The organism is Streptomyces sp. NRRL B-3229, assembly GCF_000719505.1.
GTDB lineage: Bacteria > Actinomycetota > Actinomycetes > Streptomycetales > Streptomycetaceae > Streptomyces > Streptomyces griseorubiginosus.
Genome location: NZ_JOGP01000028.1, coordinates 55,794 through 111,712 on the forward strand (window position 1 = coordinate 55,794; position 55,919 = coordinate 111,712).

At 71.9% G+C, this 55,919-nt stretch carries 52 protein-coding genes (2 of these 52 cut by a window edge); 22 read left to right on the top strand and 30 right to left on the bottom strand.

Going from position 1 to position 55,919, the window contains the following annotated elements; translation table 11 throughout:
• On the top strand, positions 1-192 hold the final stretch of the coding sequence (locus IF54_RS0133695) for an ATP-binding protein (protein ID WP_030325787.1). The gene continues 267 nt to the left of window position 1, outside the view; the window shows 192 of its 459 coding nt (coding positions 268-459); its start codon lies off the left edge, out of view; its stop codon occupies positions 190-192.
• A 95-nt stretch (positions 193-287) separates the two neighbouring features.
• Here IF54_RS0133695 and IF54_RS0133700 read toward each other — a convergent pair whose 3' ends face one another.
• Positions 288-1,184 (bottom strand): RNA polymerase sigma factor SigF, encoded by an 897-nt coding sequence (locus IF54_RS0133700; protein WP_028809808.1) that lies wholly within the window; start codon positions 1,182-1,184, stop codon positions 288-290.
• 392 nt (positions 1,185-1,576) lie between these two features.
• On the opposite strand from IF54_RS0133700, the gene IF54_RS44100 reads away from it, so the two are divergent.
• The gene (locus IF54_RS44100; protein ID WP_030325791.1) at positions 1,577-2,032 is read left to right on the top strand and encodes a helix-turn-helix domain-containing protein; all 456 of its coding nucleotides are present in this window, start codon (positions 1,577-1,579) and stop codon (positions 2,030-2,032) included.
• Between the two features lie 16 nt (positions 2,033-2,048).
• On the opposite strand, the gene IF54_RS0133710 is transcribed toward IF54_RS44100, so the two are convergent.
• From IF54_RS0133710 to IF54_RS0133720, 3 genes are all read right to left on the bottom strand, one after another.
• Positions 2,049-2,651, bottom strand: a complete 603-nt coding sequence (locus IF54_RS0133710) for a ClpP family protease (RefSeq protein WP_030325793.1) — start codon at positions 2,649-2,651, stop codon at positions 2,049-2,051.
• Between the two features lie 2 nt (positions 2,652-2,653).
• Positions 2,654-3,277: a ClpP family protease gene (locus IF54_RS0133715; protein WP_030325794.1), complete on the bottom strand. Its 624-nt coding sequence runs from the start codon at positions 3,275-3,277 to the stop codon at positions 2,654-2,656.
• Between the two features lie 134 nt (positions 3,278-3,411).
• Positions 3,412-4,608: an epoxide hydrolase family protein gene (locus IF54_RS0133720; RefSeq protein WP_030325796.1), complete on the bottom strand. Its 1,197-nt coding sequence runs from the start codon at positions 4,606-4,608 to the stop codon at positions 3,412-3,414.
• 123 nt (positions 4,609-4,731) lie between these two features.
• Here IF54_RS0133720 and IF54_RS0133725 point away from each other — a divergent pair, with 123 nt between their 5' ends.
• Positions 4,732-5,214, top strand: coding sequence for a VOC family protein (locus IF54_RS0133725; RefSeq protein ID WP_030325798.1), 483 nt, complete (start codon positions 4,732-4,734; stop codon positions 5,212-5,214).
• Between the two features lie 3 nt (positions 5,215-5,217).
• Here IF54_RS0133725 and IF54_RS0133730 read toward each other — a convergent pair whose 3' ends face one another.
• Positions 5,218-6,126 carry an SGNH/GDSL hydrolase family protein gene (locus IF54_RS0133730; protein ID WP_030325800.1) on the bottom strand — a complete coding sequence of 303 codons (909 nt, stop codon included), beginning with the start codon at positions 6,124-6,126 and terminating at the stop codon, positions 5,218-5,220.
• Between the two features lie 81 nt (positions 6,127-6,207).
• Positions 6,208-6,597: a response regulator gene (locus tag IF54_RS0133735; protein ID WP_030325802.1), complete on the bottom strand. Its 390-nt coding sequence runs from the start codon at positions 6,595-6,597 to the stop codon at positions 6,208-6,210.
• A 322-nt stretch (positions 6,598-6,919) separates the two neighbouring features.
• Between IF54_RS0133735 and IF54_RS0133740 the strand changes: the two genes are divergently transcribed.
• Both IF54_RS0133740 and IF54_RS0133745 read left to right on the top strand, forming a co-directional pair.
• The gene (locus tag IF54_RS0133740; protein WP_078852195.1) at positions 6,920-7,720 is read left to right on the top strand and encodes a VOC family protein; all 801 of its coding nucleotides are present in this window, start codon (positions 6,920-6,922) and stop codon (positions 7,718-7,720) included.
• Positions 7,721-7,803: 83 nt separating this feature from the next.
• Positions 7,804-8,520, top strand: a complete 717-nt coding sequence (locus IF54_RS0133745) for a ribonuclease H family protein (protein WP_030325806.1) — start codon at positions 7,804-7,806, stop codon at positions 8,518-8,520.
• Between the two features lie 10 nt (positions 8,521-8,530).
• Here IF54_RS0133745 and IF54_RS0133750 read toward each other — a convergent pair whose 3' ends face one another.
• The 3 genes from IF54_RS0133750 to melC1 all read right to left on the bottom strand — a co-directional run bounded on the left by IF54_RS0133750 (position 8,531) and on the right by melC1 (position 10,268).
• The gene (locus IF54_RS0133750; protein ID WP_030325808.1) at positions 8,531-8,983 is read right to left on the bottom strand and encodes an SRPBCC family protein; all 453 of its coding nucleotides are present in this window, start codon (positions 8,981-8,983) and stop codon (positions 8,531-8,533) included.
• Positions 8,984-9,064: 81 nt separating this feature from the next.
• On the bottom strand, positions 9,065-9,889 hold the full coding sequence (gene melC2 / locus IF54_RS0133755) for a tyrosinase MelC2 (RefSeq protein WP_030325810.1): 825 nt from the start codon (positions 9,887-9,889) through the stop codon (positions 9,065-9,067).
• Between the two features lie 34 nt (positions 9,890-9,923).
• Positions 9,924-10,268: an apotyrosinase chaperone MelC1 gene (gene melC1, locus IF54_RS0133760; RefSeq protein WP_030325812.1), complete on the bottom strand. Its 345-nt coding sequence runs from the start codon at positions 10,266-10,268 to the stop codon at positions 9,924-9,926.
• 334 nt (positions 10,269-10,602) lie between these two features.
• Here melC1 and IF54_RS0133765 point away from each other — a divergent pair, with 334 nt between their 5' ends.
• The 3 genes from IF54_RS0133765 to IF54_RS0133775 all read left to right on the top strand — a co-directional run bounded on the left by IF54_RS0133765 (position 10,603) and on the right by IF54_RS0133775 (position 13,988).
• On the top strand, positions 10,603-11,835 hold the full coding sequence (locus tag IF54_RS0133765) for an FAD-dependent monooxygenase (protein ID WP_030325813.1): 1,233 nt from the start codon (positions 10,603-10,605) through the stop codon (positions 11,833-11,835).
• Between the two features lie 93 nt (positions 11,836-11,928).
• Positions 11,929-13,407, top strand: coding sequence for an MFS transporter (locus IF54_RS0133770; protein WP_030325814.1), 1,479 nt, complete (start codon positions 11,929-11,931; stop codon positions 13,405-13,407).
• Positions 13,404-13,988, top strand: coding sequence for a TetR family transcriptional regulator (locus tag IF54_RS0133775; RefSeq protein ID WP_030325816.1), 585 nt, complete (start codon positions 13,404-13,406; stop codon positions 13,986-13,988). The genes IF54_RS0133770 and IF54_RS0133775 overlap by 4 nt, the downstream gene beginning before the upstream one ends.
• A gap of 127 nt (positions 13,989-14,115) precedes the next feature.
• Here IF54_RS0133775 and IF54_RS0133780 read toward each other — a convergent pair whose 3' ends face one another.
• Positions 14,116-15,762 carry a cholesterol oxidase substrate-binding domain-containing protein gene (locus IF54_RS0133780; RefSeq protein ID WP_234439125.1) on the bottom strand — a complete coding sequence of 549 codons (1,647 nt, stop codon included), beginning with the start codon at positions 15,760-15,762 and terminating at the stop codon, positions 14,116-14,118.
• A 202-nt stretch (positions 15,763-15,964) separates the two neighbouring features.
• Here IF54_RS0133780 and IF54_RS0133785 point away from each other — a divergent pair, with 202 nt between their 5' ends.
• The gene (locus tag IF54_RS0133785) at positions 15,965-16,948 is read left to right on the top strand and encodes an aldo/keto reductase (RefSeq protein ID WP_030325820.1); all 984 of its coding nucleotides are present in this window, start codon (positions 15,965-15,967) and stop codon (positions 16,946-16,948) included.
• A gap of 84 nt (positions 16,949-17,032) precedes the next feature.
• Entirely contained in the window at positions 17,033-17,518 is a 486-nt protein-coding gene (locus tag IF54_RS0133790; RefSeq protein ID WP_030325822.1) for a DUF6328 family protein, read from the top strand.
• Here the strand turns inward: IF54_RS0133790 and IF54_RS0133795 are convergent.
• From IF54_RS0133795 to IF54_RS0133810, 4 genes are all read right to left on the bottom strand, one after another.
• Positions 17,439-18,125 carry a DUF2238 domain-containing protein gene (locus IF54_RS0133795; RefSeq protein WP_030325824.1) on the bottom strand — a complete coding sequence of 229 codons (687 nt, stop codon included), beginning with the start codon at positions 18,123-18,125 and terminating at the stop codon, positions 17,439-17,441. The two genes, IF54_RS0133790 and IF54_RS0133795, sit on opposite strands and share 80 nt — an antisense overlap.
• A gap of 116 nt (positions 18,126-18,241) precedes the next feature.
• Entirely contained in the window at positions 18,242-18,679 is a 438-nt protein-coding gene (locus IF54_RS0133800; RefSeq protein WP_030325827.1) for an SsgA family sporulation/cell division regulator, read from the bottom strand.
• A gap of 60 nt (positions 18,680-18,739) precedes the next feature.
• Positions 18,740-19,831, bottom strand: a complete 1,092-nt coding sequence (locus IF54_RS0133805) for a hypothetical protein (RefSeq protein WP_030325829.1) — start codon at positions 19,829-19,831, stop codon at positions 18,740-18,742.
• 122 nt (positions 19,832-19,953) lie between these two features.
• The gene (locus IF54_RS0133810) at positions 19,954-20,925 is read right to left on the bottom strand and encodes an LLM class F420-dependent oxidoreductase (RefSeq protein ID WP_030325830.1); all 972 of its coding nucleotides are present in this window, start codon (positions 20,923-20,925) and stop codon (positions 19,954-19,956) included.
• Positions 20,926-21,028: 103 nt separating this feature from the next.
• On the opposite strand from IF54_RS0133810, the gene IF54_RS0133815 reads away from it, so the two are divergent.
• The gene (locus IF54_RS0133815) at positions 21,029-22,447 is read left to right on the top strand and encodes a serine hydrolase domain-containing protein (RefSeq protein ID WP_030325831.1); all 1,419 of its coding nucleotides are present in this window, start codon (positions 21,029-21,031) and stop codon (positions 22,445-22,447) included.
• 40 nt (positions 22,448-22,487) lie between these two features.
• Here IF54_RS0133815 and IF54_RS0133820 read toward each other — a convergent pair whose 3' ends face one another.
• The 7 genes from IF54_RS0133820 to IF54_RS0133850 all read right to left on the bottom strand — a co-directional run bounded on the left by IF54_RS0133820 (position 22,488) and on the right by IF54_RS0133850 (position 31,054).
• Positions 22,488-24,131 (bottom strand): serine/threonine protein kinase, encoded by a 1,644-nt coding sequence (locus tag IF54_RS0133820; RefSeq protein WP_030325832.1) that lies wholly within the window; start codon positions 24,129-24,131, stop codon positions 22,488-22,490.
• Between the two features lie 162 nt (positions 24,132-24,293).
• Positions 24,294-25,253 carry a threonine/serine dehydratase gene (locus IF54_RS0133825; protein ID WP_030325833.1) on the bottom strand — a complete coding sequence of 320 codons (960 nt, stop codon included), beginning with the start codon at positions 25,251-25,253 and terminating at the stop codon, positions 24,294-24,296.
• A gap of 100 nt (positions 25,254-25,353) precedes the next feature.
• A complete protein-coding gene (locus IF54_RS0133830; RefSeq protein WP_030325834.1) occupies positions 25,354-26,328 on the bottom strand; it encodes a polyprenyl synthetase family protein in 975 nt (324 codons plus the stop codon).
• Positions 26,325-27,383 carry a tetratricopeptide repeat protein gene (locus IF54_RS0133835; protein WP_030325835.1) on the bottom strand — a complete coding sequence of 353 codons (1,059 nt, stop codon included), beginning with the start codon at positions 27,381-27,383 and terminating at the stop codon, positions 26,325-26,327. Before IF54_RS0133835 ends, IF54_RS0133830 begins: the two co-directional genes overlap by 4 nt.
• A gap of 199 nt (positions 27,384-27,582) precedes the next feature.
• Positions 27,583-28,260 (bottom strand): AIM24 family protein, encoded by a 678-nt coding sequence (locus IF54_RS0133840; RefSeq protein WP_030325836.1) that lies wholly within the window; start codon positions 28,258-28,260, stop codon positions 27,583-27,585.
• Positions 28,261-28,372: 112 nt separating this feature from the next.
• Positions 28,373-29,761 (bottom strand): CAP domain-containing protein, encoded by a 1,389-nt coding sequence (locus IF54_RS0133845; protein ID WP_030325837.1) that lies wholly within the window; start codon positions 29,759-29,761, stop codon positions 28,373-28,375.
• A gap of 69 nt (positions 29,762-29,830) precedes the next feature.
• Positions 29,831-31,054 (bottom strand): serine hydrolase domain-containing protein, encoded by a 1,224-nt coding sequence (locus IF54_RS0133850; protein WP_030325839.1) that lies wholly within the window; start codon positions 31,052-31,054, stop codon positions 29,831-29,833.
• A 92-nt stretch (positions 31,055-31,146) separates the two neighbouring features.
• On the opposite strand from IF54_RS0133850, the gene IF54_RS0133855 reads away from it, so the two are divergent.
• The 4 genes from IF54_RS0133855 (at position 31,147) to IF54_RS0133870 (ending at position 37,835) form a co-directional block, all read left to right on the top strand.
• Positions 31,147-32,325 (top strand): ROK family transcriptional regulator, encoded by a 1,179-nt coding sequence (locus IF54_RS0133855; protein WP_030325841.1) that lies wholly within the window; start codon positions 31,147-31,149, stop codon positions 32,323-32,325.
• Positions 32,326-32,354: 29 nt separating this feature from the next.
• Positions 32,355-34,190, top strand: a complete 1,836-nt coding sequence (locus tag IF54_RS0133860; RefSeq protein WP_030325848.1) for an alpha-galactosidase D — start codon at positions 32,355-32,357, stop codon at positions 34,188-34,190.
• A 100-nt stretch (positions 34,191-34,290) separates the two neighbouring features.
• Positions 34,291-36,633, top strand: a complete 2,343-nt coding sequence (locus IF54_RS0133865) for a glycosyl hydrolase family 95 catalytic domain-containing protein (protein WP_030325849.1) — start codon at positions 34,291-34,293, stop codon at positions 36,631-36,633.
• Positions 36,630-37,835 carry an SGNH/GDSL hydrolase family protein gene (locus IF54_RS0133870; RefSeq protein WP_030325851.1) on the top strand — a complete coding sequence of 402 codons (1,206 nt, stop codon included), beginning with the start codon at positions 36,630-36,632 and terminating at the stop codon, positions 37,833-37,835. The genes IF54_RS0133865 and IF54_RS0133870 overlap by 4 nt, the downstream gene beginning before the upstream one ends.
• Here IF54_RS0133870 and IF54_RS0133875 read toward each other — a convergent pair.
• From IF54_RS0133875 to IF54_RS0133895, 5 genes are all read right to left on the bottom strand, one after another.
• Positions 37,832-40,774 carry a helix-turn-helix transcriptional regulator gene (locus tag IF54_RS0133875; protein ID WP_030325853.1) on the bottom strand — a complete coding sequence of 981 codons (2,943 nt, stop codon included), beginning with the start codon at positions 40,772-40,774 and terminating at the stop codon, positions 37,832-37,834. The genes IF54_RS0133870 and IF54_RS0133875 overlap by 4 nt on opposite strands.
• Before the next feature lie 138 nt (positions 40,775-40,912).
• The gene (locus IF54_RS0133880) at positions 40,913-41,266 is read right to left on the bottom strand and encodes a UBP-type zinc finger domain-containing protein (RefSeq protein ID WP_030325855.1); all 354 of its coding nucleotides are present in this window, start codon (positions 41,264-41,266) and stop codon (positions 40,913-40,915) included.
• Positions 41,263-42,723, bottom strand: coding sequence for an ATP-binding protein (locus IF54_RS0133885; RefSeq protein ID WP_030325857.1), 1,461 nt, complete (start codon positions 42,721-42,723; stop codon positions 41,263-41,265). The genes IF54_RS0133880 and IF54_RS0133885 overlap by 4 nt, the downstream gene beginning before the upstream one ends.
• The gene (locus tag IF54_RS0133890) at positions 42,720-44,249 is read right to left on the bottom strand and encodes an FAD-dependent oxidoreductase (RefSeq protein WP_030325859.1); all 1,530 of its coding nucleotides are present in this window, start codon (positions 44,247-44,249) and stop codon (positions 42,720-42,722) included. Before IF54_RS0133890 ends, IF54_RS0133885 begins: the two co-directional genes overlap by 4 nt.
• A gap of 193 nt (positions 44,250-44,442) precedes the next feature.
• On the bottom strand, positions 44,443-44,796 hold the full coding sequence (locus IF54_RS0133895; protein ID WP_030325861.1) for a VOC family protein: 354 nt from the start codon (positions 44,794-44,796) through the stop codon (positions 44,443-44,445).
• A gap of 58 nt (positions 44,797-44,854) precedes the next feature.
• Here IF54_RS0133895 and IF54_RS0133900 point away from each other — a divergent pair, with 58 nt between their 5' ends.
• Positions 44,855-45,727, top strand: a complete 873-nt coding sequence (locus IF54_RS0133900) for a universal stress protein (RefSeq protein WP_030325863.1) — start codon at positions 44,855-44,857, stop codon at positions 45,725-45,727.
• A gap of 1 nt (position 45,728) precedes the next feature.
• On the opposite strand, the gene IF54_RS0133905 is transcribed toward IF54_RS0133900, so the two are convergent.
• From IF54_RS0133905 to IF54_RS0133915, 3 genes are all read right to left on the bottom strand, one after another.
• Positions 45,729-46,970, bottom strand: coding sequence for a DUF4032 domain-containing protein (locus IF54_RS0133905; RefSeq protein ID WP_030325865.1), 1,242 nt, complete (start codon positions 46,968-46,970; stop codon positions 45,729-45,731).
• Between the two features lie 40 nt (positions 46,971-47,010).
• Complete coding sequence (locus tag IF54_RS0133910) at positions 47,011-47,757, bottom strand: MBL fold metallo-hydrolase (protein WP_030325866.1); 747 nt, start codon at positions 47,755-47,757, stop codon at positions 47,011-47,013.
• 199 nt (positions 47,758-47,956) lie between these two features.
• The gene (locus tag IF54_RS0133915) at positions 47,957-48,586 is read right to left on the bottom strand and encodes an alpha-ketoglutarate-dependent dioxygenase AlkB family protein (RefSeq protein ID WP_030325867.1); all 630 of its coding nucleotides are present in this window, start codon (positions 48,584-48,586) and stop codon (positions 47,957-47,959) included.
• A 130-nt stretch (positions 48,587-48,716) separates the two neighbouring features.
• Between IF54_RS0133915 and IF54_RS0133920 the strand changes: the two genes are divergently transcribed.
• Together IF54_RS0133920 and IF54_RS0133925 are read left to right on the top strand one after the other, a co-directional pair.
• Positions 48,717-49,343: a TetR/AcrR family transcriptional regulator gene (locus IF54_RS0133920; RefSeq protein WP_030325868.1), complete on the top strand. Its 627-nt coding sequence runs from the start codon at positions 48,717-48,719 to the stop codon at positions 49,341-49,343.
• 17 nt (positions 49,344-49,360) lie between these two features.
• Positions 49,361-51,034: an FAD-binding dehydrogenase gene (locus IF54_RS0133925; RefSeq protein ID WP_030325869.1), complete on the top strand. Its 1,674-nt coding sequence runs from the start codon at positions 49,361-49,363 to the stop codon at positions 51,032-51,034.
• A gap of 64 nt (positions 51,035-51,098) precedes the next feature.
• Here the strand turns inward: IF54_RS0133925 and IF54_RS0133930 are convergent, their stop codons facing one another.
• Positions 51,099-51,449 (bottom strand): DUF488 domain-containing protein, encoded by a 351-nt coding sequence (locus tag IF54_RS0133930; protein WP_030325870.1) that lies wholly within the window; start codon positions 51,447-51,449, stop codon positions 51,099-51,101.
• A gap of 141 nt (positions 51,450-51,590) precedes the next feature.
• On the opposite strand from IF54_RS0133930, the gene IF54_RS0133935 reads away from it, so the two are divergent.
• The 4 genes in view from IF54_RS0133935 to IF54_RS0133950 are tightly spaced (at most 41 nt apart) and all read left to right on the top strand, a layout consistent with a single transcriptional unit that may run on beyond the window.
• On the top strand, positions 51,591-52,976 hold the full coding sequence (locus IF54_RS0133935) for a M1 family metallopeptidase (protein WP_030325872.1): 1,386 nt from the start codon (positions 51,591-51,593) through the stop codon (positions 52,974-52,976).
• Positions 52,977-53,017: 41 nt separating this feature from the next.
• A complete protein-coding gene (locus tag IF54_RS0133940) occupies positions 53,018-53,767 on the top strand; it encodes a L,D-transpeptidase family protein (RefSeq protein WP_030325873.1) in 750 nt (249 codons plus the stop codon).
• A 19-nt stretch (positions 53,768-53,786) separates the two neighbouring features.
• The gene (locus IF54_RS0133945; RefSeq protein ID WP_051735640.1) at positions 53,787-54,488 is read left to right on the top strand and encodes a response regulator transcription factor; all 702 of its coding nucleotides are present in this window, start codon (positions 53,787-53,789) and stop codon (positions 54,486-54,488) included.
• A protein-coding gene (locus IF54_RS0133950) for a sensor histidine kinase (RefSeq protein WP_030325876.1) crosses the window boundary here: on the top strand, positions 54,485-55,919 show its 5' portion. The gene runs 386 nt beyond the window's last position; the window shows 1,435 of its 1,821 coding nt (coding positions 1-1,435); the start codon lies at positions 54,485-54,487; its stop codon lies beyond the right edge, outside the window. The genes IF54_RS0133945 and IF54_RS0133950 overlap by 4 nt, the downstream gene beginning before the upstream one ends.

Consider the following 55,919-nt stretch of genomic DNA (forward strand, 5'->3'; position numbering starts at 1 on the left):
ACCGACAGCGCGGTCGTCGTCACGGTCTACGACAGCAGCGCCGCCCTGCCGCGCCGGTTCCCCCGGGACCCCGAGCGGATCGGGCGGCACGGTCTGGAGATCGTGCACGTCCTCGCGCGGGAGGTGGCGGCGGAACGCGTACCGGTGGGCAAGCGGGTCCGCGCCGTGCTCGGCCTCGGCGAGAAGAACTGACGACACGGACTGGGAAAAGAACTGACAGAGCGGGTGCCGTCCGTGGACGACACCCGCTTCGCTGTGCGCTCGGACGTCCGAGGCGCGCGCTCTCGTCAGGCGCAGCCCAGCTCGCCCAGCATGCCCTCGCGCAGCCGCGTGATGATCCGCTTGATCAGCCGGGACACGTGCATCTGGGAGCAGCCGAGCCGCTCACCGATCTCCGACTGGGTGGCCTCCTCCACGAACCGCATGTGGATGATCTCCCGGTCGCGGTCGCTGAGCTCGGCCATCAGGGGGGCCAGCGACTGGAAGTCCTCGACGAGCCGCAGGCCGTCCTCCTCCACGCCGATGAAGTCGGCCAGCACCGATTCGCCGCCCTCGGGTCCGTCACCCGTCAGGGCGGCGTCAAGGGAGGAGGAGTTGTAGCCGTTCGAGGCGATCTGCGCCTCGACGACCTCCTTCTCGGAGATGTTCATCAGGGTGGCGAGTTCGGCCACGGACGGGTCCCGGTCCAGGCGGCTGGCGAGCTCCTCACGCGCCTTGGCCAGCTCGACGCGCAGCTCCTGGAGGCGCCGGGGGACGTGCACGGCCCAGGTGGTGTCACGGAAGAACCGCTTGATCTCGCCGACGATGTAAGGCAGCGCGAACGACGTGAACTCGACCTCGCGGGACACCTCGAACCGGTCGATCGCCTTGATCAGGCCGATCATCCCGGTCTGGACGATGTCCTCCATGTCGTCCCCGCGGCCCCGGAACCTGCCGGCCGCGAACCGCACGAGGGACATGTTCATCTCGATGAGGGTGTTGCGCGCGTACTGGTACTCGTGCGTGCCCTCTTCGAGTTCCGTGAGGCGCTGGAAGAACTGGCGGGACAGCTCCCGCGCGTCCCGCGGGGCCACGGCCCGCGGTTCCTGGACTCCCGGCAGCGGTGTCCCACCCGTCCTGGTCCCGCTGGCGTGCCCGGCGACCTCTGTCTCCGGGCGGTTCACGGCGGTGACGGCGGTATGCATTACCTCTCCCACGTAAGTCACGGCTCGACGTCTGCCTCTTCGGCCTTGGTTGTCTCGGGTGCTGAAAGCGATCAGCGGCCTCCCGGGTACCCGGAACGCGCGGACCTATGCATCACCGGTTCACCGGCTTCACGAAATCTACCCACAGCTCCCTCGGCCTGCGCCTACCCGGGGAGTCACGACGCATGCCCGCCGAGTTCGCAGGCGGCGCAAAATCGCTGGTCGCGGCCGGGTTGAAGCGCAGGCGAGGCTGTGGTGGAGGGCTGCCGAGCAGCTGTGTCCGAACCACGTGGCCGGATCTCGACCTTCGGGACGGCGCCGACGGGGGCCTGTCCACTCAGGGCGGAACGCCGCCCCCTTCCCCTCGCCGCCGCGCGACCTAGGCTGATCAGGTGAGCAACGAAGCGCCGAACCAAGCCCGCGTCATCCCCCTGCGCCCGCACCCCGCGCGCCCGGGGACCGCCCGCCCGGTGTCCGAACGCCCCGTCACGACACCCCCGCGGCCCCCGCGTCCGGTCGTCCCCGCGGACCCCGCCCCGAGCCGGGCCAGGGAACCCCTGTGGCGCGACCTCGTCGGAGACGTCCTGCGCCGTGAGCGCCTCGCCCAGGAGCGCACGCTGAAGGACGTGGCCGACGCGGCCCGGATCTCGATGCCCTACCTCTCCGAGGTGGAGCGCGGTCGCAAGGAGGCCTCCTCCGAGGTCCTCGCGGCCGCCGCCCACGCCCTGGGCCTCGGCCTCGGCGATCTGCTCTCCCTGGCCCAGGGCGAGCTCACCCGGCCCTCCGCCCGCGGCGGCCGGCGCACGGTGCCGGGATCGTCGTACGACGGGATGTGCCTGGCGGCCTGAGGCGGCAGCCGGCGCCTCAGACCCGCACGAGGCGCCGGCTCACCACCTCGTCGGCCAGCCCGTACGCCACCGCCTCCTCGGCCGTGAACACCTTGTCGCGGTCCATGTCCGCGCGCAGGGTGGCGACGTCGTGGTGGGTGTGCCGGGCCAGCACCTCCTCCACCTGGGAGCGGATGCGGACCATCTCCTTGGCCTGGAGGGCGAGGTCGGAGATCGAGCCGCGGTTGCCGCCGGAGGCGGGCTGGCCGAGCAGCACACGCGCGTGCTCCAGCACCAGCCGGCGCCCGGGATCCCCGCCGGCCAGCAGGACGGCCGCCGTGGAGGCCGCCTGACCCACACAGAGCGTGGAGATCGGCGCCTGCACGTAGGTCATGGTGTCGTAGATCGCCATCAGTGAAGTGAACGATCCGCCGGGCGAGTTGATGTAGATGGCGATCTCGTTCTCCGGAGCCGACGCTTCCAGATGCAGCAGCTGCGCGATCACCACGTTGGCCACGCCGTCGTCGATCTCGGTGCCGAGGAAGATGATCCGCTCGGACAGCAGGCGGCTGAACACGTCGGAGGATCGCTCGCCGTGCGCGGTCCGCTCGACGACGTACGGAATCGTGTAGTTCGCCATGGTCACAGTCCCATCCGTCGCCTGGAGGCGGTCGGGCGGACGTCCGCGAGGGACTCCAGGACCCGGTCCACCATGCCGTACTGCCTGGCCTCCTCGGCCGTGAACCAGCGGTCGCGGTCGCCGTCCCGCGCGATGCTCTCCGGGCTCTGGCCGGTGTTCTCGGCGAGCAGCCGCTCCATCGTCCGCTTGCTGTGGTCCAGGTTCTCCGCCTGGATCTCGATGTCGGCGGTGGTGCCGCCGATGCCCGCCGAGCCCTGGTGCATCATGATCCGCGCGTGCGGCAGGGCATACCGCTTGCCGGGCGCGCCGGCGCAGAGCAGGAACTGGCCCATGCTCGCGGCGAACCCCATGGCCAGCGTCGACACGTCGTTGGGGATGAGCCGCATCGTGTCGTAGATGGCGAGCCCGGCGTACACCGAGCCCCCGGGGCTGTTGATGTACAGGCTGATGTCGGTGCGCGGGTCCTCGGCGGACAGGATCAGCAGCTGGGAGCAGACCCGGTTCGCGGAGACCTCGTCGACCTGGGTGCCCAGCAGCACGATGCGCTGGGCGAGCAGCTGGGTCGCCAGGTGGTCGTCGAAGCGGGTGGGAGGGGTGTCCCCCTCCTCGGCCCGGATGGTGGTCATGGGCGGTCCTCGGGGTCGTGGGGATGCTGTCGGATCCACTGTTGACCTGGGACGTCGCCCCGATGCGGGTTCTCTGCCCGGAGCAGATTCGCCACGGGCAGAGCGCGGGCCCGGCACGTGCCCCGGGGGAACGCTCAGTCCTTCTCGCGCAGTTGCCGGAAGAACGCCCGGATGTCGTCCACCAGCAGGTCGGGCTCCTCCATCGCCGCGAAGTGGCCACCCCGGTCGAGCTCGGTCCAGCGGACGATGTTCTCCGTGCGCTCCGCCCTGTGCCGCAGGGGGATGTGGAGCTCCGAGGGGAAGAGGGCGAGGGCCGTGGGCGCGGTGGACGGCGCGGTGGGCCGGGCCGCGCGGTCGCCGCCGGCGTGGGCCCGCTCGTAGTAGATCCGGGCGGCCGAGGCGGCGGTCCCGGTCAGCCAGTACAGCATCACGTTGGTCAGCAGGCGGTCCCGGTCCACGGCCTCCTCGGGCAGCTCTGCCGAGTCCGTCCATGCCTGGAACTTCTCGACGATCCAGGCGAGTTGGCCGACGGGGGAGTCGGTGAGCGCGTAACCGAGGGTCTGCGGCTTGGTCGAGTTCAGTACGGCGTACCCGGTGCCCTCGCTCGACCAGTCCCGCCACCGGCGCCACGACTCCAGGGTCCGCTGCCGCTCGCCGGGCTCCAGCGCGGCGAGCTCCTCCTCGGTCGGTTCCCGGGTCGCCTGCGCGCCCGGCAGCAGATTGAGGTGGACGCCGACGACCCGCCCGGGGTGGGCCCGGCCCAGCTCCCGGGAGATCGCGGCGCCCCAGTCCCCGCCCTGCGCGCCGAACCGCTCGTAGCCGAGGCGGGTCATCAGCTCGGCCCAGGCGCCCGCGATCCGGCCCGCCTCCCAGCCGGTGTCCGCGGGCGGCCCGGAGAGTCCGAAGCCCGGGATGCTCGGCACGACGACATGGAAGGCGTCGGCCGGGTCGCCGCCGTGCGCCGCCGGATCGGTCAACGGGCCCACCACGTCCAGGAACTCGACGATCGAGCCCGGCCAGCCGTGCGTGAGGATCAGCGGGGCGGCGTCCGGCTCGGGGGAGCGGACATGGGCGAAGTGGACGGTCGTCCCGTCGATCACGGTGGTGAACTGCGGCCACGCGTTGAGCCCGGCCTCGGCCGCGCGCCAGTCGTAGGAATGCCGCCAGTGGTGCGTGAGTTCACGCAGATAGGCGGCCGGGACGCCGTACGCCCAGCCGGTGGCCGAGAGATCGTCCGGCCAGCGGGTGCGGTCGAGCCGTGCGTGGAGGTCGTCGAGGTCGTGCTGCGGAATGTCGACACGGAACGGCGTGATGCTGTCGGTTGACGTCATACGCGGATGCTAGGTGGCACCGGTGTATGAGCCACCTGGATTAACCGGCCGTACGACCGATGAGTTCCGCGTCGAGGATCGGTCCACAGAGACGACCGCACCACGACGCTTCAGGAGGAAACCATGGCGAGCAGGCCTTTCACCACGTGTCTCTGGTTCGACGGCCAGGCCGAGGAGGCCGCGCACTTCTACGTCTCGGTCTTCAAGGACTCCACCGTCGGGCGGGTCACCCACTACCCCGAGGGCGCGATGCAGCCCGCCGGGACCGTCCTGACGGTGGACTTCACGGCCAACGGGCAGCACTTCGTCGCCCTCAACGGCGGACCGCAGTTCACGTTCACCGAAGCCGTCTCCTTCCAGATCCTCTGCGCGGACCAGGAGGAGATCGACTACTACTGGGCCAAGCTCACCGAGAACGGCGGCGAGCCCGGCCCCTGCGGCTGGCTCAAGGACCGCTACGGGCTGTCGTGGCAGGTCGTGCCCGAGGGGCTGGCCGACATGGTGGGCGACCCGGACCCGGAGAAGGCGGCGCGTGTCACCAAGGCGTTCATGGCGATGGGCAAGTTCGACGTCGCCGCCCTGGAGAAGGCGTACGCGGGCGAGTGAGCGTCAGCCGGCGGGTGTCCTGCCGATCACCCGGGTGATCTCCCGGGCGATCCGCAGGATGCCGGGGGAGCGGACCGGGCACGGCCGGGGCGTGGACGTCGTCGGTGCCAGGCAGAAGTGCAGGTAGTCCTTGTCCAGGTGGAGGGCGGTCCGGTCGCGGTCCGGCTGGGTGCAGTAGACAGGGTGTTCCTTCTCGTACGCGGTGCAGGGCAGGTACTGCACCCACGAGTAGCGGGCCCCGGCGGGCGCCACCGTGGCCCCCGCGTCGGCCACCGCGTCACCCGAGGCGGCCGCCTGCTCCTCGTACAGCTCGTTCACACGCCGGACCCGGTCGGGGGTGATCGGGTCCGGGCCCTGGGCCACCCACACGATCCGCGGCCGGTGCGCCCCGCCCGCCGCGGCGATCTGATCGGTCAGTCTCCGCAGGTCCGCCCGGTACCTGCTGAAGTACCTCTGCGGTGCGCCGGCATGACTGATCCCGTCCATGCACCAGGTGTAGCCCCACGCGTTGCCCCAGAACTGCATCACCACGTAGTCCGGGTGCAGCGCCCGGACCAGCGCGGCCGCCTTGTCCCGGTCGGGCACCAGCGACTTCTTCCCGGTGCCCTCCAGGTAGTCGCACAGGGTCGTGCCCGAGTACGGCGCGCTCGTGTACGTCGCCCGCAGCTCGCGGCGCAGCTCCTGCCCGAGCACCCGCTGGGCCTCCATGGCGAGGGAGTCGCCGAGATAGAGCACGCGCGGGGCGACGACCTCGGGGGCGGTGCTCGGGGAGGTCTGGGAGCGCTGATGCGTCGTGGCCGCACGCGGGACGTCCGGGGTCGGCGGGGCCTTCTCCGGCCCGTCGGAGGGGTCGCTGCACGCGCCGAGCAGCAGTACTCCGGTCAGCACCGCCACGATCCACGGTCTGCGCATGTGCGACTCCGCCCCGGTCGCCGAGAAACGGTTCCCCAGGCAAGCACAGCCGGGGGCAAGGGGGAAGACGCCCGGACCGGTTCAGTCGCCGTCCTCGCCGGGCTTCTCCAGGAACTCCAGCAGGTCGGTCAGCGGCAGCGGCTCGGTCAGATGGGCGTCGAACCCGGCCGCCCTGGACAGCGCCCGGTCCGTGCCCCGGCTGAAGCCGGAGACCGCGATCAGACGCGGTCGGCCGCCGTCGGGCCGGGCCCGCATCCGGCGGGCGACCGTGCAGCCGTCGATGTCCGGCAGTCCCAGATCGCACAGCACGACGTCGAAGGACCCGCTCTCCGTGGCCTGCATCTGGGGTTCGGTCTTGGTGGTGGTGGCGAGCTGCCGGGCGGCCTGGGTGCCGAGGCTGGTCGGTGCGGCTCGGGCCGGGGGTTCCGGTTCGTCGACGGCGGCGCCGGTGGCGCTGTCCGGTGTGGACACGTTCCCTGCTGGGAGGTGAGTGGGCTGGCCGTACGCAGGACAAGCCAAACAGCCGCGGTGCCTGTCGATCAGGGCGTGAAGAGGGCGGCTTCACGACAGGGAAGGTGTAAACCTGCCTGGTGAGGCAGTCGGCGCACCATGAGTGGCCGCGCGCTCCTCGGGGTCGCCCGTGCCCCGGGGACCCCGCTCGGACGCGCGCTCTGCACGGGGACCCCGCTCGGACGCGCGCTCTGCACGGGGACCCCGCTTCGACGCGCGCTCGGGCGGACCGGTGGCTAGCGTGAGGAACCGGACCTGCCACCGATTCGGGAAGGCCGCGATCATGGCCGTACGACCTGAGGGAACCCCCTGCTGGGCCGATGCGATGTTCGGCGACGTCGAGGGGGCCAAGAGCTTCTACGGAGACGTCCTCGGCTGGACCTTCGGCGAGTCGTCGTCGGAGTACGGCAACTACACCCAGGCCTACGCCGCGGGGAAGGCCGTGGCGGCCGTCGTCCCGCCCATGCCCGGCCAGGAGGGGCAGTCGCAGTGGTGCCTGTATCTCGCCTCGCCGGACGCGGCCGCGACCGCTGCCAGGATCCGTGAGCACGGCGGCGAGGTGCTGATGGAGCCCATGCAGGTGGGCGACTTCGGCACGATGTGCCTGGGCCGCGACCCGGGCGGGGTCGTCTTCGGTGTGTGGCAGGCGGGCGTCCACGAGGGGTTCGAGGCCCCGCCCGAGCAGCCCGGGGCGTTCTGCTGGGCCGAGGTGTACACCCGCGAGCCCGGGAAGTCCGACGCGTTCTTCCCGGCGGTGTTCGGCTACACCGCCAAGCAGATGGAGGACGACGCCATGGACTTCCGGATGTTCAACGTCGGCGACGACACCGTCCTCGGCCGCATGAAGATGGGCGAGGAGTTCCCGCCCGAGGTGCCCGCGTACATCAACGTCTACTTCACCGTCGACGACTGCGACGGCGCCGTCGCCCGCGCCACCGGGCGCGGGGGCGTCCTGCGGTTCGGCCCGATGGACACCCCGTTCGGCCGCTTCGCGGCGCTCAGCGACCCGCAGGGCGCGAGCTTCTCGGTCATCGACGTGACGAGGACGCAGGGCGAGATTCCGCACATCTCCGACGTGCTGTAGCCGACCTGTGCAGTGGCCGTCCTGATCGGTACGCCGGACGTCGGCGGCTGTCGTCGCGGCGAGGGCCGTCGTCCGCTCATGGCATGATCGGGCGCATGCGTGAACGACTGGTGGCCGCGTGCGACGGGGCTTCGAAGGGAAATCCGGGACCCGCGGCCTGGGCCTGGGTGCTTGCCGACGCGAGCGAGACCCCGGACCGCTGGGAGGCCGGCCCGCTCGGCAAGGCCACCAACAACGTCGCCGAACTGACCGCGCTGGAGCGGCTGTTGGCCGCGACCGACCCTGACGTGCCGCTGGAGATCCGGATGGACTCCCAGTACGCCATGAAGGCGGTCACCACCTGGCTGCCGGGCTGGAAGCGCAACGGCTGGAAGACCTCGGCGGGCAAGCCGGTCGCCAACCAGGACCTCGTGGTCCGCATCGACGAACTGCTCGACGGCCGTACGGTCGAGTTCCGCTACGTCCCCGCGCACCAGGTCGACGGCGACCCGCTCAACGACTTCGCCGACCGCGCGGCCAGCCAGGCGGCCATCGTCCAGGAGCCCGCGAGCAGCGCCCTCGGCTCCCCGGTGCCACCGCCGTCGCCGGACACCCCGAAAGCCGACCGCCCCGCCCGGGCCAAGTCGCCCAGGCGGAGCGGTGGTTCGTCCTCAGGTTCGTCCGGTTCGTCCTCCCGCACGATCAAGGCCAAGTTCCCCGGCCGGTGCCTGTGCGGACGCTCCTACGCGGCGGGCGAGCCCATCGCCAAGAACGCCCAGGGCTGGGGGCACCCGGAGTGCCGTACGGAAGGGGCCGGCTAGCCCGAGGCGGTCAGATCACCGCCCCGCGCCACTCGCCGGTCTCCCGGCCGCGCTGCTCGATGAACGTCTTGAAGCGCTCCAGGTCGCCCTTGGTCTGCCGCTTCACGAACCCGAGCTTGTCGCCGACCTTCTCGGTGATGCTGTCCGGGTGGAAGTCCATCTGGAGCATCACCTTGGTGTGACCCTCGTCGAGGCGGTGGAAGGTGACCGCACCGGCCTGCTTGGCCTCACCGGCGATCGTGGTCCACGCGACCCGCTCGTCCGGGATCTGCTCGGTGATCTCCGCGTCGAACTCCCTGTGCACCCCGTTGACGTTGGTCACCCAGTGCGTGAGCGTGTCGGTCCGCTGCTCGATGCGCTCGACCCCGCTCATGAACTCGGGGAAGGTCTCGAACTGTGTCCACTGGTTGTAGGCGGTGTGCACCGGCACGCCGACCTCGATGGATTCCTCGACCTGCGACACGGGTGAATCCCTCCTTCGTCCTCTCGGTGTGTACGGCGCGGGTACCGCACGCCCCGCAGGGCAAACCGGAGCAAGCGACTCTTATTCGGTGTCGAAGGTGTAGTGGCTCCTGTGGTCCAGCAGGTCGGCGGGCCGCACGTCGTTCCACGGCCGCATGGTCTCGTCGAGGTCGACGACATCCGGGGTGCCCGCGGCCGGCACGTACCGGGAGTCCGGGTGCCGCCGCTGCCACTCGGCCCACAGCTTGTCCACGTACGCGTGGTGCAGCCAGAACACCGGGTCGTTCGGGGACACGCCGGTGGCCATCTGCCCGCCGACCCACACATGGACCCGGTTGTGCAGATTGACGCCGCGCCAGCCCTCCAGATGGTTGCGGAACCCGTCCGAGGCGCTGTTCCAGGGCGCCATGTCGTACGTCGCCAGGGACAGCACCGAGTCCACCTCGGCCCGGGTCGGCAACTCCCGTACCCCGGCGCCGAGGGCGCGACGGAGATACGTACGGCCGTCGACCCGCACGTTGATCGGCCAGTTGCCGCTGTCCGCGGCGAACGGGCCGTCCATCACCCGCCCGTCCCGGCTGCGCCCGGTGCCACCCAGGAAGTCGGGCGCCCACAGCGAGGCACGCGTCGAGCGGTCGCTGCTCCAGTCCCAGTAGGGGAGGGCGACCGAGGCGTCGACGGACTGGAGGGCACGTTCGAAGTCGAGCAGGAATCTGCGGTGCCAGGGCAGGAAGGAGGGCGAACGGTGGCCCGTGCGCGCGCCGTTGTCGGTGTCGGCCATGATGAAGCCGTTGTGCGTGGTGACGAACGCGTCGTAGCGGCCGGAGCGCTTCAGCTCCAGGACGGCGGCGGTGAAGCGCCGCTTCTCGTCGGCGGTCAGGGTGGCCTGGTTCTTGCGGACGGTCATGTGTGCGGGTGCTCCAAAGAGACGTACGGGGCGGTCAGTTGGCGGGGAACGGCAGCAGCCGTGCGCCCTGGAGCTCGTCCACGGCGGCCCGCGCGGCGGCGCGCGGGGTGGGCACCGGGTCGTAGTGGCTGACGACGCTGATCCAGGTGCCGTCGGCGTTCTGCATCGTGTGCAGCTCCACACCGTCGACCGTGACGAGCCAGCCCCCGTGGTGACCGCCGGTGGCCCGGCCCCGTATCCGGCGCCCCCGGTAGACCTCGTCGAAGGCCTCGGGGGAACCGTGGTCGTGGCCCTCGGCGGATGCGCGCGGTGTGGCGACGGTCGCCGCGGCGAGGGCGGCCGTAGCGGCGAGCGCGGTACGGCGGGTGAGTTCCGGCATGCGGTGTTCCTCCTGAGTTGACGGACTCCGCATGCCTATCGGCCCTGCCGAGAGCGGGAGAAATCACTCGAGACGGGTTGGCCGTGATCCAGACAATTCCCTACATGTCGTACAGCATTGAACAAAGATGATCTTGCTGTGGAGAGGGTTTTCCGGAACCCGGACGGAGGAATTCCTTCGCCCGCGGGCCGTGGATTCGATGATCCTTTGCGGGCGGACCCGCAGGCAGTGGCCCGCCTCACGTGCGGAAAGTGGCGCGATCCGAAGCGCGGGGCCGATGACCCCCGGCTGCTACCCTGCGTTGCCAATCGACCGCTTTGGGTAATGACTAGGGGTGCGTGTGAAGGTCGCCTGCGTCGGCGGCGGGCCCGCCGGCCTGTATCTCTCGATCCTGCTGAAGCAGCAGGACCCGTCCCACGACATCACGGTCCACGAGCGCGACCCGGAGGGCTCGACCTACGGCTGGGGCGTGACCTACTGGCGGGGGCTGCTCGACAAGCTGCACGCCCATGACCCCGAGTCGGCCCGCGCGATCGAGGAGGCGTCGGTCACCTGGAACGAGGGCGAGGCCCGCGTCCGTGACCTCGTCACCCGGCGCCCCAGCGACCTCGGCCACGGCATCGGCCGGCACCGCCTGCTGGAGATCCTCGTCGCACGGGCCCGCGCGCTGGGTGTCCAAGTGGAGTTCGAGCGCGGGATCACCGCCGCCGACCTCACCGCCGGTGACCTCGCCGGGGCCGACCTCATCGTGGCCGGCGACGGCGTGAACAGCGCTCTGCGCACCGGACACGCCGACGACTTCGGCGCCGAGGTCAAGGAGGGCCGCAACCGCTACATCTGGCTCGGCACCGGCAAGGTCTTCGACTCCTTCACCTTTGCCTTCGTCGAGACCGAGCACGGCTGGGTCTGGTGCTACGGCTACGCCTTCAGCCCCGAGCGCAGCACCGTCGTCGTCGAGTGCGCGCCCGAGACCTGGACCGGTCTCGGTCTCGACCACGCCGACGAGGCCGAGGGGCTCGTCCAACTGGAGAAGCTGTTCGCCGACATCCTCGACGGCCACCCGCTGATCGGCCGCTCCGCGGGCTCGGGCCGCGCCCAGTGGCTGACCTTCCGCACCCTGACCAACAGGACCTGGCACCGCGGCAACCTGGTCCTCCTCGGCGACGCCGCCCACACCACCCACTACTCCATCGGCGCCGGCACCACCCTCGCCCTGGAGGACGCCATCGCCCTGGCCGACGCCCTGCGCGAGCACGCCGAGCTGCCAAAGGCCCTCGCCCGCTACCAGCGGCAGCGCACCGCGGAACTGCTCTCCGTGCAGAGCGCGGCCCGCTACAGCGCCCAGTGGTACGAGAACCTGACGCGCTACATCGGCCTGCCGCCGGAGCAGATGTTCGCCCTGCTCGGCCAGCGGCACTCGCCCCTGCTGCCCTATGTCCCGCCGCAGCTGTACTACCGCATCGACAAGGCGGCCGGGCAGCTGGAGGCCCTGCGCCGGTTCAAGCGCTGGCTCGGCCCGAAGCTGGCGCGCAGCGTGCACGCGCGGGAGCTGTCCTCCCGTAAATAGCCGCAGACCTCGGAAAGAGTTGGGTGAATGGCGATTCACCGCTAGAGTGAATCGCCATTCACCACTGCTTTCCCTGTCGAATGCGGAGCGCCGATGGACCAGCAGGGCCCGATATCCCCGCCACGCGGAACAGGCCCGCGCCCCAGACCGACCGTGCCGGTGCTCGCGATGTGCGGCACGCTCATGGCCGTCATGCAGACCGTGGTCGTCCCCCTGCTGCCCGACCTGCCCCGGCTCACGCACTCCTCCGCCGCAGCCGTCTCCTGGATGGTCACCGCGACCCTGCTGTCCGGAGCGGTCCTCACCCCGGTCCTAGGCCGGGCCGGCGACATGTACGGCAAGCGCAGGGTGCTGACGGCGTCCCTGGTCCTGATGACGGTCGGCTCGGTGATGTGCGCCCTGTCGTCCGACATCACCGTGCTCATCGCGGCCCGCGCCCTCCAGGGCGCCGCCGCCTCCGTGGTGCCGCTGTCGATCAGCATCCTGCGCGACGAACTCCCGCCCGAGCGGCGGGGTTCCGCGGTCGCGATGATGAGCTCCACCGTCGGCATCGGGGCCGCCCTCGGCCTGCCGCTGGCCGCGATGGTCGTCCAGTACGCCGACTGGCACACCATGTTCTGGATGACCAGTGCCCTGGGTGCCCTGGGCGTGACCGCCGTGACATGGGCGGTCCGCGAGTCGCCGGTACGCCGGCCCGGCCGCTTCGACCTGTGGGGCGCTCTCGGACTGGCCGTGGGTCTGGTGAGCCTGCTGCTCGGGGTGTCCCAGGGCGGCCAGTGGGGCTGGGGGAGCCCCCGAGAGCTGGGTCTCTTCCTGGGCTCCGCCGCCGTACTGGCGGTGTGGTGGTGGCGCCAACTGCGCACCGAGCAGCCCCTGGTGGACCTGCGGCTCGTCACCCGGCCACGGGTGGGCCTGTCCCATGTGGCGGCCCTGCTCACCGGCTTCGCGTTCTACGCCAACTCCCTGGTGACGGCCCAGCTGGTGCAGGCACCGAAGGCCACCGGCTACGGACTCGGCCTGTCGATCGTCGCCACCGGCCTGTGCCTTCTGCCGGGCGGCGTCACCATGCTGCTGTTCTCACCGCTGTCGGCCCGCATCTCCACCGCCCGCGGCCCGCGCGTCACGCTTGCCCTCGGCGCCGCGGTCATCGCGTGCGGCTACGCGCTGCGCATCGCCGACAGCCGGGACCTGTGGATGGTCATCCTGGGCGCGACCGTGGTGTCCACCGGCACCACCCTCGCCTACTCGGCCCTGCCCACCCTGATCCTGCGGGCCGTCCCGGCCGAGCAGACGGCCTCCGCCAACGGCGTCAACGTCCTGATGCGCACCATCGGCCAGGCCGCTTCCAGCGCGGCGGTCGCCGCGGTCCTGGTGCATCACACCAGCCTCGTCGCCGGCGCCCCGGTGCCCACCCTGCACGGCTATCTGCTCGCCTTCGCGATGGCGGGCGCGGTCGCCCTCGCGGCCTGCGCGGCGGCCTTGACCATCCCCGGCGACTCCGCCCCCGAGGGCACCCAGGAGGACGGGGACCGCACCCGGGGTGCGCGGGGCGAGGTGCGGGAGGGAGCATGAGTGCCGTGAGCACGCCGCCCCCCACCGCCGTACCGGCCCGCCGGGACGCCGCGGAGACGAAGGCCGCGATCCTCCGCGCCGCCCGTTTCCTCCTGGCCCGCACCCCGCACGCCGACATCACCCTGAAGGCGGTCGCCGACCGCGCCGGTGTCAGCCCGCCGTTGATCGTCAAGTACTTCGGCAACAAGGACACCCTGTTCGCCCGTGTCATGTCCTTCGAGTCCGACGCGGCGGCCCTGCTCGACGCGCCCCTGGACGAACTGGGCCGGCACATGGTCCGCCATGTCCTCACCAGCCAGCTCGAACGCGGCGCCGACCCCCTGCTGCGGATCGCCTTCGCCCCCGTGCAGGGGGAACACGGCGACATCCTCCGGGTCAACTTCCGTACGCAGGTGGTGGAACGGCTCGCGGGGCGCCTGACGGGCCCCGAGGCGGGCCTGCGGGCGGAACTGGCGGTGGGCACCCTGCTGGGCCTCGGCGTGATGTACGGCATCGCGCGGGGCACCGAGCTGAGGGCGCGCGCGGTGGAGGACGTGGTGGACCGCTACGCCCCGACCGTGCAGGCCCACTTGACGCCTTGAGCCGTACAGGACCACTTGACCCCCCGAGCCGTGACGGCCCGTCCGGCGCGCCCTGAGCCGCGCGGTCCGTCCTGCGCCCTGGCGGAAGAGCCGGCCGCGCCTTGAGCGGCGCGGTCCGTCCGGCGCCCTAGCGGAAGAGCCGGTCCAGGAACGCGTTGCCGAACACGCGGTGCGGGTCGAGCCGGTCCAGCACCCCGGACACCTGCCCCCACACCGCCTCCCCGAACGACCCCGGAATCGCCGTGCCGAGCACCTCCTCGTCCGCCCACACCGCGTCGTCCGTGTAGGCCCACCCCTTGGACCACTCGACGCGCGTCCCGTCGTAGCCCTCGAACAGGAACTGCTCGACCTCCCGCAGGAAGGCCTCCGCGTACGGCGTCCCCGGCAGCGTGAGGATGTCCAGCCACACCGCCGTGTCCCGCTCGGGACGCGCCCCGTCCGGACGCAGCGCCGACAGCAGCGGAGCCCGCGCCCCCGCCACGCCGACCTCGTCCGGATCGTCGAGCCCGGTCACCCGGATCTCGACGGTCCCGTTGACGGGGAAGCGCCCCCGGGCCGTGTACGCGGCCAGGCGCTCCCGGTAGAAGTCCGTGAACTCCGAGACGACCTGCTGCACCTGGTCCCGCGAGGTCAGGACCGCATAGCCGTTCGCGGTCACCCGGAGCGTGGTCGGCCTGACGTACAGCAGCGTGTTCTTCGACGGTCCCCAGATGTCCGCCGACAGCGTCGCGGTGAGTCCGACGGTCGCCACGTCCAGCTGTGCGTTCCCGAGGACCGGCGCCAGGTACCAGGCCGCGTCCGACACCATCCGCCCGGCCAGATCGGCGACGAGAGCCGGCACGTTGTCGGAGAAGGGGTAGTTGTACGGCGAGGTCACGCGCCGTGAGGTCAGCGGCCTGGTGGGCGCCACGCTCCACACCTTCAGCCACGGGAACTCCGTGAAGGCGAACCAGATCGCCTCCACCCGCCCGGACTCCTCCAGGAAGCTCGCGAAGGTCCGCCCGTCACCTCCGGGAGCCGCGAAGAGTTCGGCGGCCGGAATGTCGACCCGGCTCACGCACCGCAGATTGCTGTTCGCGCCGACCCGCAGCACGACCTCGGTGACGAAGGCCCGCCCCAGATGAGCGAGCAGAGCGGCGCTGTCGGCCTCCGCGCGGTCGAACTCCCGCAGGGCGTAGGCCCCGCTGCCCTCGTCCCACACCACCGCCGTCAGTGACAGGATCCGGTTGCTGAGCGAGCCGTAGGTCTGCCCCGGCAGCCGCTGCTCCCCGTCCGCCGGGACTGCCGTGCCGTGTGCGTCGATCGCGAGCGCCCCGCCCAGCGTGAGGTCGCCGGGCGCGGGCGCGGCGGTGACCCCGAGGCCGTGGCCCTCCAGATAGGTCAGCAGCGCCTCCAGCGTGACGCCGGTGCCGGCCCGCACCGCGGAGGCGGAGTCCAGGGACAGGCCGGTGAGGTGGGCTGCGGTGTCGACGAGGAGGACGGGCGCGTCCGAGGTGGTGCCCTCGGTGATCGTGAGGGGCGACCAGCCGTGCGAGGAACCCCGGGCGCGCACCCGCCAGCCGTGCCGCCAGGCCCAGTTGACGACCTCGACCACCTGGTCGGCATCCGTCGGCGCACAGGCCCACAGTCCGTCGGCGGTGATCTCGCCGACCCAGTTCCGGTACGCCGAACGGTAGAGGCCCACACCGGCCGGGAAGCCGGGCAGCTGCTCCGCCGCGGCCACCGGATCCGCCGGCAGCAGAATCGGTACGGCGGCCAGGGCGGCGGCACTCATGAGGAAGCCGCGACGGGACCAGGGCGGGGTGTTCTGCGGGTGGTTGCTCACGAAACGATCAGTCACGGGGTCACGCTAGGCGGATGTTGACACGTGCATGCCTTACGTCGAAACGTGTCACCCTTGCGAGTGAACAACTCACAGGTCCCGCCACGGAGCCACCCGTTCCGCGCAGGTCGGCGACAGATGACAGACTGACGGCATGGACGAGCGCACATTCGGCAGGTCGCAGCAGCACGCATCCGTCATCGGCCTCGGCACCTGGCAGCTGGGTGCCGACTGGGGAGACGTCGACGACAAGGAAGCCCTCGCGGTACTGGAGGCGGCGGCCGAGTCCGGCGTCACCTTCTTCGACACCGCCGACGTGTACGGAGACGGACGCAGCGAGCAGACCATCTCCGCCTTCCTGAGCGGCAGGCCCGATCTGCACGTGCTGGTCGCGACCAAGATGGGCCGCCGCGTCGACCAGATCCCCGAGAACTACGTCCTCGACAACTTCCGCGCCTGGAACGACCGTTCCCGCCGCAACCTCGGCGTCGACCGCATCGACCTGGTCCAGCTGCACTGCCCGCCCACCCCCGTCTACTCCAGCGACGAGGTGTTCGACGCCCTCGACACCCTGGTCGAGGAGGAGCGCATCGCCCACTACGGCGTCAGCGTCGAGACCTGCGAGGAGGCGCTGACCGCGATCGCCCGGCCGGGCGTGGCGAGCGTGCAGATCATCCTCAACGCCTTCCGGATGAAGCCCCTGCTGGAGGTGCTGCCCGCGGCGCGCGAGGCGGGCGTCGGCATCATCGCCCGCGTCCCGCTGGCCTCCGGCCTGCTGTCCGGCAAGTACACCCGGGACACCGTCTTCCCGGAGAACGACCACCGCGCCTACAACCGGCACGGCGAGGCCTTCGACGTCGGCGAGACCTTCTCCGGCGTCGACTACGCGACCGGCGTGGAGGCCGCCGCGGAGTTCTCCGCGCTCGCCCCCGAGGGCTACAGCCCGGCCCAGCTCGCGCTGCGCTGGATCGTCGAGCAGCCCGGCGTCACCACCGTCATCCCCGGCGCCCGCTCGCCCGAGCAGGCCCGCGCCAACGCGGCCGCCGCCAAGCTGCCGCCGCTCTCCGAGGAGACCCTCGCGGCGATCCGTGACCTCTACGACCGGCGGATCAAGGACCAGGTCGAGAACCGCTGGTGAGGCACGCGCGGCTCCGGGTCCCGGTCCGCGGTTCCCGGAGCCGCACTGCTGTTTGAACGATCAGTCACCGGATACACGTAGCGCATGGTCGACACGGTGACACGGACAGGCCGCGACGAGACCGAGGAAGAGCGCGCGGACCGCATGTGGGGCGAACTCATCCAGGAGATACGCGTCGCGCAGACAGGTGTGCAGATCCTCTTCGGCTTTCTGCTGACCGTGGTCTTCACACCGAAGTACGCCAACCTGGCCCACACCGACCAGGTCATCTACATCGTGACCGTGGTCCTCGGCTCCTGCGCCACCGGCGCCCTCATCGGACCGGTGTCCCTGCACCGCCTCGTCTCCGGGCGCCGTATCAAACCCCAGGCCGTGCGGATCGCCTCCCGGCTGACCTTCGTGGGACTGGTCCTGCTCCTGACGACGATGACCGCGGCCCTGCTGCTGGTCCTGCGGGTCGCCACCCACGACTCGTGGGTGCCCTGGCTCGTCACCGCAGTCGTGGCCTGGTACCTGCTGTGCTGGTTCGTTCTGCCGCTGTGGACCCGGCGCCGCTACACGACGGACTGAGCCGGTCGAGTTGCCGGTCGTGCGCACGGCTCAGGACGAGCACCGACACCGTGGCGCCGATGAGCGCGCAGAACATGTCCCACTGGGTGTCCCAGACATCGCCCTGGGTGGCCAGGAAGGCGTCCGCCGCCTGGCCGCCGATCACCGCGGCCGCCCACTCCAGCATCTCGAAGACGGCACTGAACGCCAGACACGCGCACACCGTCAGCGGCGCCAGCCAGCGGCTGCCCCGCAGCGGTGAGGTCCGGCTGAGCAACTCCCGCACCAGGACCGCCGGCACGAAGCCCTGCATCAGGTGGCCGAAGCGGTCGTAGGGATTGCGGTCGAGCCCGAACGTGTCGCGCACCCAGTCGCCGAGCGGGACCTGCGCGTAGGTGTAGTGGCCCCCCACCATCAGCACGAGCGCGTGCACCGCGAGCAGAGCGCACAGCAGGTCGGTGAGCGGGAAGCGGCGCCAGGTCAGCACGATCAGGGGCAGCCCGACCAGGACCCACACGGTCTCCAGGAACCAGGTGGTGCGGTCGCGCGGGCCCCAGGCGGAGAGGGCCAGCGCGGCGACCACGGCCCACGCGAGCAGAACGGGCAGCGGCCTTCGCACAGCGGTCATGAGGTGCTCCTTCTCGTAGGAGCCCTCATCGTCGGGGGAACCCGTCGGCGGTGGCATGAGTACGGCTACTCAAGCGGCTGCGTACAGGCCCCGGTCGGCCGGTCCTGGCCCCGGTCTCAGCCGCCCGCGATGACCGAGGCCAGGAAGTCGTCGACGCTGACCTCCTCCTGGCCCGGCGGCACGACCTCACGGGTCTCACGCAGGAAGGAGGCCATCGCCGGTGCCCAGGCGAAGACCACCGCATGCTGACGGCCTCCGTCGGGGCGGACCTCGCCGTAGAACTCCATGCGCAGCTCCTCCCACACCCCGGTCGACACGGGGCCCATTCGCACGTCCCCGACGCCCACCGGGCCGCTCAGGCCCTCGGTGAGCATCTCCCGGTCCAGCCGCCAGCGCGCCAGCACCCGGCCGTCATGGCTGAACACCGCGGTGACCGCGAACGGGTCCGCCGCGTCGTATCCCAGGTGGGCGAGCACGGGACATCGGTCCGTGCCGCCCGCCTGGAGTTGCACGACGAGGGTCTTGTGCGCGGTCCTGCGGACGAAGGAGTTCACCTGGAGGCCTCCGGGGCAACGGGGTAGAGCCCTCTAGTACCCCTCATCCGGCCAAGATGCTCAGCCTTCCGGGTGATTCCCCTTCGCGCCGCGCAAGGACGTGATGCAGGAGGCGATGGCGCGCTGGAGTTCCTCCAGTTGCTGGACCATGTCGTCCTCGTAGAAGTCCTGGGCGTCGTCGAAGGTCAGCTCCTCGAAGGCCTTGGTCGCCTTCTGGAGGCTGCTGTAGAACTTCGTCCGCCGCTCCTGGACCCGGAGTTCGGGATCGGCCTCCACGGCCTCGGCGACGAGCGACTTCATGGTGTCGAAGGCCTCGGCCGCCCACTCGCCGGTGTCCTCGTCCTCCTCCAGTTCCGCGAGCAGCGACAGATGGCGCTCGGCCTCCTCGCGCAGGTCCGCCGGGGCGTCGATGGTCTGCCCGGCGGGGGTCTTCACCTGACCTGACTCGGCGATCTGCCGCACGTACCCGATGCGGTCGGCGGCCCGGCTCTCGGTGGCCACGGCCTTCTTCAGGTCGTCCGTGCGCACGACGTCCCTGGCGAGCGAGGCCTGGAGCTCGGGGTCCTCCTTGATGCGGTCGAGCAGCGCGCTGCGCGCGGCCCGGGCGGTGGAGGGGTCGGCGAGGATCGCGGCGCGCAGCGCGGTCGGGTTCTCGGCGACCTCCAGGGCCTTCGTCGGGCGGATGCCCTCGGCCTCGGCGGCCTCCGCGATGGCGGTGCCGCGGTCGGAGCCTGCGCTGCTGCGGGAGGAGTAGTAGCTCAGCCACACGTCCGCGTCCGGCAGCTCCACCTCCTGGCCCGGGGACAGCGCCTCGAAGTGCGGCACCATTCCGTCGTCGGCGGCCCGGTCCCAGGCCTTGTAGTAGCGCATGACCCGCTCGGGGGAGCAGCCGGCGAGCTCGGCGAACTCCTTCGCGGACACCTTCGGCGTCTCGTCCGCGCCCTGGCCGCCGGGCCGCACGCTGCGCGCCACCATCAGGCCGAAGGCCCAGCCGCCGGTGCGCGCGTACACCCCGAACTCACGGGCGTCCCGTGCGACGAGGTCGGACAGCGGGGCGGCGGACGGCGCGGCCGAGGGCTCCACCCAGATCTCGGCCGGTGTGTCGACCGGGGTCTGCGCGGGCGTCTCGGACGGGTCGATCGCTGTGGTCACGGGTGCGTCTCCTGGGCAGGTTCGTTCGGACCGCACAGGGGCGCGGCACCACCTTCGGGCCGCGTCCTGTGCAGCTCGGAAGCCTATTGCACCCCTGGGTGCCGCCCCGGCAATCCTCCCGCTCAGGCGAACGCGTCGCGCAGCGCGGGCAGCAGGGTCTTCTCGGACCAGTCCAGGAACTCCGGCTGCGTGTCCCCGCCGATCTGCACCATGGCGATCTCGGTAAACCCCGCCTCCGCGTAAGGCCGTACCGCCTCGACGAAGTCGTCCGGGTCGTCCCCGCAGGGGATCGACGCCGCCACGTCGTCGGGGGTGACGAACTGCGTGGCCGCCTCGAACGCATCGGGGTGCGGAAGCTCGGAGTTGACCTTCCAGCCGCTTCCGAACCAGCGGAACTGGGAGTGCGCCCGCTTGACCGCCGTGTCCCGGTCGGGGTCGTAGCAGACGGGCAGTTGGCCCACGCGCGGCTTGCCCTCGCCGCCGTGCCGGTCGAACGCGTCGAGCAGGCCCGCCTTGGGCTCGGTCGCGATGACCAGGTCGGCGAGCCGCCCGGCCAGGGCGCACGACTGGTCACCGGAGACGGCCAGACCGATCTGCGGCGGCTCGTCCGGCAGGTCCCACAGCCGGGCCGACTCCACGTCGAAGTGCTTCCCGCGGTGGTTCACATGACCGCCTTCGAAGAGCGCGCGGATGATCTCGACGGCCTCCTCCAGCATCTCGTGCCGTACGTCGGCCGCCGGCCAGCCGCCGCCCACCACATGCTCGTTGAGGTTCTCGCCCGAGCCGAGACCCAGCCGGAACCGGCCCTCCGAGAGCAGCTGCATGGTCGCCGCCTTCTGCGCCACCACCGCGGGGTGGTAGCGGAAGGAAGGACACGTCACGTACGTCATCAGCGGGATGCGCGAGGTCGCCTGCGCGGCCGCGCCGAGCACGCTCCACGCGTACGGCGAGTGTCCCTGCGACCGCAGCCACGGAAAGTAGTGGTCCGAGGTCACCGAGAAGTCGTAGCCGACCTCCTCGGCCCGCACCACATGGCTCACGAGGTCACGCGGCCCGGCCTGCTCGGTCATCATCGTGTATCCGATTTGCACCATGGGTTCCGGGTCCCCGCCGACCGCCGGCGAAAACGGGTCTTCCACGGCTTCCCGATCACCCGGGGCTCTCGATCAAGAGCGTCGAACGGGGCAGGATGCCGACATGACTTCCCTGCCCACGAGCACCCCCGCAGCCCAGGGCGTCGACGCCGCCGGCCTTGAGGCCTTCCTCGACGCCCTCGAATCCGACCCGCGCATCGAGCCGCACAGCCTGATGCTGCTGCGTCACGGCAAGGTCGTGGCCTCGGGCTGGTGGTCGCCGTACGCCCCGGAACGGCCGCAGCTCCTCTACTCGCTCAGCAAGAGCTTCACGGCCACGGCGGCCGGGTTCGCCGCGGCCGAGGGGCTGATCCGGCTGGACGACCCGGTGATCTCCTACTTCCCGGAGTTCGAGGCCGACGTCACCGACCCGCGCAGCCGCGCGATGCTCGTACGGCACGTGGCGTCGATGGCCAGCGGGCACGAGGCCGAGACGGTGGACCGCGCGCTGGCACGGGACCGTGACGAACTGGTCCGGGGCTTCCTGCTGATCCCGCCGGACCGCGACCCGGGCACGGTCTTCGCCTACAACCAGCCCGCAACCTACGCGCTCGCCGCGATCGTGCAGCGCGTCACCGGACAGACACTCACCGAGTACCTGCGGCCCCGGTTGTTCGAGCCGCTCGGCATCGGCGACACGGCCTGGATCCGTGACCGGAGCGGCCGCGAGATCGGTTTCAGCGGTCTGCACGCCACCACCGACGCGATCGCCCGGCTGGGCCTGCTGTATCTGCGCGGCGGTGTGTGGGAGGGCGAACGGCTGCTGCCCGAGCGGTGGGTTGCCGAGGCGACGCGCACCCAGATCGCGCACGAGGCGGGGCTCGAAGCCGGCTGGCCGGACTGGCAGCAGGGGTACGGCTTCCAGTTCTGGATGAGCCGGCACGGTTATCGCGGGGACGGTGCGTATGGCCAGTTCTGCGTGGTGCTGCCCGGGCAGGACGCGGTGCTGGCGATCACCTCGGAGACCGAGGAGATGCAGCGGGTCCTGGACCTGGCCTGGGAGCATCTCCTCCCCGCCTTCGGTTCCGGTCCGCTGACCGGCCGGGACGCGGCGGACACGGCCCTCGCCGACCGGCTGACGCGGCTCGCCCTGCCGCCGGCCGCGGGCAAGGCGGCCCACGCGGAGAGCACCACCGTGTTCACCCCCGCCACCGGCACCTGCACGGACCAACCGACCCTCGCCGCGGTCGAGGTCGGCCCCGGGGGACGGGTGACCCTGGTCGACGACGGTGAGCGGCTGGAACTCGGGGACGTGCTCGGCACGTACGGCTGGACGGTCGTCGACGAGCCGCTGCCCGTCGCGGTGAGCGGCGGCTGGACCGACGCACAGGCCCTCGTCGTCGACCTGGCCTTCCTGGAGACCCCGCACCATCTGCTGGTGACGTGCTCACCGGACGACCGGACGTTCACCGCGCACTGGCGCACCAGGCCCCTGCACACCGGGCCGCTGCGACGGATGCGGGCACCGCGCGGGGCGGTGTGAGGCGCGCGGCTGAGAACCCGGACGGGTAGGCGGCCCGGGTTCAGGCCTGCGGCACCCGGAACGTGCTCAGGAAGGTCTTCAGCGCCTCCTGGTTCGCGTCGTCGTTCCAGCCGTCCGCCGGGGTCGTCCAGCGCAGGGAGTAGCCCTGGCCGCCGCCGATGAGGAAACCGCGGCCGAAGGTGCGCACCCGGGTGCCGTCGACCTCCTCGACCCACTGCATGTCGGCGGCCTCGTGGCCCTGGTAGGTCAACGCGCGGATGTCGCCGAGACGCTCGTAGCCGGGATGGTCCTCCAGCCCCGGCTCCACGTCGTCGCGCCACACGGCCACCGCGTCCGACCCCACGGCCTTGCTGAAGGTGACGGCGAGAGTGCGCGGGTCGCCGGTGGCGCCGAAGGTGACACGGTAGGCCAGGTCCTCCTGGCGTTTGGTGGCCAACGGCTTGAAGCCCTTGGGCAGCGCGAGGGAGAAGCCTTCGGGGGAGTGGTACACGCGGAACCCGGGCGGCAGGCCGGTCCCCGCGGTGGGTGAGGCCGACTTGGTCGGCGTGGGCGTCGGCGTCGCGGGCGCGGGGGACTCGTCGACGCGGTTCCCGGGCGTTGAGGCGGACGCGGACGGCGCCGGGGAGACGGACGGGGACGGCGGGGCCGGGGCGGGCGCGGAGGCCGAGGCGGACGGGGCGGGAGCCTCGCCGGTCGTCGTGGAGTCGCTGCCGGGCAGCGCTTTGGTGACCGTGAGGACGACGGCGGCCACCGCGACCACGGCCAGGGCGGTGCCCGCGATCAGGAGGCGGCCGCTGCGGCTGGGAGCCACGCCGGGCAGCCCGCGCAGCCGCTGCCTGGGTTCCTCGGGCGGTTCCGCGCCCGGATCCTCGCTGAGGACCCTGAGCAGGGCGTTGCGCACGGCCCACCGGTTCAGCCGCTCCTGGGAGTTCTTGCGCAGCAGCGCCTGCAAGGTCGGGGTGAGCGGGCCCGCCCGCACCGGGGCGCGCAGCGGCAACCGGTCGACCCCCTTCAGGGTGGCCGTGGGACGGTCGCGGTCCCGGAAGGGCGGGCGCCCCTCCACCAGCGTGTAGAGGATCGCGCCGAGCGCCCACAGGTCCGAGGCCGGGCCGATGCGCTCGTCACGGGCCTGTTCGGGGGAGGCGTACGAGGGTGCCGACAGCCTGGGGGCGAGGGTCGCGCCGGCCAGGCCGAAACCGGTGACCACGACCGAGCCCTCGTCGCGCACGAACACCTGGCCCGGGCTGAGTTCGCCGTGCGTGATGCCCTCGCCGTGGGCCGCCTCCAGCACCTCCAGCAGCTCCAGGCCCACGCGTGCCGCCCGTACCGGGTCGAAGGTCCCCTCCCGGGCGAGGAGTTCACCCAGCAGGACGCCGTCGACGGGTTCGGTGACCGTCCACAGGGCGCCGTCCTGCACCACGGCGTCGACGACCGTGGCGATCCGGCCGGGGGCGACCACCCGCATGGTCTTGGACATCCGCACGACGCCCCCGGCGGTGCGCAGCGCGGTCTCCTCGTCGGTGGAGGCCGGGAGCCCGATCTCGGTGAGCAGACATGGGCGTTCGGTCGAGACGTCCTCGCCGTACCAGCAGATCCGGTTGGTCTCGCGATGCAGGACGTCCAGGGGCCGGTACCGTCCGGCGAGCAACTCGTGTGCGGAGACGTGCGCCTTGACCATGGTCATCCTTCGCTGAACCCCTGGCTCTCACCTTTCACAGAGGTACGGCGGGTGCGGCGGGGTCTGTTCAATCAATTCCCCAACCGGTGGAATCCGCTTTCTGGCCGGTCGGCGCCCGGTCGATATCTGACGCAGAAGTCAGTACAGCGAACGGAGTCGGACAGCCCCTCAACGCAGTCCGAACCGCTCGGCCCACGTCATGACGTCGGTGGTGGTCGTGTTGCCGCCGCACACCACGAGACCCAGCCGGCAGTCGTCACCGACCCGCTCCAGCACCCGCCGGGCGGCGGGCAGGAGACAGCCGGCCGCCGGTTCGCCCCACACCTTGGCGTGGTCGGCGAGGTCCAGGCAGCCCTGGACGGCCTCCCGGTCCGGCACCACGAGAACCTCGGTGACCAGCGCCGCCGCATGCTCGTACGTCAGCTGCGAGACGGCTGGGGCGCTCAGCGTGGACACCACCGAGGACAGCGCGACCGGGACCGGCCCGCCCGCGGCGAGCGCCCGGGACATGGCCTCGGCGCCCTCGGTCTCCACGCCCCAGACCCTGACCCCCGGACGGCGGGCCTTCAGCGCCGCCGCGACTCCGGCGATCAGACCGCCGCCCCCGACGCTGACCAGGACGTCGGTGAGGTCGTCCGCGTCGTCGGCGAACTCCATTCCGACCGTGCCCTGTCCGGCGATCACCAGCGGGTCGTCGAAGGGGTGGACCAGCGTCAGCCCCTCGTCCCGCAGCCTGTTCACGAGCGAGAACGCGCCGTCCATGTCGTCCGTCAGCCGCAGCGACGCACCGGCTGCCGCCACGATCTCCACGGAACGGGCGGGCGCCGACCGCGGCATCACCACCGTCGCCTTGACGTCGAGCGCGGCGGCCATGTGGGCGAGGGCGATCCCGTGGTTGCCCCCGCTGACCGCCACGACCCCGGCCGCCCGCTCCGCCTCGCTCAGCGACACCAGCTTGGCGGTCGCCCCGCGCGCCTTGAACGAGCCGGTGCGCTGGAGCAGTTCGAGCTTGACGGTGACGGGAGCACCGAGCAGCGCGGACAGGCCGGGGCTGGGCAGGGTCGGCGTGCGGACGACGTGCTCGGCGATCCGCCCGGCCTGCCGCTCGATGTCCGTGATCCCGATCAAGACGGTGTTCCTTCCGACAAGACGGTGTTCCTTCCGGGAGGGAAGTCCTTTCGCACCCTGTCCCGGCGGACGGCCGTCGGTCAACTCGGCGTGCGGGGCGTCAGAGGTCGCGTCGCAGCACGTGGTCCAGGAGCGGCCGCAGCGCCTCCACCCTCTCGGCCGACACCATGTGACGGCGCGCCTCGGCCAGTGCGGCCGCCCTGCCGCCGCACTTCTCGACCAGGGTCGCGACCTCCTCGGGGTCGGCGTCCGCCGCGAGGAGCCGGGCCAGGCGTGCCGCCGCGGGGGTCGGAGCGCCAAGGGCGGCCAGGACCGGGAACGTCTTCTTCCGCTCCCGCAGATCGCCGTGCACCGGCTTCCCGGTGACCAGGGGGTCGCCCCAGATGCCCAGGACGTCGTCCACGATCTGGAACGCCACGCCCAGGTGCCGTCCGGCCCGGTCCAGCGCGGCCACGTCGGCGGGCGGTGCCCCGCCGAGCAGGGCGCCGAGCGCGGCCGCGCAGCCCAGCAGTGCCCCGGTCTTGCCCTCGGCCATGACCCGGTACTCCTGCGTGCCGACCCGCTCAGGGCCCCGCCAGGGACGCGTGGCGAACAGGAGGTCGTCGGCTTGACCGCGGACCAGGTCCCGGAGCGCGGTGGACAGCAGGCGGACGGCCCCGGCGCCGGAGTCGGCCAGGGTCTCCACGGCCAGGGCGAACAGGGCGTCGCCGGTGAGGACGGCCGGGCCCGTGCCGTACGCCTTCCACACCGTGGGGCGGCCGCGGCGGGTCGGGTCGGCGTCCATGATGTCGTCGTGGAGCAGGGAGAAGACGTGCACCAGCTCCACGGCGACCGCCGCCGGCACCCCGGCCTGCGCGGGCGCGCCGGCCGACTCGGCGCCCAGCACGGCGAGTGCCTGCCGTACGCCCTTGCCGCCGGACGCGTCGGCCGGAGTGCCGCCGACCTCGCACCAGCCGAAGGAGTAGGCGGCCATCTCCCCGACCCAGGGGTGCAGCCGGCCGACGGCCTCCCGGAGCGCGGGCCGCACCAACGCGCGGCAGCGGGTGAGGACTTCGGGTGCGGTCAGGGTCGTCACCGGACCGCCTCCGCCCGCACGCCGAACTCTGCCCGCACGCCGAACTCCTCCTGGGCCCGTGCCACCATCTCCCGGGCGTGCCGCAGCCCGGTCCGCTCCAACACCCGTGCCAGATCGTCCAGTTCGGCTGCCGTCTCCGCCCGGTCGCGGCCGAGGCGGGCCAGGGACTTGGCGAGCCCCAGCCGCGCCAGCGCCTCCCCGCGCGGCTCGCTCATGGCGCGGAACTCCGCCAGCGCCTCCTCGTACAGCTCGCGCGCCTCGGCGTAACGCCCGGCCCGGTAGAGGACGTTGCCGCGCATCTTGTGGTTGTAGGCCAGCGCGCTGGAGAGGTTCATCGCGCGGCAGGTCGACTCCGCCTCCGACAGCAGGGCGAGGGCCCGCTCGGTGTCGCCGTCCCGCACCGAGGCGAGGTCCGCGAGCCCGCGCAGTGCCCAGGCGTGGCCGCGCCGGTCGTCGGCGTCCGCGGCGATCCGGGCCGCCTCCTCGAACATGGCGAACGCGGTGTCGTAGGAGCCCGTGTTGCGGTGCATCTGCGCGATGCCCGACAGCGCCCACACCGTGTGCCTGGCCTCGCCGCGCCGTCTGGCCTCGGCCAGCAACTGCTCGTGCAGCCTGCCGACCGCCTCGTAGTCGCCCTGGATGCGGCCGGTCTCGGCCAGCCCCGCGAGCGAGTAGCCGCGCACGACGACATCCCCGCCGCGCTCGCCGAGTTCGGCCGCGAGCCCGAGCAGCCGCCGGGCGAGGGCGAATTCACCGCGCTGCCGGGCGAGGGTGCCGCCGCTCCACAGCGCCCACGCCCTCCCCGCGGTGTCCTCGGCCCGGCGGGCGGCCCGGTAACTGGCCTTCCAGGCCAGGTCGGCGTCGGCGATCCGCCCGAGCCGGCGCTGCGCCTCGGCGACCGCGAGCCCGGAACGCGCCGCCTCAGCGTGCCGCCCGGCCCGCTCGGCCGTTCGCAACTGCTCGATGCCGGCGGCCAGTACGTCGTCCAGCGAGGAGTTCACGGAGAGGGAGGTGAGGGCGCCCTGGTACTCGGGGGCGAATGCCTTGCCGTACATGCATGCCTTTCCGTCGGTATACACCCCATCTATACATGCCGCGTATACATGGTGCGTATAGTGCGTCGAAAGTGAGCCCCGGCCCGGGGGCCGGGGCTCACCTGTTGCCGATCAAGACGTGGACGGAGCCGGACGGGTTGCCTGTGAGGCGCAGATCACGGCGTGACGTGTCCGAGCCGACGCACCTTGTACCGGGGCGTCAGTGCTGCTGCGCCTTCTGCGGCGTCGCCTCGCTCGGTCGTACGACGACGTAGCCCGACCCCTGGAGCATCAGCTGCACCGCCTCGCCGGAACCGCCCCGCAGCATCGAGCCGATGGACTGCGAACGGTGCAGCGAGGTGCCCAGGCCAGCGGTCCAGCCGACGACCGCGTCGGTGTCGACGTACACCGGGAACTCGGGGGCGACCGGAATCACCAGCGGATTGCCCTCGCAGACCAGACCGAGCCTGCCGTGGCCGCTGAACACACTGTTGAAGAGACCGCCGCCCGCTATGCCCGCGCCCTTCACGGTCGAGATCCGGTACGCCAACGAGGCATCGAAACACAGGACTTTGCGGCCGTTGACCGTGAACTCGTCACCCGGTTCCACGTCGACCATGAAGCAGTTCTGCGCCTCGTGCGCGAACCAGGCCTCACCCTGGCCGCGCACCGCCATCAGAGGCAGCCCCTCACCGGTGACGGCCCGCTTGAGCATGCCGCCGACGCCCTGGCCCTTGCGCTCGAACTGGAGATTGCCGCGGTAGGCGACCATCGCCCCCTGGCGGGCGAGCATCTCGCCGTGCACCGCGTACCGGATGCACTTCGCGTTCTCGACCGTCATGCCCGGCGCGGTGGCCGGCTGCACCATGTGCTCACTGGAAAAGAGGTCACCCTTCATGGGGGCATCCTGGCCCGGAGCGCTTCCCTCCGCCAAGATCCCGGCCGGTGCGGGACGTTCGGGGCGGGAAGTTCGGCGCCGGGAGTCCGGTTCGTGAAGTCCCGTGCGGGAATCAGCCGCCGAACAGCTGCGTCCAGTACGTGCCCGCCGGACCGCCGCCCGCGAAGCCGACCCCGATGTGGGTGAAGCCGGGCTTCAGGGTGTTGGCGCGGTGCCCGGGGCTGTTCATCCAGCCCTCGACGACCTCGGCGGCCGAGCGCTGTCCGCACGCGATGTTCTCCCCGATCGAGCGCCGGGTCGAGCCCGCGGCGGCGGCCCGGTCCCAGGGCTGGGTGCCCTCGGGCGAGGTGTGCGAGTAGAAGGCACGGGCCGCCATGTCGGTGCTGTACGCCTGCGCGGCACGGGCGAGACGGGGATCGGCGGCGAGGGGCGGCAGGCCGGCCCCGGTGCGCTGACGGTTGGTGAGGACGACCACCTCGTCGACGGACCGGGCGAGATCGGAGGTGGTGAGGGGCCTGGCCCACAACGCCGTCCAGTACGTGTCGCCGGAGCGGCCCCCGGAGACGTACGCCAGGCCGGCGTCCGTGAAGGCGGGGTCTTGCAGGGTGCGCCGGGGCTGCTCGGTGCGCAGGCAGTACTCGACGAACTCGGACGGGTTGCGCGGACCGGAGACGAGGTGCTCGCCGACGGTGACGTACGTGTACCCGGTGGCGGTGACCCGCTGGAACACGGAGACACCGTCCGGCCCCTCGACGCCGAGGCGTCCCGAGGAGGCCATCGCGGAGGCGTGGGCGCGGGCAGCTCGGGTCAGGCGGGCGTCGAGGGCGACCGGGGCCGAACCGGCCTTGCCTCGGGCCGAGTTGACCAGTGTCAGGAAGGTGTCCAGGTCGGCGGAGAGCGCGGGGGAGGGGGACGTGGGGGCGAGGCGGGGAGCGGGCGGCGCCGGGGGTGTCGCACGTATCGGAGGTGCCGCAGGTCGCGGAGACGGCAACGACGCGCCGGCCCCCGCGGTCGTCGGTGTCTCGTCCGCCACCTCCACGCCGAAGTCCCGCGCCAGACCCCCGAGTCCGTCCGCGTACCCCTGCCCGAGAGCCCGCAGCTTCCAGCCGTCGCCCCGGCGGTAGAGCTCCGCGAGCAGCAGCACCGTCTCCTGCCGTGGCAGCGGTGGCGTGAACCGGGCCAGCGCCCCGCCGCCCACACGGGATACCTCGAGAACCGGGACGGGCAGTCGGCCCAGGGGAGTGGCGGGGTCGGCCGGGCTCACGACCACCGCGACCCGGGCGGCGTCCGCACGCAGGCGGCGCGGATCGACCGTCAGCGTGTCGCCCGAGAGCAGGGCGCCGGGAGCCGAGGGCTGGTTGTAGAAGACGAAGTCGGCATCGCCGCGGACCTTGCCGCCCTCGTCCGTCACGAGCGCGGACACGTCGAAGGGGCCGGTCACCCGCACGGTGACGGCCCCCTCGGGAAGGGGCAGATTGCCCCCGGGTACCAACTCGTTCATCGTGCCGCCCTGGTGTCGTCGTCCGCAGGGAGCAACGCCCACCGGGCACCGGGGGTTCCCCGCCCGGACTCAGTCCAACGGGACCGCCGGCGCCATGTCCTCGTGCCGCTCGGCCGGCGCCTTGCCCCGCGGAGCCCTGCTCTCCGGGCTGCCCACAGCCTTCGTCGCCTTGCCGCAGAACGCGGAGTCCAGGGTGCGCAGCATGGTGTTGAGGACGGTGCCGTTGTTGGACGTGTTGGCGACCGCGGCCAGCGTCCGCTTGCCGTCCTTCGAGGCGAACGCGTAGGTGTAGAAGCCCTGCACGGCGCCGGTGTGGCCGTACACCGAGACCCCGCAGGACAGATCACGGCGGCGCAGCCCCAGGCCGTACGCCTGACCGGTCCCGGAGGACGGCAACCACTTCTCCATCTGGGCCAGTTGCGCCGCCGAGGTGAGCCGGCCCCCGAGCAGCGCGGACAGGAAGGTGTTCAGGTCCCGGGTGCTGGAGATCAGCGCGCCCGCGCCCTGCGCCCACGACACGGTCTGCTCGGTGGCGTCGACGAGCGGCGCGCCCGCCTGGTCCGGGGTGAGATAGCCGCGCGCGTACCGGCCCGGGATCTTCGTGCCCGGGTGTACGTAGAACGTGTCGCTCAGCCTCAGCGGCGCGATGATCCGGTTCTGGTACTCGGTCCGCACCGGGTTCCCGGTCAGCTTCTCCACCAGCATCCCGGCGATCACGAAGTTGGTGTTCGAGTACGAGTACACCGCGCCCGGCGCGCTCGTGCGCGGCTTGCGCAGCGAGAGCTTCACCAGCTCCTCGGGGGTGAAGACCCGCTTGCGGACCGCCTCGAACCCCGGCACCGTCCTGGCGAACATGTCGTTGGTGTAGTCGTAGAGCCCGCTGCGGTGGCCGAGCACCTGCCGCACGGTGATCCGGTCGTCGGGCAGCAGCCCCGGCAGATAGCGGTTGACCGGCGCGTCGAGCGTCAGCTTCTTCTCGTCGACCAGTTGGAGCAGCACCACGGCGGTGAACGTCTTGGTGACACTGCCGATGCGGAACCGGTCGGTGTCGGCCATCGCCCGCGCGCTCCCGCGGTCCGCGACCCCGGCGGCGGCCCGGAACACCGTGCCCCGGTCCTCGACCCGGACCATCGCACCCGGTGCGCCCTGGGCCAGCGCGGAACGCAACACGCCGCGCAGACCGGCGAGATCCACCGCGGGTCCGGTGGGCGAATCGGCCTGCGCGGGGCTCGCGAGCAGGGGCAGCAGGACCGCCCCGGCCACCGTCCCGACGAGCACTCTCACAGATGTCATCCGGCTCTTCTCCTTGGCTGAGCACAGCAACGGCACAGGCGATTCTGCTTCTTTTATTGACGTCGGAAAAGAATCCCCCTAGGTTCCCGACCATGCGCCCCACCTCCAGCGCCGAGACCTTTCCCGCCAACACCCCAGCCGCCTCACAGGTGTTCACCGCCGTCCTCTCCCACGGGCCCCTCGCCCGACTGGAGGTGTCCCGGCGTGTCGGACTGTCACCGGCCGCCGTCACCAAGGCGGTCCGCCCCCTCATCGAGGCCGGCTACCTGGTGGAGGGCGCGGACGAGGAGGCCCGCCCCGCCCTGGGCAGGCCCGCCAACCTCGTCCGGGTGGACGGCGGACGGGCCCTGTTCCTCGGGGTCAAGGTCACCGGCGACGAGATCATCGGCGTCCTCACCGACCTGTGCTGCCGTGTCCGGGTCGCCCGGCACCTGCCCCTGCCGGACCGCGATCCCCGGACAGTGCTCTCGGGCATCGCGGAACTCGTCGAGCGGCTCCTGGCCGAGACGGACGGCTCCGCGGCCCCCGTCCTGGGCCTGGGCATAGCCGTCTCCGGCGACGTCGACCGGGGCGAGGGCACCGTGCGCTACTCGCCCTTCCTGGAGTGGCGTGACGTCCCGCTCGCCGAACTCGCCGGAATGACCACGGGGTTGCCGGTCACCGTCGACAACGACGTACGCGCCCTGACGGTCGCCGAGCAGTGGTTCGGCGCCGGTGCGGGCCTGTCCGACTTCGCTGTCGTCACCGTCGGCGCCGGCATCGGCTGCGGACTCGTGGTGCACGGCCGGGTGGTCGCCGGGGCCCATGGAGTGGCCGGCGAGATCGGCCATGTGACCGTCGACCCGGCCGGCCCGCTCTGCCACTGCGGCAACCGCGGCTGCGTCGAGGCGATCGCGGGGGAGGCCGCGATCGTCCGGCAGGTCCGCGAGGCCACCGGCGTGCAACTCACCCACCCGGAGCAGGCGCTGGCCCTGGCCCGTGAGGGCGTCGCCGGAGCCCGGGAGGTGTACGCCCGCGCCGGCGAGGCGATCGGCCGGGGCATCGCCACCGTCGCCAACCTCCTCGGCCCCGAACGCGTGATCATCTCCGGCGAGGGACTCGCCGCCTACGACCTGTTCGCCGAGCAGATCCGCGACGCCTTCGTCACGGCCGCGTTCGGCTCCGCCGCCCAGTGCGACGTCCGCACCCGTCCGCTGCCCTTCGAGGAGTGGGCACGCGGGGCCGCCGCCACCGCCATCCAGTCCTTCATCACCCCGGACACGAGCCGATAAGAACCCGCACCCCATTGGAGGTACGACCCATGCGGTCATCCTCGTACTTCGCCATGCCCGCGCGAGCCCTGCTGCCCGCAAGAGCCCTGCTGGTGCTCGCCCTCACCACGGTCGCCGTCCCCACGGCCCACGCCGCCGACACTCCCGCGGCCGTCCCCGCCGCCGACACCCCAGCCGTCGCCTCCACCGCCCCCGCCGCCAAGCCCTACATGGGCTGGTCCAGCTGGAGCATGCAGTCCTCCAAGTACCCCGGCCTCAACCCGGACGGCGACTACAGCTACCTGACCGAGGCCAACGTCCTCAAGCAGACCGACGCCCTGGCCGCCAAGCTGAAGAAGTACGGCTACGAGTACGTCAACATCGACGCCGGCTGGTGGATGGACAAGAGCTGGAAGTCCGGCTTCGACCGGTACGGCCGCCAGAAGCCCGACCCGGTCCGCTTCCCCAACGGCATGAAGGCTGTTGCCGACCGCATCCACGCCAAGGGCCTCAAGGCCGGCATCTATCTCCCGGCCGGCCTGGAGAAGGCGGCCTACGGCGACGGCAGGACCCCGATCCGGAACGCCGACGGCTGTACCACCGCCGACATCGTCTACGACGACCTGCGCACCACCAACGGCTGGGACAGCGCCTACAAGCTCGACTTCACCAAGCCCTGCACCAGCAAGTACATCGACTCGCAAGCCCAGTTGATCGCCGACTGGGGCTACGACTTCCTCAAGCTCGACGGCGTAGGCCCCGGCTCGGGCAAGAGCGGCGACCAGTACGACAACGTTGCCGACGTCGCCGCCTGGCACCGGGCGATAGCCGGCACGGGCCGCCCGATCCACCTCGAACTGTCCTGGTCCCTGGACATCGGACACGCCGCCGACTGGAAGAAGTACTCCCAGGGCTGGCGCGTCGACACCGACGTCGAGTGCTACTGCAACACCCTCGTCAGCTGGGAGAACTCGGTCGACGACCGCTGGGACGACACCCCGGCCTGGACCCGGCACGCGGGCCCCGGAGGCTGGAACGACCTCGACTCCCTCGACGTCGGCAACGGACAGATGGACGGCCTCACCAAGGCCGAACGGCAGAGCTACGCCACCCTGTGGGCCATCGCCAAGTCCCCCCTCTACACCGGCGACGACCTCACCCGCCTCGACTCCTACGGCCTCGCCCTGCTGACCAACCGCGAGGTCATCGCGCTGAACCAGGGCCCCAACCCGCCCGCCCACCCGGTCACCCCGTCCGACCCGCAGCAGGTCTGGGCGTCGAAGAACCCCGACGGCACCTACACCGTCGCCCTGTTCAACCTCGCCGACGTCCCCGCCGCCGTCACCGCCGACTGGACCAACCTCGGCTTCACCGGCACGGCGGCCGTCCGGGACCTGTGGAACCACGAGAACCTCGGCACCTTCAGGAATAAGGTCACCCAGGCCCTGCCCGCCCACGGCTCCCGCCTGTTCACGGTCACCCCGCACGGCACCGCGCTCACGTACACCGGCTACGAGGCCGAGTCCGCCGCGAACACCCTCGCGGGCAACGCCTCCGTCGGCGACTGCTCCGACTGCTCGAACGGAAAGAAGGTGGGCAACTTGTACCTCGGCGGCAAGCTGACCTTCAACGACGTGACGGTCGCCAAGGCCGGCACCTACCAGATCAAGATCTCCTACATCAGCGGCGACGCCCGCTCGGTGGACGTCTCGGCCAACGGCGGCGGCGCCACCCGCCACAAGCTCCCCGCCACCGGCGACTGGGGGACCGTCGCGAGCGTGTACGTGCCCGTGACGCTCCGGGCGGGCGCCAACACGATCACCTTCGACAGCGGCGCCGACGGCTACGCGCCGGACCTCGACCGGATCGACGTCCCGAAGTCCTGACCGAGCGACGTCTTGACCTAGCCATGTCCTGACCGAGTCATGTCCTGACCGAGTCATGTCCTGACCGAGTCATGTCCTGACCGAGCCACCAGGAGCCGCCATGCCCCCCGCCCCTTCCCGACGCGGTGTTCTCGGACTGACCGCCGCGCTCGCCGCCCTGCCGGTCTTCCAAGCCACCGCGGCACCCCGGAGACCCGCCGCCGAAGCCGCCCTCGACACCGACCCGCGCCACCGGCTCTGGTGGCAGGCCCCCGCCGACGAGCACTCGATGCTCGAACAGGGCCTGCCCGTCGGCAACGGGCGCCTCGGCGCCCTCGCGAGCAACGACCCCGGCCGCGAACTGCTCCTCGTCACCGACGCCACGATGTGGACCGGCGGCCTCAACGACACCCTCGACGCCGACGGCCAGTTCCCCTACGGCCGCCAGGACTTCGGGTCCTTCACCCTGCTGGCCCGGCTCACCGTGGACCTCCCCGACCACGACCTGTCCACCGTCTCCGGCTACCGCCGCACCCTCGACCTCGACCGGGGCGTCAACGGCACCTCGTACGTCCGCTCCGGTGTCACCTACCACCGGGAGATCTTCGCCAGCCACCCCGACGACGTCATCGTCCTGCACTTCACCCAGAGCGGGGGAGGCCACTACACCGGCACCATCACCCTCGAGGGCACACACGGTGAACAGCCCGCGGTCTCCTTCGGGGCGACCCTCCCGAACGGGCTGCGCTACGGCGCCGCGATCACGGCGTACGGCAGCGGCGGCCGCGTCCGGGTGAACGGCCCTGACATCACCTTCGCCGGATGCCGGGACCTGACCGTGGTGCTCAGCGGCGGCACCGACTACGCGCCCGACGCGGCGGCCGGCTTCCGCGACCCGTCCCTCGACCCCGAGCGGCTCGCCCGCACCAAGGTCCGGGCGGCGGCCCGGCACCCGGCGGCCACCCTGCTCCGCACCCACACCGCCGACCATCACGCCCTGTACGGGCGGTTGGGTCTCTCCCTCGGCACCTCCACCGCCGACCAGCGGTCCCTCGACACCTGGGAGCGACTCCGGGCGCGCGCCCGGGACGGCATGCCCGACCCCGAACTCGAGGCCCAGTACCTCCAGTTCGGCCGCTACCTGATGATCGCGGGGTCACGCGGCAGTCTGCCCCTCAACCTCCAGGGACTGTGGCTCGACGGCAACGACCCGGACTGGATGGGCGACTACCACACCGACATCAACCTCCAGATGAACTACTGGGCGGCCGACCGGACCGGCCTCTCCGCGTGCTTCGACGCCTTCACCGACTACTGCGTGGCCCAACTCCCGTCCTGGACCGACCTCACCCGCAGGCTGTTCAACGACTCCCGCAACCGCTACCGCAACTCGACCGGAAGGAACGCGGGCTGGACGGTCGCCATCTCCACCAATCCCTTCGGCGGCGGCGGCTGGTGGTGGCACCCGGCGGGCAACGCCTGGCTGTGCAACTCCCTCTACGAGCACTACGAGTTCACCGCCTCGCGGGCCCATCTGGAGAAGATCTACCCCCTGCTGAAGGGCGCCTGTGAGTTCTGGGAGGCACGGCTGCTGCCCATGACCCTGCCCGGCACCGCACGGGAGGTCCTCGTCGCCGACAGCGACTGGTCGCCCGAGCACGGTCCCCTCGACGCCAAGGGCATCACCTACGCCCAGGAACTCGTGTGGACCCTGTTCGGCAACTACTGCACGGCCGCCGCCGAGCTGAAGAAGGACGCGGGGTTCGCCGCCACGATCGCCGGCCTCCGCAGGCGCCTCCACCTCCCCGAGGTCAGCCCCACCACCGGCTGGCTGGAGGAGTGGATGTCCCCCGACAACCTCGGCGAGACCACCCACCGCCATCTGTCCCCGCTCGTCGGGCTGTTCCCCGGCGACCGCATCCGCCCCGACGGCTCCACCCCGGCGGACCTCGTCGAGGGCGCCACCGCCCTGCTCACCGCCCGCGGCATGGAGAGCTTCGGCTGGGCCAACGCCTGGCGCGCCCTGTGCTGGGCCAGGCTGAAGGACGCGGACAAGGCATACCGGCTGGTGGCGACCAACCTCCGCCCCTCCACCGGCGGCAGCAACGGCACCGCCTTCAACCTCTTCGACATCTACGAAGTGGAAAAGGGCCGCGGAATCTTTCAGATCGACGCGAATCTGGGTACTCCCGCAGCGATGATCGAGATGCTGCTGTACTCCCGCCCCGGCCACCTGGAACTCCTGCCCGCCCTGCCCGACGCCTGGGCCGCCGCCGGCTCCCTCACCGGAGCGCCGGCCCGCGGCGGATTCGTCGTGGACCTGCACTGGCGTGAGGGGAAGCCGACCGAAGCCCGGATCCGCAGTACCGGCGGCCGCACCACGACGGTCGCCCACGCGGGAAGCACCCGGACGGTGACGCTGAAGCCGGGGGCGGCCGTCACCCTGAGGGGGTTCGGCCGATGAGGCGCCGGACCGTCCGTCGCGCCCGCCTGCTCGCCGTCACGGTCGCGGCTGCCATGCTCCAGGCCACCCCCTCCCTCGCCGCGGTCGGCCCGCCCGACGGTGTGATCACCTGGGGCGCCAGTGCCTACCGCATCGGCGACTCGACCGCCGACCGCGGCTACCGCATGGTCGTGCACACCAGCGCCGGCGGCCGCGACCCGCGCGTGCGGCTCTCCAACGCCTTCGGCGACCGCCCGGTGACCTTCGACAGCGTCTACGCCGGCCTCCAGCTGAAGGGACCCGACCTGGTACGCGGCAGCAACCGCCGGCTCACCTTCGACGGCTCGGCCTCCACGGTCGTGGAACCCGGCTCCACCGTGTACAGCGACCCGCTGCCGGGCAGCCTCCCCGCCGGCTCGGACCTGGTCGTCAGCCTCCACACCCCGGACGCGGCCGGCCCGGTCACCGGCCACGGCATGGCCCTTCAGACCTCGTACGCCACCCACGGCGACCACACCGACGAGGAGAGCGGCGCCCACTGGACCGACACCATCGGGTCCTGGTTCTACCTCGACGCCGTCTCGGTGCGCACGCCGGGCGCCACCGGTGCCGTGGTCGCCCTGGGCGACTCCATCACCGACGGCTGGCATTCCACCGACGACCGGAACCGCCGTTGGCCCGACTACCTCGCCCGCCGCCTCCAGAAGGCGCACACCACCGTCAAGGGCGTGGCCGACGAGGGGATCTCCAGCAACAAGGTACTGGCCGACGGCGGCGGGCCCAGCGCACTCAACCGGCTCGACCGGGACGTCCTGTCCCAGCCGGGCGTACGGACCGTGTTCCTCTTCGAGGGCGTCAACGACCTCAAGGCCCACAGCGGCGTCACCGCGCAGGACCTCGTCGGCGGCTACCGCCAGATCGTCGACCGGGCCCACGACGCCGGGAAATGCGTCGTCATCTCGACCATCGCCCCCTTCAAGGGCTGGTCCGAGTGGGACCCGGCCGCCGAGGCCGTACGGCAGCAGGTCAACGACTTCATCCGCGGCCACCGGAAGGAGTTCGACGGCGTCACGGACTTCGACCGCGTCCTGCGCAGCCCCTACGACCCCGAGCGGATGCTCCCGTTCCTCGACGGCGGGGACCACATCCATCCCAACGACAAGGGGATGCAGGCCATGGCGGACTCCGTCGACCTCAACTCCCTGGAGTGCGAGCGCCGTTAGTCACGGACCGCCGTCTCCGGGACGATCAGCCCCTGCCGGTAGGCGACGGCCACGGCCTCGGTGCGGCTCGCCGCGCCCAGCTTGGCGAGGATGTTGGAGACATGCACACTGGCCGTCTTGCCGGTGATGAACAGCTCCTCGCCGATCTGCCGGTTGCTGCGCCCCCGGGCGAGCAACCGCAGCACGTCCTGCTCACGCGCCGTGAGCAGCGACGCGCCGGAGGCCGGGGCCTCGGCCAGCCGGCCGCGCCGGATCAGCTCGTCCACCCGCTCAAGGAGCAGCTTGGCGCCCAGCCGCGCGAACACCTCACGAGCGGCCAGCGCCTCGACCGCGGCCTCCGCACGCCGGTCGGCCGCGAGCAGGGCCTCCGCGTACCGCAGCCGGCAGCGCGCCGGTTCGTACACGTCACCGAAGTCGAACGCGGCGACCGCCTTCGCCCACGCCTCGGGATCGGGCCCCGACACGGCCCGCTTCCACTCCGCCTCCGCCCGCGCCAGCCACGCCTGACCTTCCGGACCCTGCGGTACCCCACCGTGCACGGCGAGGGCCCGGGCGGTCTCCACCAGCTCGCCCGCGGTCTCCGCCCACCGACGCGCCCCTTCCTGGTCCCCCTTGAGACGCAGGTCGGCGGCCCGGTCGGCGACAGCGGACAGGGCGAGGGCCGCCAGCCGGACGGTGACGTGGGGACGCGTTCCGGCGTCGTCGGTGAGGACGTCGACCGTGGACCGCATCCGCTCCACAGCGGCCTCCGCGTCGCCTTGCAGTGCCGCCGCCTCGGTCAGCGCGATGCCCGCGACCAGCGCGGCCATCCAGTCGAACGGCCCCTCCAACAGGCTCCGAGCCCGGTCGGCGGCCCTGAAGTCACCGCGCGCGAGCGCCACGTAGAGCGCCGGCCCGACCCTGTACCCCCCGGCCGCGGGCAGCACCTCGGCATCGCTCGCCGCCGCCCGGACACAGTCGTCCCAGCGGCCCAGCGTGTACAGCACCAGCAGTTGGAGATAGCGCATCTCCATCGGGTACGGCGACGACAGCAGCCCGGCCCGGCGAGCGCGGTCGAGTCCCTCCGTGATCCAGGGCAGACACTCCTCGAGGTGCCCGGATTCGTAGGTGCCGACGGCGAGGTTGAACAGCGCGCGCATCTCCACCGGAGCGTTGCCGGAGCTGCGCGCCAGGTCCCGCGCCCGCCGCAGCCGCTCCCGCCCCTCCACCGAGCGGCGGCCGTCGCCCTCGATGACCGCCAGGGAGATCAGCAGATCCGCCTGGGCGTCGGCCACGTCCAGCTCCTCCGCCCTGCTCAGGGCCTGCCGGGCGACCCGCCGCGCGGTCTCGTTCTCCCCGACATGGCGGGCGGCCAGCACGTGCGTCGCCGCGGCCCAGACCCAGGTACGCGACGGGGGCTCGGCGGGGATCATGGCCAGCGCCTCGCTGCTGTAGGCGAAGGCCGCGGTGAGGTTGTCGACGGTCATCAGATTGCCGGCAAGGGTGTACCGCACCCGGGCGGCGAGTTCGGAGTCCGCCTCCTGGCCGGCACCGGCGAGCGCGGCCCGCGTGAGCGAGACGGCCCGGTGCAGTTCTCCGGTGTGCGCGGCGGCGGCCGAGGCCCGCAGCATCAGCCGGACCCGGTCCACCCCCTCGCCGGTGGGCCGCGCCGACGGCTCGACCGCCGACCACAGATCCAGGGCCGCCTCCAGATGCCGTAGCTCCTCGGCGGGCGCCCCCACCCGCTGGGCGTGGTCCGCAGCCTCCAGCGAGGCGGCGAGCGCGGACGCCAGGTCATGGCTCTCGCGGTAGTGGTGGGCCCGCTCCGCCGCGCTCTCGGACCGCGGCCCGCGCCCTTCGATCAGCCGGGCGAACGCCCCGTGCAACCGCGCCCGCTCACCCGGCAGCAGATCGGCGTACACGGCCTCCCGGGCCAGGGCATGGCGGAACGCGTAGGTGTCCCCCTCACCCGGCACCAGCAGCTGCCGCCCGATGGCCTCCCGCAGCGCCCCCTCCAACTCCTCCTCCGGCAGTCCTACGGCGTCCCGCAGCAGGTCGTGCTCGACGCGCCGCCCGGCCACGGCGGCGGTGCGCAGCACCTGCTGAGCGGTGTCGGACAGCTGCTCGAAGCGGATCAGCAGCACATCCGCGAGCCCACTGGGCACTCCGCCGTCCCCGCTCCCGGTCGCGGCGAGCAGTTCCTCGGCGTAGAAGGCGTTGCCCTCGGCCCGCTCGACGATCCGCCGCACGGTGGTGTCGGACAGCGGCCCGTCCCGCAGGGCCCGCACCAGCCGGGCCACCTCGGCGTCCGGCATCGGCCGCAGCTCCAGCCGCTCCACGGCCGACAGCCGTACGAGTTCGGCGAGCAGCGGCCGCAGCGGATGCCGCCGGTGCAGGTCGTCGGCGCGATAGGAGGCGAGCACGGCCAGCCGATGGGTGGGCGCCCCGCCCGCCGACCGCTGGAGGATCCCCCGGCTGAGCAGGAACCGCAGCAGATCCCGCGAGGACTGGTCGGCCCAGTGCAGATCCTCCAGGACCAGGAGCAGGGGAGCGATGTCCGCGAGATCGGCGAGCAGCCCGGCTATCCCCTCGAACAGCCGCAGCCGGTCACCGGCCTCGTCGGCGGAGCCGCCCCCCATGAGCCGCTCCACCACGGGATACGCACCGAGCGCCGACGCGAACCGCTCGTCCTGCGCGACCGCCCCCAACACCTCGGTGAACGGCAGGTAGGGCAACCCGACGTCCCCGAGATCGACACAGTGCCCGGTGAGCACGGTCATTCCGTCCGCAGTGGCCTGCCCCGTGACCTCGTTCAGCAGCCGCGTTTTACCGACCCCGGCATCCCCGGCGACGAGCACGGCCCGGGCTTCCCCACCCCTGGCCCGCTCCAGCACACTGAAGAGCCCGGCAAGCTCGTCGTCCCGTCCGATGATCGGCGTACTGCTGGAGATCTGCGACACAAGAACATCCTGGCACTCGACACTGACAGCGCAATGAGCCACCCAGGGGCGCGGGGCTGTGTCGATTTGCGGCTCCGCCGCGTGGGCGCGACCAGCCACGACGCGTCCGCAGCCGCCATCGGACAGACGACCCCGACTTCATCGGCGCAACGTCCGAGCCCAATCTGCCGGCACCCGCCCCGCAGGCCCCGGCGCAGGCTGAGACTCCGGGTGACTCACCGGCGGAGCCAACCCCGGCCCCGCCTCGAACATCTCCTCCGTCTCGAAGTTCCAGAACCACTCCTCACCCGGCTCGAAGCTCCGCGCCAGCGGATGCCCGGTCTCCCGGAAGTGCCCGCTCGCGTGCTGACCGGGAGAGGAGTCGCAGCACCCCACATGCCCGCACTGCGCACACCGCCGCAGGTGGAACCACCATCCGCCCGCCGCGTCGCACTCCACGCACCCGTCCCCGCTCGGCGGCACGCTCGGGTCGATCCCCTTGATGTCGGTCACTCCTGCTCCTCGGTCGTGTCGTCGGGGTCCGCGGCGGTCAGCGGAAGCAGCACCTGGAAGCGGGTGTCACCGGGCGTCGACTCCACCTGGAGCGTCCCGTGGTGCTTGTTGACCACGATCCGCCAGGAGATGTCGAGCCCGAGCCCCGTCCCCTCGCCGACCGGCTTGGTGGTGAAGAAGGGGTCGAAGATCCGCCCGCGGATATCCGCCGGCACCCCCGGCCCGGTGTCCCGGAACTCCACCAGCAGCCGGTCGTGCTCCAGCGCGGTCCGGACGGTCAACGTCCCCTCCCCGCCTACGCTGTTCATGGCCTGCACCGCGTTGTCTATCAGGTTCGTCCACACCTGGTTGAGCTCGGCGGGGTACGCCGGGATCCTCGGCAGGGTCCGGTCGTACTCCTTGACGACCTTGATCTGCTGCCCGATCTTCCCGGACAGCATCAGCAGCGTGCTGTCGAGGAGTTCGTGGACGTCGGCCACCTGGTAGGGCGCCCGGTCCAGCTGGGAGTACTGCTTGGCCGCGTCGACGAGGTGCGAGATGCGGGCCGTGGAGTCGTTGATCTCGTCCATCAACAGCTCGGTCTCGACGGTGTAGTTGAGCCAGCCGATCGCGTTCGGCAGCATCTCCTCGTCGAGGGCGGCCGCGACCTGGTCCAGCCAGTCGACGTCCAGCCCGGCCTGCACGAAGGTGGGCGCGATCCGCCAGCCCTCCTGGATGCCGTGGTCGTCGAGCCAGTCGCCGAGCGCGTCCTCCCGGTCGGAGGCCTCCAGCGGACTCAACGTCGGTGCCTTGGCGACGCGTTCGGCCGTGCGCTCCTGGATGTCGATGAGGTTCGCCATCACCTCGGGGCTGTACGAGCCCTGGGCGATGATGCCGAGCTTGTGGCGCATCTTGCCCACCCGCTCGCGCAGGGTCGCCGTGGCCCGCACGGCCGCCGCGGCGGGGTTGTTGAGCTCATGGGTCAGTCCGGCCGACAGGGAGCCGAGCGCCAGCAGCCGCTCCCGCTGCCCGATGGCCCGCTGGGTGTTCTTCGAACCGAAGAACAGCCCCTCCAGCAGGTGCACGGCCATCGGGAACCACTCCTGCATGAAGGCCGCGAACGTCTCCGAGGGCAGGACGAAGAACCGCGAGGGCTCCGTGACCCGCATCGAGCCGTTGTAGGTCTGCTGCACCCGGTCACCGAGGTACGCCTGCATGGATCCGGCGTAGACCCCGCGCTGGGAGGTGCGGTTGATCTCGATGTCGTCGCCGCCGACCCGGCGGGAGAGCACGATCGTGCCCTCGATCATCACGTAGAAGCAGGTGGCCGGTTCACCTTCGGCGTACACCGGACCGGGCTCGAACTTCTCGACCCGCCCCGCCGCGCACAACTGCCCCAGCTGCTCGGGGGACAGCTTCTCGAACAGGAACAGCGACCCGATCTCCCCGGGGCTGCACGGCATCAGCTGCCCGCTCACGACTGCTCCAGATACCGGTGGACGAGCATCACTGCCATGGCTCCCTCTCCGACGGCGGACGCGACCCGCTTCGCGGACTCGGCGCGCGCGTCGCCCGCGACGAACACGCCCGGAATGTTGGTCTCCAGGTGGTACGGCGGCCGGTCCAGCTCCCAGCCCGCCGGCGGCCGGCCGTCAGGAGTCAGGTCCGGCCCGGCCAGGATGAACCCGTGCTCGTCGCGCAGCACCGTGCCGTCCAGCCAGCCGGTCAGCGGAGCCGCGCCGATGAACACGAACATCCACTGCGCGTCGACGCGCTCGGTCTCCCCGGTCCGGGTGTTGCGCAGGGTGAGCTGTTCCAGGTGGTCGGAGCCGTGCGCGGACTCGACGACGGTGTGCGCGCGGACCGAGATGTTGGGGGCGTCCTCGATCTGCTGGATCAGGTAGTACGACATCGACGCGGCGAGGTCGGGGCCGCGCACCAGCAGGGTCACCGACTTGGCGCCCCGCGACAGGTACATGGCCGCCTGCCCGGCCGAGTTGGCGCCGCCGACGATGTAGATGTCCTGACCCTGGCAGGAGGCCGCCTCGGTCAGCGCCGAGCCGTAGTACACCCCGCATCCGGTCAGGTCCGTGCAGCCGGGCGCCTCCAGCTGCCGGTAGGAGACACCGGTCGCCAGGATCACGCTGTGCGCGGCCACCGCCGACCCGTCCGAGAAGCGCACGGTACGGGCCGCGCCGTTGATCTCCAGGCCCGCCACCTCACGGGCGGTGAGGATCTCGGCGCCGAACTTGGTGGCCTGCCGCCGGGCCCGGTCGGTGAGCTGACCGCCGGAGACACCGTCGGGGAAGCCCAGGTAGTTCTCGATCCGGGAGCTCTGTCCGGCCTGCCCGCCGGTCGCCGAGCGCTCCACGAGCACGGTCCGCAGCCCCTCCGAGATCACCACCGGCAGCCGCTGCCCGTCCTGCCCCGCGGCGGTCAGCAGCCGCTGCCCCTCGGGCTCGTCGGTGGAGTACCAGCGGTACGGCACCTGGTTGCGGGCCAGGAACTCCCGGACGTCCGAGGAGCGGGCCGACCAGCGGTGTCCGATCACCTTGGTGGCCGGGACGGGCCGGTAGTCGCTGGACCGCCACGCCTCCAGGAGGTCGTCGAGGACCGGGTACAGCTTCTCCTCGGGCGGGTCCCAGGGCTTGAGGAGGTAGTGGTCGAGGTCGACGACGTTGATCGCGTCGATCGCCGCGTTGGTGTCCGCGTACGCCGTCAGCAGCACGCGGCGGGCCCCCGGATACACGTCCAGGGCCTGTTCGAGGAACTCGATGCCGTTCATCTGCGGCATGCGGTAGTCGGCCAGGATCACCGCCACGAGGTCGCCGCGCAGCTTCAGCTCCCGCAGCGCCTCCAGCGCGGACTCGCCGGACTCCGCGCGCACGATCCGGTACGACTCGCCGTAGCGCCGCCGCAGGTCGCGGGCGACGGCACGGGAGACCCCCGGGTCGTCGTCCACGGTCAGGATGACGGTCCGCGCCGATTCGGCGGCCTGTGCCATACGTCTCCCCACCCCGGGCGGTCCGTGGGGGCACGGCGCCCCCCGTGGTCACCGGCCCGGTCCCGCCCATCGTATGTTCGATCGCCCGGCTTCGCGCCGGGATGACGGACCCTGCCGGGGGCAGGCCCGGCGCCGGCCCGGCACGCGAAAGCGTGCGTCGGGCTCGGCGCCGCCCGGGCCGCGGCAGCGCGGTTCAGGCCCGGCGCTGGCCCAGCACGCAGAACTCGTTGCCCTCGGGGTCCAGGAGCGTCACCCACGACTGCTCGCCCTGCCCGATGTCCGCGTGCCGTGCGCCCAGGGCCAGGAAGCGGGCGACCTCGGCCTCGTGGTCGTCGGGCCGGAAGTCGAGGTGGAGCCGGTTCTTGACGGTCTTCGCCTCCGGCACCGGCACGAACAGCAGCCCCGGGATCCGGTCCTTCTCGGGACGGATCTCGAACTCGTCGGGGGAGTCCTCGACCACCACCCAGCCCAGCGCCTCGGCCCACCAGCGCCCGAGGGCTGCGGGGTCGGCCGAATCCACGATCACTTGCTCCCATTCCAAGGTCATTCCGGCAGCGTAGTGAAGACTGGGGTCCTACGTCACCGCGATAAAAGGAGGCCACCGCATGCCCGGCCCGATCACCGCAGGCATCGACGGAACCGAGGAGAGCCTCGCCGCACTGGGCTGGGCCGCCCGGGAGGCGGTCCGGCGGGGTACGGGGTTGCGGGTGGTGCACGCCTGGCGGTTCCAGTCGTACGAGGGGATCGACGCCGGCGACCGGGACACGCAGGCTAACTGGGCGCGGGACGCGATGGCCGAGGCCGTGCGGGCCGTCACGAGGCGGCACACCGGCCTCGAGGTGGACACCGACCTGGTGGAGGGCGGCAGCGTGGACGTGCTGGTCGCCGCCGCGGCCGACTCCGAACTGCTGGTGCTGGGCTCCCGCGGGTACGGCCCCGTGGTCGGCTTCCTGCTGGGCTCGGTCGGCCGGCAGGTGATCGCCGAGGCGACCCGGCCCGTCGTCCTGGTCCGCGCGGGCGACCAGGGCACCGCGGAGGCCGCGGGGCACGAGATCGTCGTCGGTCAGGAGGGTGACCCGGAGGACAGCGCCGAGACCCTGCGGTTCGCCTTCGAGACAGCGGCCGCCCGGGGAGCCACGGTCCGTGCCGTGCGGGCCTGGACCCTGCCGCCGGTGTTCGCCTACAGCCCCGGCTCGCTCAAACTGCTCGACGAGGCCGGCGGGTTGGAGCCGTACGAGAAGAAGGCCCTGGCCGCCGCCCTCCAGCCGTGGCGGGAGCGCTTCCCCGAGGTGCCGGTCGCCGAGCACGTGGAGATGGGCAGCGCCGGCCAGGTGCTGCTGTCGATGTCGGTACGGGCGCAGCTGATGGTCGTCGGCCGCAGGGCCCGCCGTACCGCCGTCGGCGCCCGCATCGGCTCGGTCGCGCACGGCGTCCTGCACCACGCCGACTGCCCGGTGGCGGTGGTGCCGCACAGCTGAGTCACTCGGCGGTGGCGGGGGTGGGCTGGAGCGTCTCGCGGGCCTTGGGAAGGATGTTCGTGATGTAGTCCTCGACCGCCGTGTCCAGCCCGATGTCGTGCTGGGCCCGCTCGGACAGGTACCAGCGGTGTTCGAGCAGCTCGTGGTAGATCTCGGCCGGGTCCATCGAGCCGCGCATCTCCGGTGGCACCGCCCGCACGGTCGGCCGGAAGACGTCCCGCACCCACCGGTGGGCGAGCACCTCCGGGCGGGCGCCGAGCGGGTCGCCCGGGGCGTAGTCGTCCTGGGTGGCCATCCAGCTCTCCAGGTCGTTCAGCAGCCGCCGGGCCTGGTTCTCCTCGGTGTCCAGGCCGGTCAGGCGCAGCAGCTGGCGCTGGTGGTGGCCGGCGTCCACGACCTTCGGCACGAACGTGACCGAGTCTCCGTTCGGGGCGTGTTCGATCTGCATCTCGGCCACGTCGAAGCCGAGGTCGTTCAGCCGCCGGATCCGGCGCTCGATGAAGTGGTACTTGCCCGCCGGGTACACCGACCTGCGCGTCAGCTCGTCCCACAGGCTGCCGTAGCGCGAGCAGATCTCCATGCCGAACTCGATGGCGTCCACGGAGGGGTGCAGTGCCCCCGAGGCCTCCAGGTCGAGCAGCTCGCCGCTGATGTTGACGCGGGCGAGGTCCAGGTCGTAGTCCCGCTGCCCGGGGCTCAGCTGCGGATGCAGGTCACCGGTCTCGGCGTCCACCAGGTAGGCGGCGTAGGCGCCCGCGTCGCGCCGGAACAGCGTGTTGGACAGGGAGCAGTCGCCCCAGGCGAACCCCGCCAGGTGCAGCCGGACCAGGAGAACGGCCAGGGCGTCCATCAGGCGGTGCATGGTGGCGGGCCGCATGGTCGTCTCGAACATCGAGCGGTACGGCATCGAGCCGCCCAGGTGCCGGGTGACCAGCACCGACTCCAGCGGGGCCTCGTCGGTGTCGGTGCGCCCGGTGACCACGGCCAGCGGGTCGACGGCCGGGATGCCGAGCCGGTCCAGGTCGCGGAGCAGCTCGTACTCGCGCAGCGCCGGGCGCTCGGCCAGCTCCTTGACGGCGATGACCTCGTCGCCGGCGCGCGCGTAACGCACCACGTGCCGGGATATACCGCGCGGCAGCGGGACCAGGACCTCCTCCGGCCACTCCTCCAGCGGCACGTGCCAGGGCAGTTCGAGCAGGAGCGCGGGATGCTCCGGGTTCGTCGCGCTGATCTGCAGTGCCATGGTGCGGTGTCCTTGTCCGGCCGGTGATCGTCACCTCACCTTAGAGCGCGCGGTCCCGCGCCTGAAGTGCCGCTTCACGGACCGGACCGCGGTGCACAGGACCGTGCCCGGGAAGCAGGGCGTCGCCCTCCAGTTCGGCGAGGACGTCCAGGGAGGCCACGGCACGCGGGCGTTCGTGGTGGAACATGTCCGGCAGCAGCTGGGGCCCCTTGACCCGGGACGTGGCGTGGCCGCTCACCAGGGCGTCGCCGGAGATCAGCACCCCGCGCTCGGGAAGGTGGAAGGCGCAGTGCCCGTCGGTGTGGCCCGGCGTGTGCACGGGCACCGGACGGCCGGGCAGGTCCAGGGCGCCCTCGGCCGGGAACGGCTGCGGGGAGGCGACCGGCACATGGGCCGTGCCGCCCACGCGGATCGCGTGCACCGCCCACGGCAGCACACCGGGCCGCCAGCCGTTCTTCAGGACCGTCCCCACGGACACCTGGTGCAGGAAGTCCCGCCGCGCGTGGGGCACTTCGGCCTCGTGCAGATAGACCGGCGTGCCGTAGGCGGTGCGCAGGTACTCGGCGGAGCCCAGGTGGTCGTTGTGGGCGTGTGTGATCAGGACGGCGGTGACCGCCTCCGGTGAACTGCCCACCTCGGTCAGGGAGGCGAGCAACTGCTCCCGGTCGCCCGGGTAGCCGGTGTCGACGAGCGTGGCGGAGCTTCCCTCGGTCAGGATCACCCAGTTGGTGTTGCTGCCGTGCACCAGATAGGTGCCGTCCGCGACTTGCTGCACGCCCGCGCTCATGATCGCCCCGCCCGCTGAGTACCTGCCCGACGGCACACAGCAAAGCAGACGCTCAGCCGATCCGGAGCGGCGGGTACCGGTCCTCCAGCGCTCAACTTCCCCCGCACTTCGGGCCCCTGCTCCCGGCGGGACGGGGCTGCCTCCGGCACCGTCCGCCGGAGGCAGCCCCCGCGTGCCCCGAAGCGGCCGCCTCTCCGCCTCAGTGCACGCCGTGCGGGCGGAACTGGATGCTGATCCGCGGTCCCGTCGCGCGCGTGGTCTTCGGTACCGAGTGCTCCCAGGTGCGCTGGCAGGAGCCGCCCATCACGATCAGGTCGCCGTGGCCCAGCGGTCGCCGTACCGTCTCGCCCCCGCCGCGCGCCGGCCGCAGCAGCAGGTCGCGCGGAGCGCCCACGGAGAGGATCGCGACCATCGTGTCGTGGCTCGCGCCCCGGCCGCCCCGGTCGCCGTGCCAGGCGACGGAGTCCCGGCCGTCCCGGTAGTAGCACAGCCCCGCCGTGGTGAACGGCTCGCCGAGTTCGCCGGCGTAGTGCGCGCCGAGTGCCGCGCGCGCCTCCTCCAGCACGGGGTGCGGCAGGACGTTGTCCACGCCGTAGAAGGCCAGCAGCCGAGGTACGTCGACGACGTGGTCGTACATCGTGCGGCGCTCCGCCCGCCAGGGCACCTCGTGGGCCAGCTGTTCGAACAGGGTGTCGGAGGCGGTGAGCCAGCCGGGCAGTACGTCGATCCAGGCGCCGAGGCCGAGCGCGGTACGGCGGATCCTGTCGAGGGAGCCGAGCCGCAGCTGGTCGGTCTGGTCGAAGAGGGAGCCCTGGAGGTGCGGGGTCATGAATCCAGCGTACTCCTGATTCGAAAATCTGTTCCCATGGGATCTGTCGAGATGTTCGGCCTTCCCGTGCGCCCGCCTCTTTCGATACATTGGTGTATCGGATACATTCGTGTATCGAATGGAGGCGGACATGGCGGTGGAAGAGACGGCCAGGCGCGTGACCAAGCGCCGGGTCCGCACCCGTGCCAACCTCCTCGACGCGGCCTTCGCGGTCTTCGCCGCCAAGGGCTTCGGCCGGGTGTCGATCGAGGAGGTCTGCGAGGCCGCCGGCTACAGCCGGGGCGCCTTCTACTCGAACTTCGGCAGCCTCGACGAACTCTTCTTCGCGCTCTACCAGCAGCGCGCCGACCTGATCGCCGAACAGGTCGCCGGAGCCCTCGCCCTCGACGGACCGGGACTCGACGTGCCGGCCGCCGTCGACCGGGTGACCGAGGTGCTGCTCCTTGACCGGGACTGGCTGCTGGTCAAGACCGACTTCCTGGTCCACGCGGCCCGCGCCCCCGAGGTCGCCCGCACCCTGCTCGAACACCGGGCGCGGCTCAGGCGGGCGATCGCCGACCGGCTGGCACGCACGCGTGGGGAAGCCGCGCTGCCCGCCGTGCTGGTCGACGCGGAGGGGGCCGCCCACGCCGTGGTCGCCGCCTACGACGGGGTCACCGTCCAACTGCTGCTGGACGGGGACCTCGAGCGGGCCCGCGGCTGGCTCAGGCAACTGCTCACCGCGCTGCTCACCGACGGCAGCGACACCACCGTATGAGGGAAGGGACGGTCGCCATGGATGCCGACGTCATCGTCGTCGGAGCGGGGCTCGCGGGCCTGGTCGCGGCGCACGAACTCACCAGCCGCGGCAAGAGGGTCGCACTGGTCGACCAGGAGAACGCCGCCAACCTCGGCGGCCAGGCCTTCTGGTCGTTCGGCGGGCTCTTCCTCGTCGACTCCCCGGAACAGCGGCGCCTCGGCGTCAAGGACTCCTTCGACCTCGCCTGGAGCGACTGGCAGGGCAGCGCCGGGTTCGACCGCGTCGACGACGAGGACTCCTGGGCGGTGCGCTGGGCGCGCGCCTACGTCGAGTTCGCGGCCGGGGAGAAGCGGTCCTGGCTGGAGGGGCACGGCATCAAGTTCCTGCCCACCGTCGGCTGGGCCGAGCGCGGCGACCTGACCGCGCACGGACACGGCAACTCCGTGCCGCGCTTCCATGTGGCCTGGGGCACCGGCACCGGTGTCGTCGAGCCGTTCGCCAGGTACGCCAAGCAGGCCGCGCGGGACGGACTGCTGACCTTCCACCACCGCCACCAGGTCGACGAGCTCGTCGTCGAGGACGGCACCGCGCGGGGCGTGCGCGGGACAGTTCTCGCCCAGGACGACTCCGCGCGCGGGGTGGCCTCCAACCGCGACCCGATCGGCGAGTTCGAACTCACCGCCCAGGCCGTCGTCGTCACCACCGGGGGCATCGGCGCCAACCACGACATCGTCCGCCGCTACTGGCCCGCGCGGCTCGGCACCCCGCCCGCCGAGATGGTCACCGGCGTGCCCGCCTACGTCGACGGCCGGATGCTCGACATCAGCGCGGACGCAGGCGTCCGCCTGGTCAACCGCGACCGCATGTGGCACTACACCGAGGGCCTCCAGAACTGGGACCCCATCTGGCCCGGCCACGGCATCCGCATCCTGCCCGGCCCGTCCTCGATGTGGTTCGACGCCCTAGGCCGCCGACTGCCCGAGCCGTGCCTGCCCGGCTACGACACCCTCGGCACCCTCCGGCACCTGCGCACCACGGAGGACATCGCGGAGCACGGCCACTCCTGGTTCATCCTCACCCAGAAGATCATCGAGAAGGAGTTCGCCCTCTCCGGCTCCGAGCAGAACCCCGACATCACCGCCAAGGACCGCGCGGGCTTCCTCAAGGAGCGTGTCCTCGGCAAGGGCGCGCCCGGGCCGGTCGACGCGTTCCTGCGCAAGGGCGCGGACTTCGTGACCGCCCCGAACCTGGAGCAACTCGTCGAGAAGATGAACGGCCTCACGGACAAGGCCCTCCTCGACGCGGCCTCCATCCGCCGCCAGATCGAGGCCCGTGACCTCCAGATCGCCAACTCCTACAGCAAGGACGCCCAGGTGCAGGGCATCCGCAACGCCCGCCGCTACATCGGCGACCGCCTCGGCCGGGTCGCCACCCCGCACCGCATCCTCGACCCCGCGGCGGGCCCCCTGATCGGCGTCAAGCTGCACATCCTGACCCGCAAGACCCTCGGCGGCATCCAGACCGACCTCGACTCCCGCGCCCTGGGCACCGACGGCAAGCCGCTCGAAGGCCTGTACGCGGCGGGCGAGGTGGCCGGCTTCGGCGGCGGCGGCGTCCACGGCTACAACGCCCTGGAGGGCACCTTCCTCGGCGGCTGCCTCTTCTCCGGCCGCGCGGCGGGCCGGGCGGCGGCGAAGCAGGTCGGCTAGGGGCTGCGGCGGCGGGGCACACACCAGGTGTCCGCCCCGCCGCGTCCCACTCCCCGCGGCCCACCTAGGACCCCAACAGCCCTACCAGCACCGTGGCGTGGCTCTGTTCCGGTGTCTTCGACGCGGTCAGCAGGGTCATGTCGCCCTGGTGCGCAGACTCCCGCAGCCGGTCCAGGGACTCGATCGCCTCGGGCGCGGCCAGCTCCGCCTCGTACCGCTCGGCGAACTCCTCGTAGGAGCCCTCGCCCGCGTGGTACCAGCGGCGCAGCTCGGTCGACGGGGTGAGTGCCTTCGGCCACTCGTCCACGCGGGCCGCGTCCTTCGACAGGCCGCGCGGCCACAGCCGGTCGACCAGGACGCGGACGCCGTCCGCGGGCTCGGGCGGGTCGTAGACACGGCGGACGCGCACGCTCACGGCAGGCCTCTCGACGAAGTGCAGGGTGTGCCCGGAGCGTACTGTCCGACCTGCCGCGACTTGACCTGATCATGGGTGAGTCGCATCGTGCCCGGCCTTTAGGGTGAGGCGACCATTCGCCCCCCATCTGTAGGAGCGCACGTGCCGAAGGCCGCCAGACGCACCTTCGTCCTCGTCACCACCCCCGTCGCCCTCGTGGCCCTGATCGGCGCCGCGGCACCCGCGGCGACGGGTTCCAAGGGAGTGGGAGACCCCTACTTCCCGCTCGCCGGCAACGGCGGGTACCACGTCGAGCACTACGACCTGACGCTCGGTTACGACCCCGGCACCCGGCATCTCGACGGCAAGGCGGTCCTCACCGCCCGCGCCACCCAGCGCCTGACCCGCTTCGACCTCGACTTCAAGGGACTGACCGTCACCGGTCTGACGGTCGGTCACGCCAAGGCCGCCTTCCGCCGCGACGGACAGGAACTCGTCGTCACCCCGCGGCACGCCCTGAGCAAGGGCGAGCGCTTCTCCGTCACGGTCACCTACAAGGGCAAGCCGGGCCCCGTCAAAGACCCGGACGGCTCGCTCGACGGGTGGATCCCCACCGACGACGGCGCCTTCGTCGCCGGGGAGCCGCAGGGTGCGATGAGCTGGTTCCCGGCGAACAACCACCCCAAGGACAAGTCGTCGTACGACTTCACGATCACCGTGCCCAAGGGGCGCACCGCGGTCGCCAACGGCGTGCTGCGCTCCCAGCGGACCGCGCACGGGAAGACCACGTTCCGGTGGCGCCAGAGCGAGCCCATGGCCGCCTACCTGGCCACCGCGACCGTCGGGAAGTTCAAGGTCGAGCAGTTCACCACCCGCGACGGCATCCGCGTCTACAACGCCGTCGACGCGCGCGAGGCGGCCGCCGCGGCCCCCGTCCTCAAGAAGCTGCCCTCCGTCCTGGAGTGGGAGAGCAAGCTCTTCGGGCGCTACCCCTTCCGCGCCGCCGGCTCGATCGTGGACCGTGCCCCGAACGTCGGTTTCGCGCTGGAGACCCAGTCCCGTCCCGTCTACGACCGGGCGCCCGACCTGAGCACCCTCGTCCACGAGAACGCCCACCAGTGGTTCGGCGACTCCGTGTCGCTGACCTCGTGGAAGGACATCTGGCTCAACGAGGGCTTCGCGACCTACGCGGAGTGGCTGTACGCCGAGCAGCACGGCGGGGACAGCGCGCAGAAGGCCTTCGACGACCTGTATGCGAAGCCCACGAGCGACGACCTGTGGGAGTTCCCGCCCGGAAATCCCGGCAGTGGCGGCAACATCTTCGGTACCCCCGTCTACGCCCGCGGCGCCATGACCCTGCACGTGCTGCGCACGACCGTGGGCGACCGGGCGTTCTTCGGGATCCTGCGCGCCTGGGCCGGCGGACACCGCGACGGCCACGGCACCACCGCACAGTTCGAGCGACTGGCGGAGCACGTCTCGGGGAAGAAGCTTGACGGACTGTTCAAGACCTGGCTCTACACCCCGGGCAAGCCGAACCGGCCCTAGAACCTGACGAGTTTCTTACAACTGTCCGTCAGAGTCGCCTCATGATCACACGCAGAACCCACGTGGCCCTGCTCGCCGCATCCCTGCTTCTGACCGGATGCGGCGGCGGTGCCCTGGCCAGTACGGAGGGCGCGCCCGCGCCCGTGCGCGAGACTCCGGAGCCGGTGCCCACGCCCTCTCCGGAGATCTCCGTCGAGGTGGCTCCCCAGCAGATACCGGGCCTCGGCCCGAAGACCTGGGCGAAGGTACCGGACGACGCCCGGCAGGTCGTCGTCGTCACCGGAAAAGGCCGCGACTCCTCGGACTCGACCGTGGTCCTCCACCAGCGCACCGAGGCAGGCTGGCGGGCCGGCGAGAGCTGGCCCGCGCACAACGCCCTCAAGGGCTGGACCGCCCACCACCTCGCGGGCGACCTGCGCTCACCGATCGGCGTCTACACCCTCACCGACGCCGGAGGACTGCTGAAGAACCCCGGCACGAAGCTGCCGTACGACCGCTCCGGAAGCTTCACCGCACCCGGCACCGGCTTCGAGGGCGAGCCGCTGGCCGGATCCTTCGACTACGTGATCGCCATCGACTACAACCGGCGGCCCGGCACCTCCCCTCTGGACTGGACCCGTCCGATGGGCACGGGCCGTGGTGGCGGGATCTGGCTCCACGTCGACCACGGCGGCCCCACCCACGGCTGTGTGAGCGTCTCCGAGGAGCACATGAAGGAACTGCTCCGCGTCCTGGACCCCGGCCTCCACCCGGTCGTCGTCATGGGCGACGGCACCTCCCTGGCCCGCTGAAGCGCCTAGGATCCGCCGAGTGTGCGCACATGTGCTGGTCGCCGAGGACGACGAGATGCAGGCCGAACTCATACGGCGGTCCCTGCTCGCGGAGGGGCACACCGCCACCGTGGTCCACGACGGGCGGGCCGCCCTGGACGCGGCCCGGCGGACCGCCCCCGACCTCGTCGTCCTGGACCTGATGCTGCCCGTGATCGACGGCTTCGGGGTGTGCCGGGTGCTGCGCCGGGACGCCGACATCCCCGTCGTGATGCTCACCGCCCGCTCCGCCGAGGACGACGTCCTGCTGGGCCTGGAACTGGGCGCCGACGACTACATGACCAAGCCGTACAGCCCGCGTGAGCTGATGGCCCGCATCCGGACCGTCCTCAGACGCAGCGGCCGGAACGTGGCCGCCGGACCGCGCGAGGACCCCGTCGTGCGCGCCGGTGACCTCGCCGTCGACCCCGTACGGCACGAAGTCCACTGCGACGGAACCCCGGTGGAGTGCACGCCGGCCGAGTTCGAGATCCTGCTCGCCATGGCCGCCGAGCCCGAACGGGTCTTCTCGCGGCGGCAGTTGCTGGAGGTGACCCGGGGCACCGACCGGGCCTCCACCGAACGGGCCGTGGACGTGCACATCATGAACCTGCGCCGCAAGATCGAGGCCGATCCGCGCCGCCCGGCCCGGCTCCTCACGGTGTTCGGCGTCGGCTACAAGCTGAGCGGCGGTCGCGGATGACCCCCTGGCGCAGGCAACGGGCGAGCGTCCGGATACCCCTGCACAAACGGCTGCTGGTGCGGCTGCTGATCACGTCCGGGCTCATCGCCGTGTGCTCGGTGGCCGCGACGGCCTGGCTGGCCGTGGCCACCACCACCCAGGCCCTGCGCGAGGAACAGGGCCAGGCGCTCGCCGACGACATGGAGGTCCTCGCCGACCTCAGCGGGTACGCGGCGACCCATCCCGACTGGACCGGTGTGGCCGCCACTGTGCGGAGACTGTCCGAGCGGACTGGCCGGCGCATCGCCCTGACCACCTCCGACCGCCGGGTCATCGCCGACTCGGCGCCGCGCGGGACGTCCCTGCCACCGAGCGCGGCCGCCGCCGTGGACCCGCTGCACACCGACACCTACAGCGAGCGCGGCGCCCAGATCCCCGGCATCGACCCGCGAGCGGTGGGCCCGTACCGCCTCCCCGAGAAGGAACGTGTCACGGTCGCCGCCCTGGCTCGCAAGCGGCAACTGTGCTTCTCCCGGCACGGTCTGGAGACCCGGCTGAAGAAGATTCCCGGTGGACGGACGGCCCTCACCGATCCGGACAGCGGTTCCGCCCCCGCCTACGTGCCCGACGCCTGCGCCGACGGACTCCTCAACACCCCCACCCCGACGGAGGAGAAGGCGACCAGGGCGCTCCAGGGGCTCGCCCGGGACTGCCTGAGCAAGGCCGGACTGAGCGGTGGGATCGCCGTGCCGGTCGGGAGCGAGCTGGGCGGGGTGGACGCGCGCGACCCCCTGTCGGGAAAACTCGGCGACAAGGAGAGGCGCCTGGCTCAGCCCTGCGTCGACGAGGCCCGCCGTACCCAGCTCGACCCCTACGTGGCACCCGCGGCCGAACTCTTCCTCGGCACCGGGGACACCCCTGCCGTGCTCTTCGACATGTCCCCGGGCAACAAGGCCAAGGTCGTCGGCACCGCCGCCCTGGTGCTCGCCGTCACCGTCGCCGCGACCGCCCTGGTCGCCGGCCGGCTCGTAAGGCCGCTGCGGGCGCTCACCGCGGCGGCCCAGCAACCCCCCGAACTCCACGTCCGGGTGCCCGTCACCACCCGGGACGAGACCGGCATCCTCGCCGCCGCCTTCAACGACCTGACCGAACGCCGTGAGCGTCTCGAAGCCCAGCGCAAGGCGATGGTCAGCGACATCGCCCACGAACTGCGCAGCCCGCTCACCAACATCCGCGGCTGGCTGGAGGTCACCCGGGACGGCGTCGTCGAACCCGACCCGGCGCTGCTCGCCTCGCTGCACGAGGAGTCGCTCGTCCTCCAGCGCGTCATCGACGACCTCCAGGACCTCGCGGCCGCCGACGCCGGCACGCTGCGTCTGCACCGCGAGCCGGTGCGCTGCGACGAACTGCTCCAGCAGGTGGCGGCGGCCCACCGGGTCGCCGCCCAGGTGG

What these genes read in the sequence shown, in the direction of transcription:
- IF54_RS0133790 (WP_030325822.1), top strand. Translation starts at nt 17,033, where the DNA reads ATGGTCGACACGGTGACACGGACAGGCCGCGACGAGACCGAGGAAGAG.
- IF54_RS0133855 (WP_030325841.1), top strand. Translation starts at nt 31,147, where the DNA reads ATGCGCCCCACCTCCAGCGCCGAGACCTTTCCCGCCAACACCCCAGCC.
- IF54_RS0133720 (WP_030325796.1), bottom strand. Translation starts at nt 4,608, where the DNA reads ATGACGTCAACCGACAGCATCACGCCGTTCCGTGTCGACATTCCGCAG.
- IF54_RS0133780 (WP_234439125.1), bottom strand. Translation starts at nt 15,762, where the DNA reads ATGAGTGCCGCCGCCCTGGCCGCCGTACCGATTCTGCTGCCGGCGGAT.
- IF54_RS0133740 (WP_078852195.1), top strand. Translation starts at nt 6,920, where the DNA reads ATGGCCGTACGACCTGAGGGAACCCCCTGCTGGGCCGATGCGATGTTC.
- IF54_RS0133730 (WP_030325800.1), bottom strand. Translation starts at nt 6,126, where the DNA reads ATGCGCAGACCGTGGATCGTGGCGGTGCTGACCGGAGTACTGCTGCTC.
- IF54_RS0133745 (WP_030325806.1), top strand. Translation starts at nt 7,804, where the DNA reads ATGATCGGGCGCATGCGTGAACGACTGGTGGCCGCGTGCGACGGGGCT.
- IF54_RS0133940 (WP_030325873.1), top strand. Translation starts at nt 53,018, where the DNA reads ATGATCACACGCAGAACCCACGTGGCCCTGCTCGCCGCATCCCTGCTT.
- IF54_RS0133870 (WP_030325851.1), top strand. Translation starts at nt 36,630, where the DNA reads ATGAGGCGCCGGACCGTCCGTCGCGCCCGCCTGCTCGCCGTCACGGTC.
- IF54_RS0133905 (WP_030325865.1), bottom strand. Translation starts at nt 46,970, where the DNA reads ATGGCACTGCAGATCAGCGCGACGAACCCGGAGCATCCCGCGCTCCTG.
- IF54_RS0133925 (WP_030325869.1), top strand. Translation starts at nt 49,361, where the DNA reads ATGGATGCCGACGTCATCGTCGTCGGAGCGGGGCTCGCGGGCCTGGTC.
- IF54_RS0133895 (WP_030325861.1), bottom strand. Translation starts at nt 44,796, where the DNA reads ATGACCTTGGAATGGGAGCAAGTGATCGTGGATTCGGCCGACCCCGCA.
- IF54_RS0133915 (WP_030325867.1), bottom strand. Translation starts at nt 48,586, where the DNA reads ATGACCCCGCACCTCCAGGGCTCCCTCTTCGACCAGACCGACCAGCTG.
- IF54_RS0133785 (WP_030325820.1), top strand. Translation starts at nt 15,965, where the DNA reads ATGGACGAGCGCACATTCGGCAGGTCGCAGCAGCACGCATCCGTCATC.
- IF54_RS0133920 (WP_030325868.1), top strand. Translation starts at nt 48,717, where the DNA reads ATGGCGGTGGAAGAGACGGCCAGGCGCGTGACCAAGCGCCGGGTCCGC.
- IF54_RS0133850 (WP_030325839.1), bottom strand. Translation starts at nt 31,054, where the DNA reads ATGACATCTGTGAGAGTGCTCGTCGGGACGGTGGCCGGGGCGGTCCTG.
- IF54_RS0133770 (WP_030325814.1), top strand. Translation starts at nt 11,929, where the DNA reads ATGGACCAGCAGGGCCCGATATCCCCGCCACGCGGAACAGGCCCGCGC.
- melC1 (WP_030325812.1), bottom strand. Translation starts at nt 10,268, where the DNA reads ATGCCGGAACTCACCCGCCGTACCGCGCTCGCCGCTACGGCCGCCCTC.
- IF54_RS0133840 (WP_030325836.1), bottom strand. Translation starts at nt 28,260, where the DNA reads ATGAAGGGTGACCTCTTTTCCAGTGAGCACATGGTGCAGCCGGCCACC.
- IF54_RS0133835 (WP_030325835.1), bottom strand. Translation starts at nt 27,383, where the DNA reads ATGTACGGCAAGGCATTCGCCCCCGAGTACCAGGGCGCCCTCACCTCC.
- IF54_RS0133910 (WP_030325866.1), bottom strand. Translation starts at nt 47,757, where the DNA reads ATGAGCGCGGGCGTGCAGCAAGTCGCGGACGGCACCTATCTGGTGCAC.
- IF54_RS0133710 (WP_030325793.1), bottom strand. Translation starts at nt 2,651, where the DNA reads ATGGCGAACTACACGATTCCGTACGTCGTCGAGCGGACCGCGCACGGC.
- IF54_RS0133900 (WP_030325863.1), top strand. Translation starts at nt 44,855, where the DNA reads ATGCCCGGCCCGATCACCGCAGGCATCGACGGAACCGAGGAGAGCCTC.
- IF54_RS0133815 (WP_030325831.1), top strand. Translation starts at nt 21,029, where the DNA reads ATGACTTCCCTGCCCACGAGCACCCCCGCAGCCCAGGGCGTCGACGCC.
- IF54_RS0133795 (WP_030325824.1), bottom strand. Translation starts at nt 18,125, where the DNA reads ATGACCGCTGTGCGAAGGCCGCTGCCCGTTCTGCTCGCGTGGGCCGTG.
- IF54_RS0133725 (WP_030325798.1), top strand. Translation starts at nt 4,732, where the DNA reads ATGGCGAGCAGGCCTTTCACCACGTGTCTCTGGTTCGACGGCCAGGCC.
- IF54_RS0133820 (WP_030325832.1), bottom strand. Translation starts at nt 24,131, where the DNA reads ATGACCATGGTCAAGGCGCACGTCTCCGCACACGAGTTGCTCGCCGGA.
- IF54_RS0133860 (WP_030325848.1), top strand. Translation starts at nt 32,355, where the DNA reads ATGCGGTCATCCTCGTACTTCGCCATGCCCGCGCGAGCCCTGCTGCCC.
- IF54_RS0133890 (WP_030325859.1), bottom strand. Translation starts at nt 44,249, where the DNA reads ATGGCACAGGCCGCCGAATCGGCGCGGACCGTCATCCTGACCGTGGAC.
- IF54_RS0133845 (WP_030325837.1), bottom strand. Translation starts at nt 29,761, where the DNA reads ATGAACGAGTTGGTACCCGGGGGCAATCTGCCCCTTCCCGAGGGGGCC.
- IF54_RS0133715 (WP_030325794.1), bottom strand. Translation starts at nt 3,277, where the DNA reads ATGACCACCATCCGGGCCGAGGAGGGGGACACCCCTCCCACCCGCTTC.
- IF54_RS0133775 (WP_030325816.1), top strand. Translation starts at nt 13,404, where the DNA reads ATGAGTGCCGTGAGCACGCCGCCCCCCACCGCCGTACCGGCCCGCCGG.
- melC2 (WP_030325810.1), bottom strand. Translation starts at nt 9,889, where the DNA reads ATGACCGTCCGCAAGAACCAGGCCACCCTGACCGCCGACGAGAAGCGG.
- IF54_RS0133865 (WP_030325849.1), top strand. Translation starts at nt 34,291, where the DNA reads ATGCCCCCCGCCCCTTCCCGACGCGGTGTTCTCGGACTGACCGCCGCG.
- IF54_RS0133700 (WP_028809808.1), bottom strand. Translation starts at nt 1,184, where the DNA reads ATGCATACCGCCGTCACCGCCGTGAACCGCCCGGAGACAGAGGTCGCC.
- IF54_RS0133810 (WP_030325830.1), bottom strand. Translation starts at nt 20,925, where the DNA reads ATGGTGCAAATCGGATACACGATGATGACCGAGCAGGCCGGGCCGCGT.